General features: G+C 67.7%; 47 protein-coding genes and 1 pseudogene (2 of these 48 running past the window's edge). 20 read left to right on the forward strand and 28 right to left on the reverse strand.

Features of this window, described 5'->3' with window-relative positions:
* The 7 genes from IPK27_23035 to IPK27_23065 form a co-directional block, all read right to left on the reverse strand.
* Positions 1–1,298, reverse strand: the 5' portion of a protein-coding gene (locus IPK27_23035; protein MBK8070379.1) for an MFS transporter. 253 nt of this gene lie to the left of the window's left edge; only the first 1,298 of its 1,551 coding nucleotides appear in the window; the start codon lies at positions 1,296–1,298; the stop codon falls past the left edge of the window.
* A 76-nt stretch (positions 1,299–1,374) separates the two neighbouring features.
* Positions 1,375–2,067 carry a phosphate signaling complex protein PhoU gene (phoU, locus tag IPK27_23040; GenBank protein ID MBK8070380.1) on the reverse strand — a complete coding sequence of 231 codons (693 nt, stop codon included), beginning with the start codon at positions 2,065–2,067 and terminating at the stop codon, positions 1,375–1,377.
* Positions 2,064–2,867 (reverse strand): phosphate ABC transporter ATP-binding protein PstB, encoded by an 804-nt coding sequence (gene pstB, locus IPK27_23045; GenBank protein MBK8070381.1) that lies wholly within the window; start codon positions 2,865–2,867, stop codon positions 2,064–2,066. The genes phoU and pstB overlap by 4 nt, the downstream gene beginning before the upstream one ends.
* A complete protein-coding gene (gene pstA / locus IPK27_23050) occupies positions 2,860–3,711 on the reverse strand; it encodes a phosphate ABC transporter permease PstA (GenBank protein ID MBK8070382.1) in 852 nt (283 codons plus the stop codon). Before pstA ends, pstB begins: the two co-directional genes overlap by 8 nt.
* A complete protein-coding gene (gene pstC / locus IPK27_23055; protein MBK8070383.1) occupies positions 3,708–4,679 on the reverse strand; it encodes a phosphate ABC transporter permease subunit PstC in 972 nt (323 codons plus the stop codon). Before pstC ends, pstA begins: the two co-directional genes overlap by 4 nt.
* A 19-nt stretch (positions 4,680–4,698) precedes the next feature.
* On the reverse strand, positions 4,699–5,718 hold the full coding sequence (pstS, locus tag IPK27_23060) for a phosphate ABC transporter substrate-binding protein PstS (GenBank protein MBK8070384.1): 1,020 nt from the start codon (positions 5,716–5,718) through the stop codon (positions 4,699–4,701).
* A 93-nt stretch (positions 5,719–5,811) separates the two neighbouring features.
* On the reverse strand, positions 5,812–6,984 hold the full coding sequence (locus IPK27_23065; GenBank protein ID MBK8070385.1) for a porin: 1,173 nt from the start codon (positions 6,982–6,984) through the stop codon (positions 5,812–5,814).
* Between the two features lie 192 nt (positions 6,985–7,176).
* Between IPK27_23065 and IPK27_23070 the strand changes: the two genes are divergently transcribed.
* Positions 7,177–7,512, forward strand: a complete 336-nt coding sequence (locus IPK27_23070; GenBank protein MBK8070386.1) for a TfoX/Sxy family protein — start codon at positions 7,177–7,179, stop codon at positions 7,510–7,512.
* A 159-nt stretch (positions 7,513–7,671) separates the two neighbouring features.
* On the opposite strand, the gene IPK27_23075 is transcribed toward IPK27_23070, so the two are convergent.
* Entirely contained in the window at positions 7,672–9,498 is a 1,827-nt protein-coding gene (locus IPK27_23075) for a mechanosensitive ion channel (GenBank protein ID MBK8070387.1), read from the reverse strand.
* Between the two features lie 410 nt (positions 9,499–9,908).
* Between IPK27_23075 and IPK27_23080 the strand changes: the two genes are divergently transcribed.
* Positions 9,909–10,694, forward strand: coding sequence for a hypothetical protein (locus IPK27_23080; GenBank protein MBK8070388.1), 786 nt, complete (start codon positions 9,909–9,911; stop codon positions 10,692–10,694).
* Between the two features lie 303 nt (positions 10,695–10,997).
* Here the strand turns inward: IPK27_23080 and rsmI are convergent, their stop codons facing one another.
* Entirely contained in the window at positions 10,998–11,840 is an 843-nt protein-coding gene (gene rsmI / locus IPK27_23085; protein ID MBK8070389.1) for a 16S rRNA (cytidine(1402)-2'-O)-methyltransferase, read from the reverse strand.
* Positions 11,841–11,914: 74 nt separating this feature from the next.
* Between rsmI and IPK27_23090 the strand changes: the two genes are divergently transcribed.
* The 5 genes from IPK27_23090 (at position 11,915) to IPK27_23110 (ending at position 17,202) form a co-directional block, all read left to right on the forward strand.
* Positions 11,915–13,714, forward strand: coding sequence for a penicillin-binding protein activator (locus IPK27_23090; protein MBK8070390.1), 1,800 nt, complete (start codon positions 11,915–11,917; stop codon positions 13,712–13,714).
* A 16-nt stretch (positions 13,715–13,730) separates the two neighbouring features.
* The gene (locus IPK27_23095) at positions 13,731–14,111 is read left to right on the forward strand and encodes a YraN family protein (protein MBK8070391.1); all 381 of its coding nucleotides are present in this window, start codon (positions 13,731–13,733) and stop codon (positions 14,109–14,111) included.
* Positions 14,105–15,481 (forward strand): FAD-binding protein, encoded by a 1,377-nt coding sequence (locus tag IPK27_23100; protein MBK8070392.1) that lies wholly within the window; start codon positions 14,105–14,107, stop codon positions 15,479–15,481. Before IPK27_23095 ends, IPK27_23100 begins: the two co-directional genes overlap by 7 nt.
* Before the next feature lie 88 nt (positions 15,482–15,569).
* Positions 15,570–16,334 (forward strand): hypothetical protein, encoded by a 765-nt coding sequence (locus tag IPK27_23105; protein MBK8070393.1) that lies wholly within the window; start codon positions 15,570–15,572, stop codon positions 16,332–16,334.
* A gap of 229 nt (positions 16,335–16,563) precedes the next feature.
* Entirely contained in the window at positions 16,564–17,202 is a 639-nt protein-coding gene (locus IPK27_23110; GenBank protein MBK8070394.1) for a hypothetical protein, read from the forward strand.
* A gap of 349 nt (positions 17,203–17,551) precedes the next feature.
* Here IPK27_23110 and gdhA read toward each other — a convergent pair.
* Positions 17,552–18,911: pseudogene (gene gdhA / locus IPK27_23115) on the reverse strand (NADP-specific glutamate dehydrogenase).
* 178 nt (positions 18,912–19,089) lie between these two features.
* Between gdhA and IPK27_23120 the strand changes: the two are divergent.
* From IPK27_23120 to IPK27_23140, 5 genes are all read left to right on the forward strand, one after another.
* Positions 19,090–20,235 carry a trypsin-like peptidase domain-containing protein gene (locus IPK27_23120; protein MBK8070395.1) on the forward strand — a complete coding sequence of 382 codons (1,146 nt, stop codon included), beginning with the start codon at positions 19,090–19,092 and terminating at the stop codon, positions 20,233–20,235.
* A 44-nt stretch (positions 20,236–20,279) separates the two neighbouring features.
* The gene (locus IPK27_23125; protein MBK8070396.1) at positions 20,280–20,963 is read left to right on the forward strand and encodes an HAD family hydrolase; all 684 of its coding nucleotides are present in this window, start codon (positions 20,280–20,282) and stop codon (positions 20,961–20,963) included.
* Positions 20,964–21,408: 445 nt separating this feature from the next.
* The gene (locus IPK27_23130) at positions 21,409–21,687 is read left to right on the forward strand and encodes a PepSY domain-containing protein (protein MBK8070397.1); all 279 of its coding nucleotides are present in this window, start codon (positions 21,409–21,411) and stop codon (positions 21,685–21,687) included.
* The gene (locus tag IPK27_23135; protein ID MBK8070398.1) at positions 21,684–22,232 is read left to right on the forward strand and encodes a cytochrome b/b6 domain-containing protein; all 549 of its coding nucleotides are present in this window, start codon (positions 21,684–21,686) and stop codon (positions 22,230–22,232) included. The genes IPK27_23130 and IPK27_23135 overlap by 4 nt, the downstream gene beginning before the upstream one ends.
* On the forward strand, positions 22,216–22,761 hold the full coding sequence (locus IPK27_23140; GenBank protein ID MBK8070399.1) for a GNAT family N-acetyltransferase: 546 nt from the start codon (positions 22,216–22,218) through the stop codon (positions 22,759–22,761). Before IPK27_23135 ends, IPK27_23140 begins: the two co-directional genes overlap by 17 nt.
* 28 nt (positions 22,762–22,789) lie before the next feature.
* On the opposite strand, the gene IPK27_23145 is transcribed toward IPK27_23140, so the two are convergent.
* The 6 genes from IPK27_23145 to IPK27_23170 all read right to left on the reverse strand — a co-directional run bounded on the left by IPK27_23145 (position 22,790) and on the right by IPK27_23170 (position 30,824).
* Positions 22,790–24,352: an ABC transporter ATP-binding protein gene (locus IPK27_23145; protein MBK8070400.1), complete on the reverse strand. Its 1,563-nt coding sequence runs from the start codon at positions 24,350–24,352 to the stop codon at positions 22,790–22,792.
* On the reverse strand, positions 24,349–25,200 hold the full coding sequence (locus IPK27_23150; GenBank protein ID MBK8070401.1) for an ABC transporter permease: 852 nt from the start codon (positions 25,198–25,200) through the stop codon (positions 24,349–24,351). The genes IPK27_23145 and IPK27_23150 overlap by 4 nt, the downstream gene beginning before the upstream one ends.
* Before the next feature lie 170 nt (positions 25,201–25,370).
* On the reverse strand, positions 25,371–27,956 hold the full coding sequence (locus IPK27_23155) for an EAL domain-containing protein (GenBank protein ID MBK8070402.1): 2,586 nt from the start codon (positions 27,954–27,956) through the stop codon (positions 25,371–25,373).
* A gap of 87 nt (positions 27,957–28,043) precedes the next feature.
* Positions 28,044–29,240, reverse strand: a complete 1,197-nt coding sequence (locus IPK27_23160; protein ID MBK8070403.1) for an HlyD family efflux transporter periplasmic adaptor subunit — start codon at positions 29,238–29,240, stop codon at positions 28,044–28,046.
* Positions 29,237–29,524, reverse strand: a complete 288-nt coding sequence (locus tag IPK27_23165; protein MBK8070404.1) for a hypothetical protein — start codon at positions 29,522–29,524, stop codon at positions 29,237–29,239. Before IPK27_23165 ends, IPK27_23160 begins: the two co-directional genes overlap by 4 nt.
* A gap of 85 nt (positions 29,525–29,609) precedes the next feature.
* Entirely contained in the window at positions 29,610–30,824 is a 1,215-nt protein-coding gene (locus IPK27_23170) for a beta-lactamase family protein (GenBank protein ID MBK8070405.1), read from the reverse strand.
* A gap of 83 nt (positions 30,825–30,907) precedes the next feature.
* On the opposite strand from IPK27_23170, the gene IPK27_23175 reads away from it, so the two are divergent.
* The 3 genes from IPK27_23175 to IPK27_23185 all read left to right on the forward strand — a co-directional run bounded on the left by IPK27_23175 (position 30,908) and on the right by IPK27_23185 (position 34,270).
* Positions 30,908–31,498 carry a LemA family protein gene (locus IPK27_23175; protein ID MBK8070406.1) on the forward strand — a complete coding sequence of 197 codons (591 nt, stop codon included), beginning with the start codon at positions 30,908–30,910 and terminating at the stop codon, positions 31,496–31,498.
* A gap of 10 nt (positions 31,499–31,508) precedes the next feature.
* A complete protein-coding gene (locus tag IPK27_23180) occupies positions 31,509–33,449 on the forward strand; it encodes a M48 family metallopeptidase (GenBank protein ID MBK8070407.1) in 1,941 nt (646 codons plus the stop codon).
* A gap of 386 nt (positions 33,450–33,835) precedes the next feature.
* Positions 33,836–34,270 (forward strand): PaaI family thioesterase, encoded by a 435-nt coding sequence (locus IPK27_23185; protein ID MBK8070408.1) that lies wholly within the window; start codon positions 33,836–33,838, stop codon positions 34,268–34,270.
* 112 nt (positions 34,271–34,382) lie between these two features.
* Here IPK27_23185 and IPK27_23190 read toward each other — a convergent pair whose 3' ends face one another.
* Positions 34,383–35,993: a choline dehydrogenase gene (locus tag IPK27_23190; GenBank protein ID MBK8070409.1), complete on the reverse strand. Its 1,611-nt coding sequence runs from the start codon at positions 35,991–35,993 to the stop codon at positions 34,383–34,385.
* A 436-nt stretch (positions 35,994–36,429) separates the two neighbouring features.
* Here IPK27_23190 and IPK27_23195 point away from each other — a divergent pair, with 436 nt between their 5' ends.
* On the forward strand, positions 36,430–41,331 hold the full coding sequence (locus IPK27_23195; protein ID MBK8070410.1) for an RHS repeat protein: 4,902 nt from the start codon (positions 36,430–36,432) through the stop codon (positions 41,329–41,331).
* A gap of 491 nt (positions 41,332–41,822) precedes the next feature.
* On the opposite strand, the gene IPK27_23200 is transcribed toward IPK27_23195, so the two are convergent.
* The 4 genes from IPK27_23200 to IPK27_23215 all read right to left on the reverse strand — a co-directional run bounded on the left by IPK27_23200 (position 41,823) and on the right by IPK27_23215 (position 44,187).
* Positions 41,823–42,008, reverse strand: coding sequence for a hypothetical protein (locus tag IPK27_23200; protein MBK8070411.1), 186 nt, complete (start codon positions 42,006–42,008; stop codon positions 41,823–41,825).
* A gap of 280 nt (positions 42,009–42,288) precedes the next feature.
* Positions 42,289–42,600, reverse strand: coding sequence for a hypothetical protein (locus IPK27_23205; protein MBK8070412.1), 312 nt, complete (start codon positions 42,598–42,600; stop codon positions 42,289–42,291).
* 78 nt (positions 42,601–42,678) lie between these two features.
* Positions 42,679–42,903, reverse strand: coding sequence for a type II toxin-antitoxin system HicA family toxin (locus IPK27_23210; GenBank protein MBK8070413.1), 225 nt, complete (start codon positions 42,901–42,903; stop codon positions 42,679–42,681).
* A gap of 273 nt (positions 42,904–43,176) precedes the next feature.
* On the reverse strand, positions 43,177–44,187 hold the full coding sequence (locus IPK27_23215) for a transposase (GenBank protein ID MBK8070414.1): 1,011 nt from the start codon (positions 44,185–44,187) through the stop codon (positions 43,177–43,179).
* Positions 44,188–44,220: 33 nt separating this feature from the next.
* Here IPK27_23215 and IPK27_23220 point away from each other — a divergent pair, with 33 nt between their 5' ends.
* Entirely contained in the window at positions 44,221–44,901 is a 681-nt protein-coding gene (locus IPK27_23220) for an RHS repeat-associated core domain-containing protein (GenBank protein MBK8070415.1), read from the forward strand.
* 1,069 nt (positions 44,902–45,970) lie between these two features.
* On the opposite strand, the gene IPK27_23225 is transcribed toward IPK27_23220, so the two are convergent.
* From IPK27_23225 to IPK27_23250, 6 genes are all read right to left on the reverse strand, one after another.
* Positions 45,971–46,210, reverse strand: coding sequence for a hypothetical protein (locus tag IPK27_23225; protein ID MBK8070416.1), 240 nt, complete (start codon positions 46,208–46,210; stop codon positions 45,971–45,973).
* A 135-nt stretch (positions 46,211–46,345) separates the two neighbouring features.
* On the reverse strand, positions 46,346–47,458 hold the full coding sequence (locus IPK27_23230) for a transposase (GenBank protein ID MBK8070417.1): 1,113 nt from the start codon (positions 47,456–47,458) through the stop codon (positions 46,346–46,348).
* 850 nt (positions 47,459–48,308) lie between these two features.
* Positions 48,309–49,418 (reverse strand): transposase, encoded by a 1,110-nt coding sequence (locus IPK27_23235; GenBank protein MBK8070418.1) that lies wholly within the window; start codon positions 49,416–49,418, stop codon positions 48,309–48,311.
* The gene (locus IPK27_23240) at positions 49,415–49,654 is read right to left on the reverse strand and encodes a hypothetical protein (protein MBK8070419.1); all 240 of its coding nucleotides are present in this window, start codon (positions 49,652–49,654) and stop codon (positions 49,415–49,417) included. The genes IPK27_23235 and IPK27_23240 overlap by 4 nt, the downstream gene beginning before the upstream one ends.
* Positions 49,651–49,998, reverse strand: a complete 348-nt coding sequence (locus tag IPK27_23245; protein ID MBK8070420.1) for a helix-turn-helix transcriptional regulator — start codon at positions 49,996–49,998, stop codon at positions 49,651–49,653. The genes IPK27_23240 and IPK27_23245 overlap by 4 nt, the downstream gene beginning before the upstream one ends.
* Positions 49,999–50,606: 608 nt before the next feature.
* A complete protein-coding gene (locus tag IPK27_23250) occupies positions 50,607–50,798 on the reverse strand; it encodes a hypothetical protein (GenBank protein MBK8070421.1) in 192 nt (63 codons plus the stop codon).
* Positions 50,799–50,973: 175 nt separating this feature from the next.
* Between IPK27_23250 and IPK27_23255 the strand changes: the two genes are divergently transcribed.
* The 3 genes from IPK27_23255 to IPK27_23265 all read left to right on the forward strand — a co-directional run bounded on the left by IPK27_23255 (position 50,974) and on the right by IPK27_23265 (position 56,901).
* Positions 50,974–52,188, forward strand: coding sequence for an exonuclease SbcCD subunit D C-terminal domain-containing protein (locus IPK27_23255; GenBank protein MBK8070422.1), 1,215 nt, complete (start codon positions 50,974–50,976; stop codon positions 52,186–52,188).
* Positions 52,185–55,883 carry an AAA family ATPase gene (locus tag IPK27_23260; GenBank protein ID MBK8070423.1) on the forward strand — a complete coding sequence of 1,233 codons (3,699 nt, stop codon included), beginning with the start codon at positions 52,185–52,187 and terminating at the stop codon, positions 55,881–55,883. The genes IPK27_23255 and IPK27_23260 overlap by 4 nt, the downstream gene beginning before the upstream one ends.
* Positions 55,884–56,172: 289 nt before the next feature.
* Positions 56,173–56,901, forward strand: coding sequence for a hypothetical protein (locus IPK27_23265; GenBank protein MBK8070424.1), 729 nt, complete (start codon positions 56,173–56,175; stop codon positions 56,899–56,901).
* A gap of 1 nt (position 56,902) precedes the next feature.
* Here IPK27_23265 and IPK27_23270 read toward each other — a convergent pair whose 3' ends face one another.
* Positions 56,903–57,671, reverse strand: the 3' portion of a protein-coding gene (locus tag IPK27_23270) for an MOSC domain-containing protein (GenBank protein ID MBK8070425.1). It continues 29 nt past the right edge of the window; only the last 769 of its 798 coding nucleotides appear in the window; its start codon lies beyond the right edge, outside the window; it ends in the stop codon at positions 56,903–56,905.

Genomic DNA, 57,671 nt, shown 5'->3' on the forward strand with positions numbered 1-57,671 from the left:
TGGCTGTAGGCGAACTCAAGGCCAGTGGCGGACACCAGCACCTCGCCGAAGGTCAGCAGCGCATACGGCAGGACCTGCCAGGTAATCGACACCGCGTCGCCGCCGTCCATCCACAGCTGCAGCATGCCGGCGGCGATCCACGACACGCCGGAAAAGGCGATGCCGGTGGTCATCCGCCTGAGCGCCGTCGGCTCCCAGCCGAATTTGCGCAGCGCCGGGTACAGCACCAGGTTGTTGAACGGGATCAGGATCATCACCAGCAGCGGGTTGAGCGCCTGCATCTGCGCCGGCTCGAACCAGTCGGGCTTGGTCATGCCACCGGCCTGCAACACCCAGGTCGAGGCCTTCTGGTCGAACAGCGACCAGAAAGGCGTGGTCAGCGCGAACACGATCAGGATCCGCAGCACCGCGCGCACGCCGTCGACCGCCTCGTCCGGGTGGCGGCCGCGCGCGCGTTCGAGCTGGATCCAGGTGCCGAAGCCGCCGAAGCCAAGCGCAAACACGATCGCGATGCAGATGGCCGAGACCCAGCCCACCTGCGGCACGAACACGAAGCCCCCAACGCCCAGCAGCAGGCCGAGCACCGCCAGCGTCAGGCCCGGGCGCGATTCGCCCGGCGCCCGCGCCAGCAGCGCGCTCTTCGCCACATTCATGAAGGAATCCGGGTTCGGCGGCGGCGGCGGCACGTCCACATAGCGGCGGCGGCCCATCCAGAACACCACGGTGGCGATCAGCATCAGCACGCCCGGAATTCCGAAAGCGACCATGCCGCCCTGCTCGCGCAGGCACCACGGCTTCAGCAGCGAGGCGAACCACGAGCCGAAGTTGATGATCCAGTAGAAGGCGTCGAAGGCGACCTTGGCCAGGCGCTTGTTCGACTGGTCGAACTGGTCGCCCATGAACGAGGCCACCAGCGGCTTGATGCCGCCCGACCCCAACGCCACCAGCGCCAGCCCGAGATAGAAGCCGTAGAGGTTGTCGACGAAGGCCGCCAGGCAGAACTGGCCGACGCAGTACAGCAGCGAGAAGTACAGGATCGTCTTGTACTTGCCGAGGATGCGGTCGGCGATCCAGCCGCCCAGCAGCGGGAAGAAATAGACGCCAATGACGAAGATGTGGAACACATCCTTGGCCGCGCCGGGGCGGTCCACTTCCGGCAGGTGCAGCAGCAACGAGGTCACCAGGAAGGGCGTCAGGATGTTGCGCATCCCGTAGAAGCTGAAGCGCTCGCAGCCCTCGTTGCCGATGATGTAGCGGATCTGTGGCGGGAAGCGTTCGGCGGTCGATGGCGCGGACACGGGCGGCCTCGGGTAGCGGACTCGGGCCCGCGATCCTACCTGCTGCGGGGCGCGGTGCCGCGCCCGTGCGGACCCTTCAACCGGCGGCGGCGTCGCGCTGCCTGCGCCTGCTGACCGGCAACTCGCCGTGCACGATGAACCACACGTTCTCGGCGATATTGGTGGCGTGGTCGCCGATACGCTCGAGATTCTTGGCGATGAACAGCAGATGGATGCCGCCCTCGACCAACCCCGGATCCTGCGCCATCGCCGCGATCAACTCGCGGAAGATGGCCGTGTGGCGCTGGTCCAGTTCGGCGTCGCGCGCACGCACGGCCCGGGCGCGCTCGGCGTCGCGGCCGCGATAGGCAGCGAGCGCCTCGCGCACCAGTTCGCTGGCGAGCGCAGCGAGTTCGGCCAGCCTGGGGCGCAGTGCGGGCATCCCAAGATTGCGCAGCTTCAGCGAGCGCTTGGCCGCGTTCGCCGCGAGGTCGCCGATGCGCTCGACATCGCCGGCGATCTTCAGCGCGGCGAGGATCTCGCGCAAATCGCGCGCGATCGGCTGGCGCAGCGCCAGCAGGCGCAGCACGTCGTGGCCGATCTCGTGCTCCAGCGCGTCCACCTCGGTGTCGCCCGCGATCACCGCGCGCGCGCCATCGGCGTCCAGCGATTGCAGCACCTGCAGCGCGGCATTCAGCTGGTGCAGGGCCAGTTCGCCCATGGCGACGATCTCGCCGCTCAGGCGGTCGAGTTCCTCGTCGTACTGCCGCATCGTGTGCGTCTGGCTCATCCGAATCGCCCCGTGACGTAATCCTCGGTCTGGCGCTTGCCGGGATTGGTGAACATCCGCTCGGTGCTGCCGAACTCGACCAGCTCGCCGAGGTACATGAACGCGGTGTAGTCGGAACAGCGCGCCGCCTGGTGCATGTTGTGGGTGACGATGGCGATGGTGTAGCGGGACTTCAGGTCCGCCACCAGCTGCTCGATCTTGCCGGTGGCGATCGGGTCCAGCGCCGAGGTCGGCTCGTCCAGCAGCAGCACTTCCGGCCGCAGGGCCACCGCGCGCGCGATGCACAGCCGCTGCTGCTGGCCGCCCGACAGGCTCAGCGCGCTGCGCTTGAGCACATCCTTCACCTCGTCCCACAGTGCCGCCTGGCGCAGGGCCTCTTCGACCCGGTCGTCCAGTTCGGCGCGCGACAGGCGCTCGTGGTGGCGGATCGCGTAGGCCACGTTCTCGTGGATCGACATCGGGAACGGCACCGGCTTCTGGAACACCATGCCGACCTTGCTGCGCAGCCGCGCCAGCGGGTACTTCGGCGACAGGATGTCCTCGCCGTCGAGCAACACCTGGCCGTCGGCGCGCTGGCCCGGATACAGCGCGTAGATCCGGTTGAACACGCGCAGCAAGGTGGACTTGCCGCAGCCGGACGGGCCGATCAGCGCGGTCACGCAGCGCTCGTGGACATCGATGTCGATGCCGGTGAGGGCGCGCGTGTCGCCGTAGCGGAAGCCCAGGCCGCGGGCGGCGAGCTTGACCGCCGGCGCCGGCTTGGCGGCTGCGGCGGGAACGGGGATTGCGATCTCAGTCATGTTGGATCCGGTTGCGCAGCAGGATCAGCCGCGCGGCGATGCCGAGCAGCAGGACGAACAGGGTCAGCACGAAGGCACCGGCCCAGGCCAGCGCCTGCCAGGATTCGTAGGGGCTCGCCGCGTACTGGAAGATCACCACCGGCACATTGGCCATCGGCTGGGTGGGATCGAAGTTCCAGTACTGGCTGCTGAAGGCGGTGAACAGCAGCGGCGCGGTCTCGCCGCTGATGCGCGCCAGCGCCAGCAGCACGCCGGTGACGATGCCGCCCATCGCGCTGCGGTAGAGGATCTGCACCGTCACCTTCCACTGCGGCAGGCCCAGCGACAGCGCCGCCTCGCGCATCTGCGCCGGCACCAGGCGCAGCATGTCGTCGGTGGTGCGCACCACCACCGGCAGCGCGATCAGCGCCAGCGCCAGCGCGCCGGCGAAGGCGGAGAAACCGCCGGTGGTTGCCACCACCAGGGCATAGACGAACAGGCCGAGCACGATCGACGGCGCCGACAGCAGGATGTCGTTGACGAAGCGCACCACCTCGCCGAGGCGGCTGCCGCGCGAGTACTCCGCCAGCCAGGTGCCGGCGGCGATCCCGAGCGGCGCGCCGATGGCGATCGCCATCAGGCAGATCAGCGCGCTGCCGACGAAGGCATTGGCCAGGCCGCCGGGCATCTCCGGCGGCGGCGTCGCCTCGGTGAACAGCGCGAGGCTGAAGGCCGACAGTCCGCGGCTGAGGGTAGTCCACAGGATCCAGCCGAGCACCGCGAGGCCGAGCACCGCCGCGAGCACGGCCAGGCTCATCGCCAGCGCGTTCTTGAAGCCTCTGTAGCGTTGCAGGCCCATGTTCATGCGCTGCCCTCGCGCCGGCGCAACTGGCGCAACATCAGGCGCGAGGCCACCAGCACCACGAAGGTGATCAGGAACAGCACGAAGCCGAGCCCCAGCAGCGAGGAACGATGCAGCGGGTCGATCGCCTCGGCGAACTCGTTGGCAATCGCCGAGGCGATCGAGGTGCCGGGGTCGAGCAGCGAGACCGACACCGAGTAGGCATTGCCGATCACGAAGGTGACCGCCATGGTTTCGCCGAGCGCGCGTCCGAGGCCAAGGAAGATGCCGCCGATCACCGCACCGCGGGTGTACGGCAGCACGATGTCCCAGACCACTTCCCAGCGGGTGCAGCCCAGTGCGTAGGCCGATTCCTTCAGGCGCGATGGCACGGTCAGGAACACCTCGCGCATCACCGAGGCGGTGAACGGCACCACCATCACCGCCAGCACCAGGCCGGCGGTCAGCTTGCCGATGCCCAGCGGCGGCCCCTGGAACAGTGTGCCGATCCACGGCAACGCGCCGGCGTGATCGTTGAGCCAGGGATAGACGTGCTCGCCGAGCAGCGGCGCCAGCACGAACAATCCCCACATGCCGTAGATGATCGACGGGATGCCGGCGAGCAACTCGATGGCCATTCCGACCGGCGTGCGCAGCCACGGCGGCGCCACCTCGGTGAGGAACAGTGCGATGCCGAAGCTGATCGGCACCGCGATGACGAGCGCGATGGCCGCCGTGGTCAGGGTCCCGGCGATCGCCACCAGAGCGCCGAAGATGCGCGCGCCCGGATCCCAGGTGTCGCCGGTGAAGAACGCCCAGCCGAAAGTCTCGAAGGCCTCGCGCCCGCCCCAGAGCATCGAGGCCGCGGCGCCGGCCAGCGCCAGCATGACGATCGCGGCGGCGGCCGCCATCGCGAGCGCGAAGGCGCGGTCCATGCGCGAGCCGCGCAGGCCCGGCGCGGGCGATTCGACAGCGGCAAGGGGCGTGGACATGCGCGAGGCCAGGTCGGGGTCAGTACTTCAGTTCCGCGGCCCAGTAGGCCTCGACTTGGTCGACCAGGGTCTGCGGCAGCGGCACGAAGTGCAGCGCCTCGGCCTGCGCACGGCCGTCCTGGTAGACCCAGCGGAAGAAGTCGAGCACCGCCTTGGCGCGCGCCGGGTCCTTCGGCTGCTGGTAGACCAGGATGAAGTTGGTCGCGGCGATCGGCCAGGCACCGGCGCCCGGGGCGTCGGTCATCACCAGGTAGAAGTCCTTGGTCGTGGCCCAGTCGGCGCTGTCGGCGGCGGCCTGGAAGCTCTCCGCGCTGGGCTGCACCCACTCGCCGGCGCGGTTCTGCAGGCTGGTGTAGCCCATCTTGCCCTGCAGCGCATAGGACAGTTCGACATAGCCGATGCCACCCTTGATCTGCTTGACGTAGGCCGCGACGCCCTCATTGCCCTTGCCGCCGACACCGGTCGGCCAGCGCACCGTGGTGCCCTCGCCGACCTTCTGCTTCCACTCCGGGCTGACCTTGGACAGGTAGTTGACGAAATTGAAGGTGGTGCCGGAGCCATCGGTGCGGTGGACGACAGTGATGCGCGCTTCCGGCAGCGCCACGCCCGGATTGAGCGCGACGATGGCCGGATCGTTCCACTGGGTCAGCTTGCCCAGGAAGATGTCGGCGAGCACCGCGCCAGTCAGGCGCAACTGGCCGGGCGTCAGGCCCGGGACGTTGATCACCGGAACCACGCCGCCGATCGCCGACGGGAACTGGCGCAATCCGGCCGCCGCCAGTTCCTCCGGTGGCAGCGGCGCATCCGAAGAACCGAAATCCACCGTGCCGCCCTTGATCTGGGCGATGCCGCCGCCGGAGCCGATCGACTGGTAGTTGACGCGCACACCGGTGGCCTGGTTGTAGTCGGCCGACCAGCGCGACATCACCGGAAAAATGAAAGAAGCACCGGCGCCCGTGATGTCGCTGGCGCGCGCCGGTGTGGAGAGAGCCGCAGCCAGCGCAAGACCGGCGAGGAGATGCCTGAAAGTCGCGTACATGGGGATTCCTGGGACAGGGCTGCCGGCGGCGGACGCCGGCAGCGAGGTGTGCGTATCAGAGTTCCGCGGCGTTGCAGTGAGATGACGCTGGCGTCACCAATAGAACTGCACGCGCGCCTCGACCACGTTCGGGTCGTCGTTGATGTCGCGCGCCAGGGTGCGGTTGAACTTCTCGCTGCTGGCGGCCACGTAGTTGAACATGAACTTGAAGTTGGACCGCCAGTACCAGTTCACGCCGACAGTCAGGTTGTGTCCCTCACCACCGGCAACCGGATCGTCGTTCAGGTCGGTCGCGTCGTAGCGCAGGCCGAGCTGCCACATGCCGCTGCCCGGCTGGTCCGGGTAGCTGGTGACCGGCAGGCCGGCCTTGTAGGTCCAGGTCTCGCCGGTGATGTTCCACACGCCGTAGACATACCAGCTGGTGGCGTCGAAATCGTCGCCCGGCACCGTCGCGAAGGGCGTGTCGTAGCGGGCCACCCGTGACTGCATGTACTCGGCCTGGACCTTGAACGGACCCTGCACATAGGCGCCTTCCACGCCGACCGTGCGCTGGCGGTCGGCGTTGCGGAAATCGCCGGTGTCGACCAGGCGCGCGGTGGCCAGGTCAGCGTCCGGACGCACGCGCAGGCGCAGGGTGTCGGCGTCGGTGTCGTAATCCATCGCCGAGATGCCCAGGTGCAGGAAGCGCCCGGCCTCGTTGATCGGCGCGTAGTAGGCGCGCGCGCCCCAGCCGGCGCCATGCGCCAGGTTGCGCGTCAGCTCGCGCCCGAACCAGCCCAGCGAGTAGCCGTAGCTGGCCTCCTCGACGCCGTAGGCCACGCCCACGCGGCGGGCGACGCCGAGCAGGTTGGTGACCATCGCCTTGGAGATGAAATCGTTGTGGCGGGTGCTGGTCAGCTCTTCCAGGCTGTTGAACTGCTTGTACTGGCCGGCCTGGAGATACCGCGTGCCCATCTTGTAGCGCACGAAGGTATCGAGGAACTTGTTGGCCTTGGCGTCGTAGCCCGCCTGCCAGTCGAAGCTCACGCCCTTGCCGATCAGGATCACCTCGGCGCGGCGCAGCTCGAACTCCTGGTCCTTGCCGTCATTCGTATCGGCGCCGTTGAGGTCGACCAGGTCATTGTCGAAATAGTAGGAATCAGCCTGGAACAGGCCCTGCAACGAAACCTCGCTGCCGCCGATCACATCGATGGCGATGTCGGCGTGGGCCGGGCTGGAGAGACCCGCCACCAGGGCGAGGGCGAGCAATCGAGGCGTGTGGCGCATGGGGGAGCGTCCGGTCCGTTTGGAATGTGACAAACGCTATGACCGAAATGTTTCCGCCGTGTGACAGTCTGGTCCACGGACTGCAACGCTTGCGACGCATGCCTGCAACCTGACAGCGTTGGCGCATCGGCGCGCGGTTGCAGCCGGGTGCGCGCGATGCTCGAATCGTCGCTGGATCCGGGGAACGGCCTGATGCTCGATCATTTTCGCGAACTGCTGGCGCCGCTCGGGCACATCCGCACGCGCGCGATGTTCGGCGGGACCGGGATCTGGTGCGACGATGCGTTCATCGCGATCGTCATCGACGACCAGATCTACCTCAAGGTGGATGGGCTGACCCAGCCCGAATTCGAACGCTGGGGCCTGCAGCCCTTCGCCTACAGCGCCAAGGGCAAGACCGTCACCCTCGGTTTCTGGACGGTGCCCGAGGAGGCGCTGGAGTCGGCGCGGGCGATGAAGCCCTGGGGCCTGATGGCGCTGGCCGCCGCGACACGCAAATCGCTGGGCCAGAGCCGGAAACGGAACTGAGCAGGGGCGAATGCGGAGCCCGGCAGCCGGGCTCCGCGCGCCGCGAAGTGCTGATGCTTACTCGGTGAATTCCAGCTGCAGATCGTCTTCGCAGAAATCGAAGGCGGCCGGCTCTGACTCGCTGCCGTCCTGGTAGAGTCGCTGGTGTCCTGTGGGCGCTCATGGGTCACGAACTACCCAGGTCTTGCCGTCCTCGCTGGCGAGGATGCGCGTGATGGCGCTGCCGGTCGAATTGGTCACGGTGAAGTCCCAGGCGTGGCCGACGCTCGCGCAAGCCAGCAGCACGGCACCGGTCAGCAGCTTCGAAGTCAGATTCATGCGGATTCCCCAAGGGTCGCTGGGCGTGCCCGCAGCCAATCTAGCGCGGCCTCCGGGCCCGGAATGTGTATCGTGATCACCGGTGGGTGGGGGGGGGGGGGGGGGGGGGGGGGGGGGGGGGGGCGGGTCCTCCTGCCCGGCCCCGCGCCCCGTGCCCCGCTCCTCAATCACCCAACCCGAAGAACGCGCGGATCCGCGCGCCGATCGCGGCCGATGGATCCTCCTCCTCGGACTGGGGGGGACTGCCCCGCCAGGCGGCCCTCTCCAGGGGCCCGGCGAGGCGATGACGCGCGAGATCTCGCCGGCAATTTCCGGGCGCGCGCGCAGCACCGATTCGAAGCCGCTCTTGCCCAGGCGCAGGCATTCCAGGTCGCTGCGGGCGGTTACCGTGGCGCGCCGCGGAGCGCCGGTCATCATGCCCATCTCGCCGACCACGCTGCCCGGCATCAGCGTGGCGATATGCGTGCGCTTGCCGTTCTGCTCGACCCACACGTCGGCCTCGCCGGAGACGATCAGGTACAGCCAGTGCGCCACCCGGCCCTGGCGGGTGACCGTGCTGCCCTTGACGAAGGGCGCCACCGAAGTCTTCTCCGCAAGCGAGCGCAACTCGGCCTCGGAAAAGCGGCTGAACAGATCGACTTCCGCCAGCAGCGCCTGGCGCCGCGCCACTTCCTCCTCCTGGACCGAGGCCTTGCGGCGATCGTTTTCCTTGATCACCAGACGCTCCTCGGACATCACCGCCAGGCGGATGCCCTGGCGCGCCAGGGCCGCGAGCGCGTGCCGGCGGATGTGCGAATCGGTGGGATCGTCCGGGCGCGGATCCTCCATCCAGTAGCGCAGCGCGTAGCGCGCGAAGCCCTGGTTGATGTCCATCAGCACTGCGCTCGGCGGCGGATCCAGCAGCACATTCGGCGCATCGCTGTCGCGCACCGAGTCCTCCAGCACCTGCAACACCCGAGTCGGGTTGGCATCGATATCGACATTGAACCAGACCCAGCGGCGCCAGCGCGTGCGCGCTTCCGAACGCGAGCCGATGACCATGAAGCGGTTCTTGACCAGCCAGCCGTTGGGGATGATCACGGTCTCGCGATTGCGCGTTTCCACCGCGGTGTGGCGCCAGCGTACGTCGACCACCTGGCCGCTGACACCGTCGATCACCACCCAGTCACCCACGCGCACCGAGTCATCGAGCTGCAGCACCACGCCGCCGAGGATGTTGCCGAGGGTGTCCTGCATCGAGAAGGCGAGCACCGCAGTGATCACCGCGGAGGTCGCCAGCAGGCTCTTCAGGTCCAGCCCGACGCCCGCCAGCCAGTAAAGCAGCCAGGCAACCACCAGACCGGTGACGCACAGGTCCTCCACGATGCGCGCAAAGTCCAGGCGCAAGCGCGGCAAGATCGCGCGGAACAGCAACAGCGACGCCAGCCGGATGATCACCGCGCCGGTGCCGACGGTCGCCACCGCGCTCAAGACTGCCGCAGCACGCGCCGACCCCCAGCGGTGCAAGGCCGAACCCACCACCAGCACCAGCGCCATCAGCGCTGCCAACACCAGCATGTTGCGAATAATCGCGCGGTCCTTCGGCTTCAACGCGAGCAGCAGCAAGCCGAGCCCCACCGCGATCGCAATGCCAAGGCCAGTCTGCTGCTCCAGTTGGTTCAGGTTCATCGCCAGCCCTTGGATGCGCGTCGGGTGGGGGGAGGATAGCGGGGGAGTCGGGCGCACGAGAGCCACTTGATGAAGCGGGGCAAGGGGCAGGGGGCGGGGGACCTCCGGAACGAGAAGCGGGGCAAGGGGCAAGGGGCAAGGGGCAGGGGGCGGGGGACGTGGCCTGGGGCACGCTCCGGCTGTGTCGTAGACGGGACTCTCGCATCGCTGGGCCAAGCTGATCGAGACGGCGTCTACGACACCGTTCGTCCGTGCACCAAAACAGGTCCCCTGCCCCCTGCCCCGCTTTCCGCTTTAAAGGCCCCTGCCCCTTGCCCCGCGCAACTTAACCCCACTCCCCGCCCCCGCGCGTTTCAGTCATCGAACCCACGCCGCAGGAGACGGCCATGAACACGCGCAACCTGGTTTCGATGCTTGCCCTCGCCGCCGCGCTGGCGCCGGCGTTTGCCGCCGCACAGCGGGTCGAGGTGCGCCTGGAAGACCGCACGCTCGGGCGCAGCATTCCGCTGCACCGCGTCGACGGCCGCCAGTACGCCGCCGGCGAACCCGGCAACCGCTATGCAATCCGGCTGACCAATCGCACCGGCGAGCGCGTGCTCGCGGTGGTCTCGGTCGATGGCGTCAATGTCGTCACCGGCCAGACTGCGAATCCGCAGCAGTCCGGCTATGTGCTGGAGCCGTGGCAGAGCACCACCATCAACGGCTGGCGCAAGAACATGAACGAGATCGCCGCGTTCAACTTCGCGCCGCTGCCAGAAAGCTACGCGGCGCGCACCGGGCGCCCGGGCGATGTCGGCGTGATCGGCGTCGCGGTGTTCGAAGAGCAGCGCTACTACCCGCAGTACGACGACGAAATCGCGCTATCCAAGCGCGAGCCGGCCCCCGCGCCTTACCCCGGCGCGCAGGCGCCGGCCGCGCCCTCGGCCCGCGACCAGGCCGCCGGCAGCGCCGCCGCGGAAATGGCACGCCCACGCAGCGAGGAGAAGCTCGGCACCGGCCACGGCGAACGCGAGTGGTCCTACGCGCGGCGCACCGAGTTCGTCCGCAGCACGCCGAACCCGGTCGAGATCAACGCGATCTGGTACGACAGCCGCCGCAACCTGGTCGCCGCCGGCATCCTCCCGCCGCCGTACCGCCACTACGCCGAGCGCGGCGACGCCCGCCCCTTCCCGGGCTTCGTGCCGGATCCGTGGTGAGCACGATCCCCGGCGGCGGCCTCGGGCCGCCGTCGGGGCCGGTTGTGGGTTGTGGGTTGTGGGTTGTGGGTTGTGGGTTGTGGGTTGTGGGTTGTGGGTTGTGGGTTGTGGGTTGTGGGCGGCGAAGCTCGCACGCCGTGGGTCTGTGGGAGCCGACTCCGTCGGCGATCTTTTGCCGGCGGCCGCCGAAACGATCGCGGCTGAAGCCGCTCCCACTGACTTCCGGGTTGCGAGCCTGGCTGCCCAACCCAGAACCCACAACCCACGCGCACAGAACGCAATACCCAGAACCCTTGCCTCCCGCTACCCCTCCCCACCCCCATACAGCGCCCGCTTCGGCGCGCCTGTATGGGCCGCGGCGATCCGCGCGGCCTTCGAGGGCGGCAACTCGGCGGCGAGCAGGGCATACAGGCGACGGCCCTCGTCGATCCGCGCCGCATCGTCCAGTGGCGGCGAGCCGGCGACCACCAGCACGATTTCGCCGCGCTGCTGGTCGGCATCGGATTGCACCCGCGCCAGCAATTCGGCCAGACTGCCGTCGAGCACGGTCTCGAAGCGCTTGGTCAGTTCGCGGCCAATGACGGCGCGGCGCTCGCCACCGAGCACCTCGACGGTCGCCGCCAGGGTCTCGACGATGCGGTGCGGCGCCTCGTACCAGACCAGGGTGCGCGGGTCGCTGGCGATGGCCTGCAGCCGCGCGCGGCGTTCGCCGGCCTTGGCGGGCAGGAAACCCTCGAAGCTGAATCGGTCGGTAGGCAAGCCGGCCACCGACAGCGCCGCGATCAGCGCGCAAGGGCCGGGAATCGGGCTGACCGCGAATCCGGCGGCGCGCACCGCGGCGACCAGGCGGTAGCCGGGATCGCTGATCAGCGGGGTGCCGGCGTCCGAGATCAGCGCCAGCCGCTGGCCCTCGCGCAAGCGCTGCACCAGCGCGGCGGCGCGCTCGCCCTCGTTGTGCTCGTGCACCGCCAGCAATGGTCGTGCGAGGCCGGCGTGGCGCAGCAGCACGCCGCTCTGGCGGGTGTCCTCGCACAGGATGGCATCGACCTCGCCGAGCACCAGGCGCGCACGCGGCGTCAGATCGTCCAGGTTGCCGATCGGTGTCGCCACCACATACAGTGTCGATGGCGCAGTCGCGGTACTCATGTTCACCCCAAGCTATGATCCGGCGTTGGCCACGATAGCGCCCCGTCCTGCTCATGATGCCTAAACTGCTCCGCTTGCTCGTTCCGCTGACGCTGGCGCTGCTGCTCGCCGCCTGCCAGGGCATGCCGTCGCGGCGCGCCGACCTGCCGAGCGAGATGGATGCGCAAACGCTCTACCTGCAGGGCGAGTTCGGCGCCGCCGCGGATGCCTTCCTGCAGCTCGCGCAGGCCAACCGCAGCGAGCGTGCGCGCTACCGGCTGCGCGCCGCCGAGGCCTATCGCGAGGAAGGCGACAGCGCCTCGATGCAGGCATTGGTCGACGAAATCGACCGGCGCAAGCTGCCGGCCGAGGACCAGTTCCGCCTCGACCTGATGGAGGCCGAACTGGCGCTCGGGCGCAACGATGCGGATGCCGCACTGGCATTGCTGCTGACGCCCGAAGGCAGCATTCCCTCCGACCGCGCGCCGCGCTACCACGAGCTGCGCGCGCGGGCGCACGCCGCGAAGGGTGCGACCCTCGACGCGGTGGCTGATCGCGTCGCGCTGGACGCGTTGTTGCCGGAGGGCGCCGACAAGGCGGCGAATGCGGCCGAGATCCGCAAGCTGGTCGGCCTGCTGCCGGAAGAGGACTTGCGCCTGCGCCTGCGCGAGGCCGACCGCAACGACCCACTCTATCCCTGGCTCCTGGCCGGCGCGCGCGCGCAGGCGGAGGCGCGCGGCGCCGGCGGCAGCTATGCCGCCGAGATCGCCGCAACGCGGCCACTCGAAGCCTCCGAACCGGCGGTGGTGCTCACCGATATCGAACGCGCCACTTACGGCCGCGTGGCCGTGCTGCTGCCAAGCAAGGGCCCGTTGGCGGCCGCCGCCGCGGCGGTGCGCGAGGGCATCTTCGCCGCCTACTTCGCCGATCCGAATCCGCGCCCCGCGCTCAAGGTCTACGACGCCGGCGCCAGCGCCGAGGAAGCCATGGCTGCCTACCAGCAGGCGCTCGCGGACGGCGCCGAGCGCGTGCTCGGCCCGATCTCGCGCGAGGCGGTGACCCTGCTGTACCAGAGCGAGGTACAGCGCGTGCCGACGCTCGCGCTGAACTACGCCGACGCGCCCGCGCTGCCGCCGCCGGGCAGCTTGCAGTTCGCCCTGCTGCCCGAGGAGGAGGCCGCTTCGGCCGCCGACCGCATGATCCATCGCGGGCTCAAGCGCGCGCTGGTGCTGGTGCCGAAGGACGAGGTCGGCCAGCGCGCTGCCGCGGCCTTCGGCGAGCGCCTGCGCGCGCAGGGCGGCGTGGTCGCGGGCCAGGCCGAATACGACCCGGCCGCGGCCGACCAGAGCGCCGAGATCCGCCGCCTGATCGGCCTGGAACAGAGCCAGGCGCGGCTGCAGTTCCTGCGCGGCCTGCTCGGCACCGATGTGCGCATGGACCCGACGCCGCGCGCGGACGTCGATGCGATTTTCCTGTTTGCCCGCAATGCCCAGGCGCGCGTGCTGCTGCCGCAGCTGAAGGCCTCGGAGGCCACGCGCTTCCCGATCCTCGCCACCAGCGCGATCTACGGCGGCAGCAACAGCGCCGCGGATGTGGACCTGGATGGCGTCGAGTTCTCCGAAGTCCCGTGGCTGCTCGGCAGCAACAACGAGCCCTCGATCCCGACCCGCGAACAGCTGGTCGCACTGAAGACTGCCTCGGGCCCGGCCGCGCGCCTGTTCGCCTTCGGCATCGATGCCTACCGCCTGCTGCCGCACCTCGAATGGCTGGAGCGCAACCCCGGCCGCCCGGTGATCGGCGCCACCGGCGCGCTGAGCGCCGACCCGAACGGCCGCATCCGCCGCGAACCAGGCTGGGCACGCTACACCGGCGCCAGCCCGCGCCAGGTGGAGTGAAGCCCGGGCCGGCGCAATGAGCGGGGGCACGCGCACCGAGCGACAACTGAGCGGCGATGCCGCCGAGTCCGCGGCGCTGGCGCACCTTCTCGCCGCCGGGCTGCGCCTGGTCCAGCGCAACTACCGCGGGCGCCGCGGCGAAATCGACCTCGTCATGCAGCACGGCGAGGTGCTGGTGTTCGTCGAGGTGCGCTATCGCAGCGCGGATGGCCACGGCGACGGCCTCGACAGCGTCACCGCAGCCAAGCGCAGCCGGCTGGTCAATGCGGCGCGGCAATATGCGCAGGAGCACCCGCCGGTGGCACGCATGGCACAGCGCTTCGATGTCGTCGCGCTCGGCGCGGGCGGCCTGCGCTGGGTGCCCAACGCCTTCCAGGTCAATCGAGGCGCGTGGTGAACGCGCTGCCTACCGCGGTGCGCGACGCACTCTGCAGCGATGCGCTGCTGACCGACGCCGCCAGCTGCGCCGTCTACGGATACGACAACAGCAAGCGCCACGGGCCGGTGCTCGGCGTGGCGCTGCCGCGCAGCGAGGCGCAGGTGCAGGCACTGGTGCGCGCCTGCGCGGCGAGCGGCACGCCGATCGTCGCCCGCGGGCGCGGAACCGCGACCACCGGCGCCACCGTGCCGCTCGCGCCCAGTCTGGTGGTCTGCTTCGAGCGCATGCAGCGGATCGTCGAGATCGTACCCGGCAACCGCTTTGCCGTGGTCGAACCCGGGGTGATCAATGGCGAACTGCAGGCGGCGCTGGCTGCCCACGGCTTCTTCTGGCCACCCGACCCGACCAGCGCGCCTTATGCCAGCGTCGGCGGGAACCTGGCGTGCAACGCCGGCGGCCCGCGCACCGTGAAGTACGGCGCCTGCCGCGAGAATGTGCTCGGGCTGCGCTTCGTCAGCGGCACTGGCGCGGCGATCGCCTGCGGCGGCTTCACCACCAAGGCCTCGGTGGGCTACGACCTGTCGCGCCTGCTGATCGGTTCCGAAGGCACCCTCGGGCTGATCACCTCCGCGACCCTGAAACTGACGCCGCTGCCGCAGGCGCGCGTGCCGCTGCGGGCGCTCTACGCCAGCGTGGACGCCGCCGCCGAGGCCGTCGCGCGCCTGATGGCACAACCGGCCACACCGTCCGCACTCGAGTTCATGGACGCGCGCGCGATCGAGCTGGTGCGCACTCCCGCTGGACTCGACCTGCCAGCCGAAGCGCAGGCTCTGTTATTGATCGAAGCCGATGGCAGCGCGGCGGCCTTGAGCGAGTCGGTGGCCGCAATCGTTGCCGCCGCGAGTGGCGAGGGCTGCCTTGAGGTGCGCCAGCCGCAGCCGCCAGACGACGGGGCCGGACTGTGGGCAGCACGCAAGGCCTTGAGCCCGATCCTGCGCTCGCTGGCGCCGCGCAAGATCAACGAGGACGTGGTCGTGCCGGTGACCCGGCTGCCGGCGCTGGTGCGCGGTGTGCAGGCGCTCGGCGAACGCCACGACACCCTGATCGTCTGCTTCGGCCACGCCGGCAACGGCAATCTGCACGTCAACCTGCTCTACGACCCGGCGCAGGGCAACGCCGAGGCCCGCGCCCGCGACTGCCTGGACGCGGTCTTCGACCTGGTCATCCGGCTCGACGGGACCCTGTCAGGTGAGCACGGCGTCGGCATCGACAAACGCGACTTCCTGCCCCGCGCCCTGCCCCCCGCCACCCTCGCCCTGATGCGCACCATCAAGGCCCAGTTCGACCCCCACGGCATCCTCAACCCGGGCAAGGTGCTGCCGGGCTGAGCCCATGGGCAGAACAGGGGTCGATCATGTTTGTTGACACTTTGCACTCGGGCACATAGCGTCACCCAGCCACAACTCACGTACAACCATGCCCCTGCCAGTCATCAACGGAAAGCTGAAAGCAATGGCCAAGCGCCTGGCCATAGTCGCATGCACCCTGACAGCAACGAATTGCACCTCAACCCAGGTCCTGATGCCTCCTGTGACTGCGCATGGCGTCACGTGCACAGGCAAGATCTGCGGCGACGTTCTCAATGTCTTTTCGAACAAACTCCCCCAATCGCAACTCGGTGTCGCTGCGTTCGAAGATTTCGACATGGAGCCATTCTGCGCGGAGCTCCGAGCGACCCGCCCACCCGGCCCCGGGGATAGCGAGTGCCGCGCCAGCAACCCGCCACTGGTGCCCGGATCTCCCGGTTTCGTATCGAACGGCTGTGGCGATGGATCAATCTATTCGACCATTGCACAAGAAGTCGCTGGATTGGGCCTGGACGGCTATCTCGGTGACCTGAATCACCCCTTCCCCGGCATCAGCTTCGGTCCGGCGTGCACAGCGCATGATTATTGCTACGGCACCGCAAACTCTACCCAAGGAGCCTGCGATTACGGCTTTGGTCAGGCCCTCGATGATGTCTGCAACCGTGCACTTGCCTACACATCCGAGTGTCAAGCAATTTCAGCCAGACTTGTGTCGGCGGTGGCCCGCTTGGGGGGCGATGCATACGAGGAGTCGCTGCGGGCAAAGACCTGCTCCCTGTGGGCGCAGGACATGACCGAAAATGGTTGCGCCGACCAACGAAACTCTCAGGCTTCTATCCGAAGCTCATTCCGGCGCTCGCACTGGTCGCCGTGATGTTTGTTTTCCTGGTCCGCCCGGATCCGGGCCCATCGCCTGCCAGTCCCCCCGCGGACACGAACGATGTCGCAGAGGCGCCGGCTCTTGCGGCGGAGGAGGCAAGGAACTCCCCCCATCCGGCGCAACCACGCCCACCCCGCCTGCGCCGGCGCCTGCAATCGCGATCCCGCCCGGATTCCGGTTCGCTGGCATTCGCGAGGTAAGAGCTGCATCTTCGATTGATGAGTTGCTGGCGGATCACCCGGAAACCGAGCAGGCCATCATCCGCGACTTCATCAACCAACTGGACCCGGCGGCGTATCTGTTCCGCTCACCCATAGAACTCGAGTGGATGGTGCAACGTGGATTCCCGATGCCCGCCGAGATCCTCGCCGCGTCGCGCATGAGCGATGACGATCTCATGCAAATGGCACTCGCGGGCAATACCAAGGCGGCCTTCCTGGCCATCCAGCGGAATAACCAACGCCCGAAGGCCGAAGCGTATCTGCCTGGACAAGGATTCTTGCGCCAACGGCAGATCAACGCGCTGGCAGCCGCCGTCGGATCGCCTTTCATCGGGTATCTGTATGCCCAGGAGTTGCAGCGCAACTACCCGAGCGAACCTGGGGCAGGAGCCGGCGGACTCTTGCTCGTCATCGCGCGCGGCGATTCCCGCCCCACCGACACATTCGATCTCAGGGGAGTCAATGCCGCCGGGATGATGTCGAGCTACGCCAACATTCTCGGCCAAGAGGAAGGCATGCAAACCGTCGTCCGCTCAATTTCTCCCTGTGGCGCCGCACCGGTATTCCCAATGTCGCCGGCCACGCACGAGGAACTCCTTCGGCTGCGAGCGTCGAGGAATCAGCCCCCCGGCAACGGCTAAGACAGCCCTGATGAACGCCGAACCTCAGCCGCGTGTCTCAGGGTCCAAGACACGCGGGCTGCGACACCTGATTCGTACCAATCCTCATCGCCGATGGACCGGCGATGCGAAAAGCGTTCGGACAAGGTCCGGACCCACAGATGCCGCGAGCTTGCTGTGCGTGGGTTTGGACCTGGTCCAAACGCTGTTGCTCTGGGCGCTCCCGCGATGAGGATTGGTACGAATCAGGACGCGACATGTACCGTGAAGTACATACGCAAACAAGCGTACCGGCAGGGGCGGCCTGGGATCCAATGTACTCGCAACCACCCGCAGGCGCCGATGGACTGGCGCCTGCAGGCTTGCGGGATCAGACGACGCCCTGGGCGATCATCGCGTCGGCGACCTTGACGAAGCCGGCGATGTTGGCGCCGCGGACGTAATCCACGTAAGTCTTGTCGTTGGGATCCGTGCCGTAGCGTTCGCAGCGCTCGTGGATGCCGCGCATGATGTCGCGCAGCAGGCGCTGGAGTTCCTCTTCCTTCCAGGTGATGCGCGCGGAGTTCTGGGTCATCTCCAGGCCGGAGACCGCCACGCCGCCGGCGTTGGCCGCCTTGCCCGGCGCGAACAGGATGCGCGCAGCCTGGAAGGCGTGCACGCCTTCGAGGTCGGTCGGCATGTTGGCGCCTTCGGCGACCCCGTAGACGCCATTGGCGAGCAGGGTACGCGCGTCGTCGCCGTTGATCTCGTTCTGCGTGGCACACGGGAAGGCGAGGTGCGCCGGCACGATCCACGGCCGCTGGCCGGCGTGATAGCTGCCGCCGAACTTCGCGGTGTATTCCTCGATGCGTCCGCGGCGCTTGTTCTTGAGGTCCTTGATGAAGGCCAGCTTCTCATGGGTGAAGCCGTCCGGATCGTGGATGAAGCCATCCGAATCCGACAGCGTCACCGGCTTGCCGCCAAGGTGCAGGATCTTCTCCACCGCGTGCTGCGCGACATTTGCCGGAGCCGGAGACCAGCACGGTCTGGCCTTCCATCGTGCGGCCGCTGCGCTTGAGCATGTCTTCCATGAAGTACACCGCGCCATAGCCGGTGGCCTCGGTGCGGATCGGGCTACCGCCGTATTCCAGGCCCTTGCCGGTGAGCACGCCCACGTAGCGATTGGTGATGCGTTTGAACTGGCCGAACATGTAGCCGATCTCGCGCCCGCCGACACCGATATCGCCGGCCGGGACGTCGGTGTCCTCGCCGACATGGCGGTAAAGCTCGGTCATGAAAGACTGGCAGAAGCGCATGATCTCGGCTTCCGACTTGCCCTTCGGATTGAAGTTGGAACCGCCCTTGCCGCCACCCATCGGTAGACCGGTCAGTGCGTTCTTGAAGGTCTGTTCGAAGGCGAGGAACTTGAGCACGCCCTGGTTGACCGACGGGTGGAAGCGGATGCCGCCCTTGTAGGGGCCGATCGCGCTGTTGTTCTGGATGCGGTAGCCGCGGTTGACGCGGATGTTGCCGGCATCGTCCTGCCAGCAGACGCGGAAGGAGATCACGCGGTCCGGCTCGGCCATGCGCTCCAGGATCTGGTACTCGTGGTACTTCGGGTTCTCGCGGATGTAGTCGAGCACGCTCTCGGCCACCTCGCGCAGCGCCTGGATGAACTCCGGCTGTCCTGGATTGCGCTTCTCCACCCCTTCGACGAATACATCGAGACTCGGTACCGATTCACGCCCCATGTCGCTCTCCGTAATAGGCCTGGATGGCCTGTCAAGTCCGCCGATGGAGGCCGAAGATACTCCTTGCAATCGATTGAACAAGATTCGTTCGCGAAATTGCTCGCAGTCAGACCGCCGCAACGACGTCCCCCGACCAAGGTTCAGCGCAAGGCCCGGGGAACGCCCATAGAATCGGGCGATGCAAGCAACCCCACCCGCATCCTCCTGGCGCGAACACGCGCTGTATTTCGCCGCCTGGGCCGCGATTGGCCTGGCGCTGGCGATCGTGCTGCTGTGGTGGCGCCACGGCTGGCCCGGCCTGCATGGCAACTCGCCCAACGGTGGTCCGCGCAGCTATGCGGCCGCAGTCGGTGCGGCGGGGCCCTCGGTGGTCAACATCTACGCCAACCGCATCGTCACCGAGCCCGCCTATTCGCAACTGCAAGGGAATCCCGCGGCGCAGCGCTTCCTCGGCCCGAGCTTTTCGCCGATCGGCCCGCCGCGCCAGCGGCTGGAAGAGAGCCTGGGGTCTGCGGTGATCGTACGCACCGACGGCTACCTGCTGACGAGCAACCACGTGATCGAGAACAAGGACAACATCCGCGCGGTGCTGTGGGACGGGCGCACCACCGACGCGCGCATCGTCGCCACCGATCCGGACACCGACCTGGCGGTCCTCAAGATCGATGCGGACGACCTGCCGGCGGTGTCCTTTGCGCCGGAGGGCGCGCTCAACATCGGCGATGTGGTGCTTGCCATCGGCAACCCCTTCGGCCTGGGGCAGAGCGTGACCATGGGCATCGTCAGCGCGCTCGGCAACGAGCGGCTGAACCTCGGCCTGGCGGGATACGAGGACTTCATCCAGACCGACGCCGCGGTCAACACCGGCAACTCGGGCGGCGCGCTGGGGAACGCCGAAGGGCAACTGGTGGGGATCAACACCGCAATGTTCGGCCGCGGCCGCGGTGCCGAGGGCATCAGCTTCGCGATCCCGGCCGAGACCGCCCACGCGGTGCTCGATGACATCGTGCGCCAGGGCTTCGTGACCCGCGCCTGGCTCGGCGTTGACCTCGCCGCAGTCGAGATGCGCCACGCCTTGACGGGCGAGCAGCGCATCGGCCTGCAGATCCAGGCGATCGCGGCCGCCTCGCCCGCGGCGCTGGCCGAACTCCGGCCAGGCGACATCCTGATCGGGTTCAAGGGCGCGCCGATCACCTCGCTGCCGCAGTTCCGCGGCGACGAGGCAAACTCCGCGCCCGGCTCCGAAGTGGATGTCGAAGTGCTGCGCGCCGGCCTGACCTTCACCAAGCGGGTGACCCTGGCGCAGAAGCCACCCGTGGGCTGAGCGTGTTCGCGCCGCCGTCAGGCTGTGCGCCTTAGAATTGCGCGATGAAACTTGCCGCGATCACGCTGGACCTGGACGACACCCTGTGGCCGATCGCCCCGGTGATGGAGCGCGCCGACCAGGCCTTGCAGGACTGGCTGGCGGCAAATTGTCCCGACGTGGCCCGGGCATTGCCGATCGCAGCCATGCGTGCGCTGCGCGACGAGGTGTTCGCCACCCATCCGCACCTCGGTCACGACTTCACCGAGATGCGCCTGATCTGCCTGCGCCGCGCGCTCAACCCGCACGGCTACGGTGAGCGCGAGGTCGCGCAGGCCTTCGAGGCCTTCTACGCCGCGCGCAACCAGGTGGAGCTGTACCCGGAGGTCGGCGACGCCCTCGAGCGCCTCGCGCGGCGGGCCCCGCTGGTGTCGCTGAGCAATGGCAACGCCTGCCTCGATCGCGTCGGCCTGTCGCATTTGTTCCGCGCCCAGATCACCGCGCGCAGCTTCGGCACCGCCAAGCCGGACGCCGCGATCTTCCACGCCGCCTGCGCGCTGGCCGGCAGCGCGCCGGACCAGACCCTGCACGTGGGCGACCACCCCGAGCAGGACGTGCTTGGCGCCCTCGGCGCCGGCCTGCACGCCGCCTGGCTGGACCGCGAAGGCAGCGGCTGGCGCCACGGCGGCCAACCGCCGCGCACCTTCAGCTGCCTGCGCGAGCTGGCGGAGTTCGTCGAGACGCTCTGAGGCTGGCACCCCCGTCGCTTCCGGTGACGCTGATACAAGAAGCGGGGACGCAGAGAACGCAGAGGAGAAGCAGAGAGAACACAGAGAAAATCTCCCAGCCCTTCTGCGCTTGCTTTCTCGCGTCCTGCGTCCGGTCTTCCAGGAACACCAAGCGGACGCCGCATCAGGAGCCAGCGGCACCTAGGGCACAGGAGACGCAGAGAGCACACAGAGAAAAGCTCCCAGCCCTTCTCTGCGCTCTCTCTGCTTCTTCTCTGCGTTCTCTGCGTCCTGCTCTTTGCCCAGGTTCGACTCAGGGCCCCGAGTCCAGATGCTTGTCTCTGCGCTCCTCTGCGTCCTACGCGTCTCCGCGTTGAACGGGTCCATCCTTCACGCGACGCAAATAAAAACGATTCGCATTTGATGTAGAATCGACGCTGCTCTTCCCCTACCTCTGGAGTGCAGCATGTCCTATCGCAACACCTTCATCTTCGCGCTGGCGCTGGCAGGCGCCGCGCCGGTCTTCGCCACGGGCCTCGCCACCTGCGATTCCGGCGACAAGGCCGGCTGGCAGTCCACCGAGGTGCTGCAGAAGCAGCTCACGGACAAGGGCTGGACGGTGCGCCGGATCAAGGAAGACGGCGGTTGTTATGAGGTCTATGCGCTGGACGAGAAAGGCGCAAGGGTGGAGGCCTATTTCCACCCGGTGACGCTCGCGCCGGTGCCGACCGCAGAGCACCATTGAGCGCAGTTGGCACGGTCCGGGTGTGGGATGCGCTGGTGCGCATCCTGCACCTTTGTTTCATCGGCGGCGTGTCCGCGGCCTGGTTCACGCGCCACGCCGCTGGCCCGTGGCACGAGTGGATCGGATACGCGGTGATGGCGGCGCTCGCCCTGCGCCTGCTGTGGGGCTTCGTCGGCGCGGGATCTGCGCGTTTCGCGCGATTCGTGCGCGGCCCGGCGGCGACACTCGGGTATGCGCGAGGCCTCGCGGCGGGCCATGCACCACGCTACGTCGGCCACAATCCGCTCGGCGCATGGATGATCGTGACGCTGCTGCTGCTGCTGGCGACGATCTCGTTCACCGGCTGGCTCTCGACCACCGACCGCTATTGGGGCATCGAATGGGTGATGAACCTGCACCTGTGGGCCACTTGGGCGTTGCTGGCGCTGGTGCCGCTGCACGTGGCCGGGGCGATCCATGCGTCGCTGAAGCACCGCGAGAACCTGATCACTGCGATGATCCACGGCCGCAAACGAGCCCCCGCCGCCGATGACATCGCTCCCTGAACCCGCTTCCGTGATTGCGCGCGGCGAGCGCCTGTTGCTGCGCCAGCTGACCGAAGCCGACGCCGCATTCATGCTGCAGCTGGTCAACGAACCCGGCTGGCTGGCCAACATCGGCGACCGCGGCGTGCGCACGCTGGAAGATGCAGTCAGATACCTGCGGGACGGCCCGCTGTCGCTGTACCCGCGGCTCGGCTTCGGCTTCTGGGCGATCGAAAGGCTGGACGTGCCCGGACCGATCGGCATCTGTGGCCTGATCCGGCGCGACACCCTGCCGGATGTGGACATCGGCTACGCGCTCCTCGGCGATTTCGAGGGCCTGGGCTACGCGACCGAGGCCGCGCGGCTGACGCTGGACCTCGCGCGCGTGCGCTACGGCCTCGCGCGCCTGGTCGCGATCGTCTCGCCGGGCAACCATGCCTCCGAACGCCTGCTGGCGAAACTCGGGATGCAGCGCGAGGGCATGATTGCGCAGGGCGACCCGCCGGAGGAACTGAACCTGTGGGCGATGTCGCTGGCACCAGCGCGCTGACACGGGGTGCCGCGCCAGCCCTGCTCTCTCAAGCAGAGTTCGAAAGCCCTGGATTCCGCGGCAAGGCGTCCAGCAAGGCGCGCAGGGCCATCGACCCGGGCAGCGCCAGCAGTTCTTTGGCGGCCCCATGTTCGACCACCTGGCCGCGTTCCAGCACCAGCAGTTCGTCGCACAGCCAGCGCACCGCCGCGAGATCGTGCGAGATGAACAGCAGCGCCAGTCCGCGCGCTGCCGCGAGCCGGTCGAGCAATTGCAGGATCTGCCATTGGGTCTCGCTGTCCAGCGCACTGGTCGCCTCGTCGCAGACCAGCACCTCGGGCGCGGTTGCCAGCGCACGTGCGATCGCCAGGCGCTGGCGCTGGCCGCCGGAAAACTGCGCCGGATAGCGCGCCAGCGCCGACGAATCCAGCCCCACCGCCGCCAGCGCAGCAACCGCGGCTGCGGCGCGCGCGCCGGGCACAGCCGGCGTACCCGCCAGCGCCAGCGCCTCGTCCAGCATCGCATCGACGCGCTGCATCGGGTCGAGGCTGCGATACGGATCCTGGAACACCATCTGCACCCGTGGGCGCCAGCGCCGCAGCGTGGCGCGATCGAGCGCATGCAACTCGCGGCCGAACCACTGCACGCCGCCGGCGCGCGGGCGCAGCAGGCCGAGCAAGCCGCGCGCGAGGGTCGACTTGCCGGATCCGGAGCCGCCGACCACGCCCAGGCGCTGCCCCGCCGCCAGCGCCAGCGTCGCATCCCGCAGCGCGGGCAGGACCGGCGCCTGCCAGGGCCAACGCGGCCCTTCGGCATGCGCCAGCGTCAGGTCGCTGGCAGCGATCAGCGCACCGCCCTCCGCCGACGCCGGTGCCTGGCGCGCCGCGCGCGACATCGCCGCAGGCAGGCCACCGGGCGCTGTGAGCGAGGCCCGGCCACGCTCCAAATGATGGATCCGCCCGCAGTATTCGGCCACCCGCGGCAAGTCGTGGCTGATCAGCAGCAGGCCCATGCCGCGCTGCGCAGCGAGCCCCGCGAGCAGGTCGCAGACGCGTCGCGCGAGCACCGGATCGAGCGCGCTGGTGGGTTCATCGGCGATCAGCAATTCGGGCTGCGGCAACAGGGTCAGCGCCAGCATCGCGCGCTGGCGCTGGCCGCCGGAGAGCTGGTGCGGAAACGCGCGCAGCCAGCGCGGATCGGCGTCCAGGCCGACCTCCGCCAGCGCCGCGTCAATCCGCAGGCGCAGGGCTGCGCCGGTCAACCCGGGCGCATGCACCCGCAGGCACTCGCGCAACTGGTCGCCGATGCGGCGCAGCGGGTGCAGGCTGCTGGCGGCGTCCTGGAACACATAGGCGACGCGACGGCCGCGCAATGCATCGGGCGAAGCCAGCCGCTCGCCGCGCCAGCGCAGTTCGCCGCCGCGCCATTGCGCACCCTGCGGCAGCAATCCGACCAGCGCGCGCGCAACCAGGCTCTTGCCCGCTCCGGAACCACCGACCAGCGCCACCGCCTCACCGGCAGCGATCGTCAGGTCGAGGCCGTCGATCACATGCGCAGAGTCGCCGGCGAAGCCGACCTGGAGCCCGCGAACCTCCAGCAGGGGCGTGCTCAAGCGCTGGCCCCGGTCAGGCGCGACAACCCGCTGCGCAGCGCATCGCCGGCAAGGCCGAATCCCAGCAGCACCAGCGCCAGCGCGACGGCCGGGATCCACAGCGTCCACGGCGCCCACTGCAAGTCCTGCACGCCCTCCGCCAACAGGGTGCCCAGGCTGCCCACGCGTTCGCTGGGACCAAGGCCGAGGAATGCGAGGAAGGACTCGACCAGGATCGCCTGCGGGACCACCGTGCCGAGCGCGGTCAGCGCCACCGGCAGCAGGTTGGGCAGCAGGTGGCGTCGCCACTGCTGCCAGCGCGAGGCGCCCTGCAACTGGCTCGCGAGCATGAATTCGGCGCCGCGCAGGCGGCGCGCCTCGATGCGCAGCACGCGTGCGGCGTCGAGGCTGCCGAAGCCACCCACCACCAGCACCAGCAGCCACATCGAAGGCTCGAACAGGGCGATCAGCAGGATCGCGATCAGCATCAGCGGCAGGCTCAGCAGCAGATCGTTGGCGCGCATCAGCACTTCGTCGATCCAGCCGCCAAAGTAGCCGGCGACACCCCCGACCAGCGCGCCGGCCGCCAGCGCCAGCAGCCCCGCGCCGACACCGATCCCGAGCGACACTCCAATCCCCGCGAAGGTCCGCGCCAGCATGTCGCGCCCGATTGCATCGGTGCCGAACCAGTGCCCGTGCGCCAGCCCGGGCGCCAGCAGGTCCTGGCCCCAGGCCGGCTGCCAGGTCGAATACGGCCACCACCACGGCGCCGAGACCGCCATCAGCGCGAGCAGCGCCAGCAGGCCGAGCGGCGCGAGCACGGCGGGCGCGGCGAGAACTTGCTGGGTGGGGGAACGCCGATCGGTCATGCGCAAAGGCGGGGCTGGGGGGCTGGGGACTGGGGGCTGGGGCGCGACATCGCGAGCGCGTCGCGACGGGAGGCTCAGGGAAGCACAATCCGGGCAACTGCCAGGTGGCGCGAGGCGCGGCAGCGCGCCCCAGCCCCCAGCCCCCAGTCCCGCCTTTGCCCCACTAGCGCTCAGGCACTCGCCGTCGGCGCATTCAGCACCTGGAACTCGATCTCGTCCAGGCGCACCGGTTCGCCGAGGAAATGGCCCTGGGCGAAGTCGGCGCCGCAGTCAGCCAGCCAGCTCAGGGTATGCGGGCTGTCGACGTGCTCGGCTATCACCTTGAGCTCGAGCGCGTGGGCCAGCGCGATCATCGAGCTGACCATCGTGCGATCGCGCGAGGACTCGGTGACATCGCTGACCAGGCTGCCTTCGATCTTCACGAAGTCCACCGGCAGGTGCTTGAGGTGGCTGATCGAGCTGAAGCCGGTACCGAAATCATCCAGCGCGAAGCGTACGCCCTGCTTGCGCAGGCTCTGCATGAACTTGCGCACCGAGTGCAGGCTGTCGATCTCGCTGGTCTCGGTGACCTCGAAGATCAGGCGCGAGGCGATCCCTGGCGAACCCGCGATCATCCCGTCGATCAGCTTCAGCGAGTCCGGATCCTGCAGCGTCGCGGTCGACAGGTTGACCGTCAGTGCCACTCGCGAAGCCGGCGGCAGCGTTGCAAGGAAGCGCACTGCGCGCGCCACTACCCACAAATCGATCTTGGGCATCATGCCGACGCGCTCGGCCAGCGGCACGAACACCGACGGGCTGATCACCTGGCCGTCGCGGTTGACCATCCGGATCAGCAGCTCGAACAAGGCCTCGCCAGTGCCCTGCTGATGCAGCCGCCAGCCCTGCGCGCGCAGCGCCTCCTCGCTGGCATTGCGGATCTCGCGCACTGGCAGGATCGGCTGGGTCAGCAGGCGGAAGCGATCCTCGTGCAAGGCCTCCTTGAGGCGCACGATCCAGCCGGCGTCCAGTTCGCGCGCGATCCGCGCGTCGTTGCCGGCGACATAGATCTGGGTCTGGTCGCGGCCGCGGCGCTTGGCATCCTGGCAGGCCAGGCGGGCGTGCTCGATCACGTACTCGGCGCTGGGCGCCTCTCCGGACAGGATCCCGACACCGACCGAGGCGGTCACCGGAACCTGGCGTCCGGACAGCGGGAAGTGCACCTGCTTGAGCAACTCGCGCAGGCTGTCGGCGATGGTGAACAGGTTCTCCAGCTGCACCCCGGACAGCAACAGCGCGTAGTGATCGCTCTCCAGCCGCGCGAGCAGATCGTCGTGCCGCAGCCGCTGCGACAGCAGTTGGCCGACATCGACCAGCACGCGATCCGCGGCCTGCTGGCCGGCGCTGTCGGCGATGGTATTGAAGCGATCGATGTCGATGTACAGCAGCGCCGAATAGCCGCCGCGCTCGCGCCGTCGCTCGAGTTCGGTCGACAGGGTCTGGATCAGGTAACGCCGGTTGGCCAGCCCGGTGAGCTGGTCGTGCTGCAGCTCCCAACGCAGCTTGTCGGTGCTCTTGCGCTCGGAGATGTTGCGGAACACCACCACGCTGCCCTCGCGGCGGCCCTGGATCGCCAGCGGCAGCACCGTGCATTCCACCGGCAACGGACTGCTGCCGCGGGTCCAGAACACCGCCTCGTGCGCCTTCAGCTCGGAGCCCTCGGCATAGGCCTGCGCCAGCGCCGACTCCTGCGCACCGATCGACTCGCCGGCCTCCGAGGCATGGTGGATCAACTGGTGCGCCGAGCGCCCGATCAGCGAACGCTCCTCGGTGTACTCCAGCATGCCGAGCGCCGCCGGGTTGGCGAAGGTGATGACGCCCTGGCCATCGACGCCGTAGACGCCATCGCCGACGCTGCGCAGGATGCCGTCGAGCCGGATGCGCTCGGCCTCCACCGACTTCTGCGTCTGGATCGTGCGCGCCAGTGCCTTGATCCGCGCCAGCGTCAGTTCCAGCACCTCGTTCTTGAACATGCATTCCATCGCCCCGGCTTCGAGGCACTTCTTGATCACCGCGTCCTTGTAGCTGCCGGTGATGATCGCGATCGGCATGTTGCGCGAGCTCGGGGTGTGCGCCAGCCGGCGGGTCAGTTCGTCGCCGCTGCCATCCGGCAGGTAGTAGTCGACGATCGCCAGGTCATAGGCGCCGCTCTGGCCTTTGGCGAAGCCCTCCTGGACCGAGGCCGCAGTGTCGACCACGAAGCCGTTGTTCTCCAGCAGCTGACGGTAGGCAAAGCGCACGCTCTGGGAATCGTCGACGAACAGCACCTTGAGCGGCGATTGCGCCGGTGCGCGCGACGCCGTCTCGGGCGCCTCGGGATGCGCCTCGGGCGCCCCGGTGTCGGGCGGCATCAGCTCCTTGAGCGCCGCCGGGATGCGCCCGAAGTTGGACCACAGCAGCAGGAAGGCATTGCGCCGCCGCGCCAGCCATTCGGACAGGAAGGGCGTCTTCTCGTGGCTCAGGATCAGGATCGCCAGCGAGGGCGCGTGGCCCTCGCCAAGCTGGTGCAGCAGGGCTTCGAAATCCGCACCGTGGCGTGCCGGGGCACCGATCACCATGACCTTGAAGCGCACCGTGCCGGCTTCGACCTCGGCCAGCAGCGCGCTCGCCTCGGCGTAGGTGGTCAGGGTGCGCTCCACATCCTGCTTGATCGCCGACAGCGTGCGCTGCAGCAAGTGGCTGAGCGTGGCCGAGCTCTCGACGATGACGATGCCGGACATGGTTGCCTCAGGAAACGCGGACGATGAGCTCGCCATATCAGCAGGTGGCGGCGGCTAAAGCAAGCCGTTGCTGGGGGCGTTTCTGCCTCAGAGCGTCTCTACCCGCGTCGATTCCGTCACCCGATCGTCCGGGTGGACCACCACCGTGTCGCCGGCATCCAGGCCCGACAGGACCTCCGCGTCCAACCCGCTGCGGCGGCCGACCTCGACCGCCTGCTCGAAGGCGCGCCCGTCCGCGATGCGGAACACCGCCCAGCCTTCGCCGCGGCGGAACAGCGCGCCGGCGGGTACGGTCAGCGCTTCGCCGGCGGACAGCAGGAATTCTGCGTCGACGCGGTAGCCGTCGCCGAGGCGCTGCCAGTCGGCCAGCGGCGACACGAAGTCGCACAGCACCCAGACGCGCTGTTCCTCGACGCCGAGCGCAGAGATCTTGGTGAAGCCGACCGGCTCCACCCGGCGCACCCGCGCCGCCAGCGGCTGCGCGCCGCCCCAGCGGTGCAGACGCACGTCCATCCCGGGCGCCACGCGCACCGCATCGGCCGACAACAGGTCGACCTCCACCTCCAGACTGGCCGGATCGCCGATCTCCAGCAGCGGCTCACCGATCGCCACCGGACCTGCGCTCTCGCGCAGGCGCGCCAGCACCAGGCCGGCCACTGGCGCGCGCACCTCGACCACCTGGTCCGCGCCATCCGACTTGCCCTGCTGCGCCAGCAGCGCCTGCGCGGCATCGCGCTGCGCCTGCGCCAGTTCCAGCGCGAAACGCGCCGCCGACCACTCGGCGCGCGCTTGCTGCGCCTGGCTTTCGGCGCGGTCGCCGTCGCGCCGCGCCAGCGTCCCGTTCGCCACCATCGGGCGAACGCGTTCGAGCTCCTGCTGCGCCAGCCGGTCGGCCGCACGCGCCGCCGTCACCCGTGCCTGCGCCTGCGCAATCGCCGATTCAGCCGCGCGCGCCTCGCCGCTCAGGCGGTCGCGCGTGGCCGGATCCAGCAGCGCGCCAGCGGACGGCGCGATCCGCGCGAGCACCTGCCCGACGCCTACCGCATCGCCTGGGCGCAATTCGATGCGCTCCACCTGCCCCTGCACCGGGGCCGCGATACGGTAGCGATGAACCACCCGCGTGCGGCCCTCTTCGCGCAGGCTCTCGACCAGTTCCTGGCGCTGCACCGGCGCGGAATCCACGCGCACACGATCGCCGCGAAAGCCGAAGTACATCACCGCAACGGTCAATCCGGCCGCAATCAACAGGCCGGCCCGGGCGGCCGGCGACCGCAGCGCGCTCAATTCGACGGCTCCGGCGGGTCGGCGGACGTTGCCGGCGTCGGCGCGCCGGTAGCCTGCGCGGCGGCGCGTTTGCGCAGCAGCAACTGGGTTTCCGGATCAATCACCACGGAGATTGGCGAGCGCGCCACGTTGGCGACCCGCTCGCGGGCGAACAGCAGCACCGTGATCAGTCCGAACACGATCACACCCACCGGAGCGACCATCCCGCGAAACACGTTGTGGCTGAGGAAGCTGCAGGAGCCGAAGCACAGCAGCGTGATCGCAAGCGAAATCCAGCGAAGCATCCGACGACTCCACGATGCGCAGATGCCAGTCTGCCGAATCCTCGCCAGCCGCGCCATGCGACCGGCGCGCACCGGCGCACCGACGTCATCCGCGCGGCTTGCGCCGGTTGGCGGCGACCTGCAACTTGTTCAGATCCAGCCAGTCCGGACCGTCCAGCTGCAGCTGGCGGTCGACGATGCGCGGCAGCAAACCACCCGGAACGCCGCTGTTGGAATTCCACAGCAAGGCGACGCCGAAGGACTGGTCCGGCAGCAGCGCGACCATCGCGCGGTAGCCCTGCACCGCGCCGGCATGGAACACCATGGTGTGCCCGGCGTAGTCGAACACGCGCCAGCCCAGCGCATAGCCGGCGGCGCGCACGCGCTCACGGCGCCAGCGCGGGCCGGCGAGTTCGCCCGGGGTGTCCACCCGCGATGCATGCACCACGTCGAGCACCTGCGGCGGCAGCACATCCGGCCGCTCGCCCAGTTGCGCGCGCATCCACAGCGCGAGATCGCTGATGCTGGCGTTGACGCCAGCCGCGGCGGGCAGTTGGTAATAGGTCGGCTTGGGCTCCACCGGGGTCCAGCCACCGCGCGCGTAAACGTGCGGCCGCGCCCAGTTGCTGCTGCCGATCAGCGCTTCGCGGCCGACTGAGGTGTCACGCATGCCGAGCGGCACCAGCAGGCGACGGCTGAGTTCGACCGGGAAGAAGCTGCCGACCGCACCAAAGGCGACATCGGAGGCCACGTTGAACAGCACGTTCTGGTAGGCGTAGCAGCCGCCGACGGCACAGGCCGGACGCACCTTCGGTAGCGCCTGGATCAGGTCCGACAGCGCCGCATTCGCTTCCAGATTCATGTCGAAGGTGTGGTGCGGCAGCCCGGTCTGGTGGCTCAGCAAGCGCTCCAGCGTCAGCGCCGTCGGCGCGTTCGGATCTGCCAGTTGCAGGCCGGGAACCAGGTCCACCACGCTCTGGTTCAGCGACAGGAAGCCGGCATCCGCGAGCAACCCGCACAGGGTGCCGGCAAAGCCCTTGGACACCGACGCCAGGCGAAATACCGTGTGCGCATCCACCGGCACGCCGGCGCCGGTGTAGGGCTCGCCCGCGGCGTACAGCCAGTCCGGCTGCTGCGGGCGCACGATCGCCACCGCCAGCGCCGGCGCGGCGCCACTGGCCGCGACCACATCGGCCCAGGCCTGCGCCTCGGTCGCCAGGGTGTCTGCCGCCACGACGGCCGCGACAGGATCCACGCTGTCGCCACGGGCCGGCGCATACGCCGCCAGCGCGAGCATCAGCGCGCACACCCTGCCTGCCATCCGGAGCATCCAGACCCCCGTGGTATCCTCACCGCAACGCGTTGAATCGTAGCGCGTTTCCCGTCCTCTGGGTGGAGCCTGCCATGCTTTCGAGCGTGATCCTGCTGGTGATTCTGGTCGTCGTCGCACTGTTTTTCATCGGCATCTACAACGGCCTCGTCACCGCGCGCAACGGTTACAAGAACGCTTTCAGCCAGATCGACGTGCAGCTGACGCGCCGGCACGATCTGATCCCCAACCTGGTCGAGATCGCCAAGGGCTACATCCAGCACGAGCGCGAGACCCTGGAAGCGGTGATCGCCGCGCGCAACTCGGCGGTGTCGGGCCTCAGGGCCGCCAGCGCCAATCCGGGCGACGCCGCCGCGGTGCAGCAGCTCGCCGCCAGCGAAAACCAGCTCACCGGCGCGCTCGGGCGGCTGTTCGCGCTGTCGGAGGCCTATCCGGACCTCAAGGCGAACACCACCATGATGCAGCTCTCGGAGGAGCTGACCAGCACCGAGAACAAGGTCGCCTTCGCCCGCCAGGCCTACAACGACGGCGTGCTCGGCTACAACAACAAGCGCGAGGTGTTCCCGAACAACCTGGTCGCCGGCATGTTCGCCTTCGGCCCGGCGAGCTTCCTCGAACTCGACGACCCCGCCAAGCGCGAAGTCCCGAAGGTGAAGTTCACCTGAGGCAGCCTGGGTGAACTTCTTCGCCCACCAGGCGGAGGCGCGCGCCAAGAGCCGGCGCATGATCGGGCTGTTCGTGCTCGCGGTCATCGCCATCGTTGCCGCCATCGATGTCGTGGTCCTGCTGGTCTTCGGCGTGGTATCCGCGGATGGCCGCGAGCCGGTCGATCCGCAGATGGTGACAGGCAGCCTGGTGCTGAGCACGCTGATCACGCTGGCGGTGGTCGGCATCGGCAGTCTGTACAAGACCATGAGTCTGCGCGGCGGCGGCGGTGCGGTGGCGCGCGCGATGGGTGGCACGCTGGTGCCGGAGGACCCGCGCGATTTCCACTTGAAGCGGCTGCGCAACGTGGTCGAGGAGATGTCGATCGCCTCGGGCGTGCCGGTGCCCGAGATCTACGTGCTCGACAAGGAATCGGGCATCAACGCCTTCGCCGCGGGCTACACCCCCAACGACGCCGCGGTCGCGGTCACCCGCGGGGCGCTGGACCGGCTCAGTCGCGATGAACTCCAGGGCGTGATCGCGCACGAGTTCAGCCACATCCTCAATGGCGACATGCGCCTGAACATCCGCCTGATGGGTCTGATCTTCGGCCTGCTGGTGCTCGGGCTGTCCGGGCGCAAGGTGCTCGAACACATGCGTCACGGCGGCAGCAAACGCGATGGCGCGCCGATCCTGCTGATTGCGCTGGCGGTGATGATCCTGGGCTATCTCGGGGTCTTCCTCGGGCGCCTGATCAAGGCCTATGTCTCGCGCCAGCGCGAGTTCCTCGCGGACGCCTCGGCGGTCCAGTTCACCCGCCTGTCGCACGGACTTTCGGGCGCGCTGATGAAGATCGGCGCCTTCCGTGCCGGCTCGAAGCTGACCGAGGGCGACGGCGAGGAAGTGGCGCACATGCTGTTCGGTGATGGCGTCGGCTACGGCGCGCTGACTGCCACCCACCCGCCGCTGGTCGAGCGCATCCGTCGCATCGACCCGCGCTTCGACCCGCAGCAACTGCTCAAACTGTCGGCCTGCGAGCAGGGCTTCGAAGGCATCGACGAAGACAGCGATCCGCCGGCGGCGAGCGCGCTGCTGGCGGGGTTCACAGCGAAGGCGGCGGCGCCGGCCAGCCCGCGGCCTCTCGCCAGCGAGCGCGTGCCGGCCCGCGCGCCCGACCGGGTGGTCGCTGAGATCGCCAATCCCGGCATCGAGCATGTCGATTACGCCGTGGCCATCCGCCGCTCGCTGCCGCCGATCCTGAGCACCGCCGCGCACATGCGCGAACGTGCCATCGACGCGGTGCTGGCCCTGCTGGTGGCCCCCGATGCCGATCCGCTGCCGGCGCTCGCGGTGGTCGAGGCGCACCTGGGCGCCGTGCGTGCGAAGGGTTGCGCCGAACTGCTCGACGCTGCGCGCCAGTTGCACCCGGCGCAGCGGCTGCCGGTGGCGCAGCTCGCGCTGCCGGCGCTCAAGCGCCGGCCGGCGGGCGAAATCGAACAACTGCTCGCCGGCGTCGACGGCCTGATCCATCGCGATGGCCACATCGAGGTGTTCGAATACGTGCTCGCGCGCCTGCTGCGGCAGCAGCTCGGCGAGGCGATGGAGCCCGGCCGCGCGCAGCCGGGGCATGCCAAGCTCGTGGCCGTGCGCAAGGAAGCGCTGGCGCTACTGGCCACCCTCGCGCGCCACGGCCACACCCGGGAGGACGCCGCGCGGCGCGCCTTCGCCTCCGGCGCCGCCGTGCTGTTTCCCGGCGAGGCCTCGGCCTACGCGCCACCGGATGGCTGGATCGAGGCCCTGGACCAGGCCCTGCCCGCCCTCGACGCACTGCTGCCCGCCGGCAAGGAAACCCTGGTGCTGGCGCTCGCCACCACCGTCGGCCACGACGGCCAGGTCGCCATCAGCGAAGCTGAGTTGCTACGCCTCACCTGCACCCTGTTGCACTGCCCGATGCCGCCGGTGCTGGGGTAGGAGCTGGTGTTGGTTGCGGGTGTTTGTGTTGGAAGGAGCAGGCCTGCCGTGCCACCGAAGAGCCGGGCATGCTCGGCTCAGCAGCCCGGTTCAACGCGGAGACGCAGAGGACGCGGAGAAGAGCATCAAGATGTCCCGATTGCCCTCAGGGCCGCACCGCCTAGCCCGGTGTGCGGCGCAAGCCGTTCCCCGGGTGCTTGCTGCAAGTACCCGGGGAACGCGCTGCGCGCGTACCGCCGGGCTACGCATTCCGGGCACCCGTTCAACGCGGAGACGCAGAGGACGCGGAGAAGAGGCATCGGGCGCGACGGTCTCCACGCCGTCTGCATGAACTGCGCACGCGGCCAGCCGTTACAATCGCCGCCATCCCGCGATCCGGAGTCGGCATGTCGTCTACACCCGCACGTGAATCCGGTGCCCCGCTGCCGCGACTCAAGCTGGCGCCGCAGCAGGAAGGATTCGCCAGCCTGGTCGGACCCTTCTACGAGATCGCCTTGCCGCACGGCATGCGCCGCGCCGTCCTGCTCGATGGTCGGCATCTCAGCCCTGCCGGAGTAGTGCATGCCGGCGCCATCGCCAGCTTCGCCGAGTTCGTGCTCGCCCGCGGCATCGAGGACGAAGTGGGCAGGGAGGTGCGCTACCTCACCATCGACCTGCAGTGCCAGTACCTCGCCGCCGCCTTTCCCAACCGCTGGGTCTACGGCGAGGCCCACATCCTGCGCCGCACCCGCGAACTGGTTTTCGCCGCCGGCGAGATCTTCGACCAGCAGCGTCGGATCGCCTTCGCCAGCGGCATCTGGAAACGGGTGGGCGCGGAGTAGCGCTCGCAGCCGGGCAGTTCAACGCGGAGCAAGACTGCTCTCTCGATGCTTCTCTCCGCGTCCTCTGCGTCTCCGCGTTTAACGGGGCTGGGCGAGCGCGACGCCCGGAAGATCAGCTCGCCAGGATCAGGTCGCTGGCCTTCTCGGCGATCATTACCGTCGGTGCGTTGGTATTGCCGCTGACCAGCGAGGGCATGATCGAGGCATCGACCACGCGCAGGCCGTGCACGCCGCGCACGCGCAGTTCCGGGTCGACCACCGCATCCCGGTCCACGCCCATGCGGCAGGTGCTGACCGGGTGGTAGATGGTTTCCGCCTTGCGCCGGATGAAGGCGGCGATATCGCCATCGCTCTGGGCGCCCTTGCCCGGCAGGATCTCGTCGGCGGCATAGGGTGCGAGCGGCGACTGCGCGAAGATCTCGCGGGTGGTGCGCACGCCCTCGATCATCAGCGGCAGGTCTTCCGGCGCGCTGAGGTAGTTCGCATGGATCCGCGGCGGGGCGAAGGGATCGGCCGAGGCGAGCTCCAGGTGGCCGCGGCTCATCGGCCGCAACTGGCAGGCGTGCATCGTGAAGCCATGGCCGGGAAGGCGGTTGCGCCCGTGGTCGTCGAGCATCGCCGGCACGAAGTGGAACTGCAGGTCCGGGCGGCCGTCGCTGGCGTACTTCGAGGTGACGAAGCCGCCGCCTTCGGCCACATTCGAGGTACCCAGGCCCGTGCCGGTCAGGTAGTACTGCAGGCCGACAAAGAGATCGTTGGTCTTGTCGTAGGTGATCGGCTGGCGGCAGTGGCGCAGCACGCAGATGTCGAGGTGATCGGTCAGGTGGCGACCAACCCCCGACGCATCCACTCGCACGCCGATGCCATGGCGGCGCAACTGGTCGGCCGGGCCGATGCCCGACAGCAGCAGCAACTGCGGTGAATTGACCGCACCACCGGACAGCAGCACCTCGCGCGTCGCCTCGAAGCGCTGGATCCGGCGCCCCACGCGCGCCTCGACGCCGACCGCGCGATCGCGGTCGAACAGCACGCGGGTGGCTTGGGCGTGGGTCACCACCGTCAGGTTCGGGCGCTTCATCGCGTCGGCGAGATAAGCCACCGCGGTGCTGCAGCGGCGCGCATTGCGGGTGGTCACCTGGTAGGTGCCGAAGCCGCGCTGATCGCTGCCGTTGAAATCGGCATTCAGTGGGTGCCCGGCCGCCTGCGCCGCGGCCAGCGCCGCGCGCGTCAGCGGGCTCACATGCCGCAGGTCCTCCACCGACAGCGGGCCACCCGTGCCATGCAGGTTGTCCGCACCGCGCTGGTTGTCTTCCGAGCGGCGGAAGTACGGTAGTACCTCGGACCAGCTCCAACCGCGGTTGCCCGCCGCCGCCCAGCCGTCGTAGTCCTGCTTCTGCCCGCGGATGTAGCACATCGCGTTGATCGAGCTGGATCCGCCCAGCACCTTGCCGCGCGGCCAGTACATGCGGCGGTTGTCGAGGCCCGGCTCCGGCTCGGTCTGGTAGCTCCAGTTGAGGAACTTGACGTTGATCAGCTTGGCCAGGCCCGCCGGCATGTGGATGAAGGGATGCCAGTCGCGCCCACCCGCCTCCAGCAACAGCACCCGGTGGCGCCCGTCGGCGGTCAGGCGGTTGGCCAGCACGCAACCGGCGGAACCCGCCCCGACGATGATGTAGTCGTACACGCAAACTCCCGCCGCAAGGCATGGCCACAAGGCGCGCATCAGGCTTTCCGGATCAAGGAGTTGCATGCTGCATCGCAGCATTCCCGACCACCGCACCCAACCCGCGGCCCGGATTGTTGGGACCGGCGATAGAGCAGTTGCTCTGAGGATGCCGGGCGGACAGGTCGCACGAAGTGACGAAGTCGCAGGCGATGCGACGGCGCTGAATGAGGGCTCGAGCAACCAATCGCATCGGAGGGATCGCGACAATTGGTTGCACTATCCATGCATAACTGCGACACTTGTACCGTTATGTAACGCACTATGCTGGATTCTCGAACAACTCTGCGATGCGGGACCGACTCCCATCGGCCCCGTTGGCGGAACCGCGAGTCCAATGCACTTGATCCCTTGGCTGCGGGTTTCATCCCAGTGGCCATGGCTTTGCTATCGCTGAATTGACCGCACGGCGGTCGAGAATCTTCTTGGGGGAATGATGGCCTTCGACTACCGACGCGCTACGGCATTGGCTGCACTTGGATTCTCGCTGTACTTGAATTGCGCAATACCAGCCTTCGCTTTGGCACTGCCCGCCGACGACACGTCGTATTGCTACGGAAATCTGTGTTACACGACGCTATATCAAGCCGAAGCAGCCATGCGCGCTGCCAATCCAAACTACGGTGCCTACCTACGGCCCAAGCAACCGTTTGCCAATCCGAAGCCAAACGCGCTACACGACGTCACACTCACGTACTACGTACCCGACCAGAAGCCGCTATTTCTGAACCCCGCTGTTTACGCTCCGGATTTCTCTCCGCAATTCTGCTCGGGCACCGATCCGGTATATCCAAACAGGTGCAGCAGTGAGCCGCAGTTGGTTCAAGGTATTGTCGCAAGCTACCAGTCCGCGTATAGCCCCGCCTATACGGTTGTGGCAGAGCCTTTGACGGGAGGGTATTTTGATCCGTTCTCAACAACCGGCCCACAGGGAGGAACCAAGGGCGGGCTTTCACTCAACTTTGACAACAACCCGTCGCTACAAAGAATGCTGACAGTCAAACTGTACAGCTCGGGCATTGCGCGCTGGGGGTTTCAGCATCGCCTGTTCCAGAATGTCAGTTTCGAATGCCCCGCGGGCTTTGTTGCCAAACATGGTCGGAACCCCGCCTACAACTACCCGACACTGAGTCCGGTGTATTGGCCGGAGTTGTGTTATGCGTCCTTCCAGACGGCGATCATCGCCAAGCTGCGCGCACAATGCTCCGTAAATGACGGCAACAACCCATGCTACCCGGCAACTGGCGACAAGGCTCGCTTCGAGACGGACTTCCAGTTCTCAGGCCGGCCCTTCCTGCGCACTTACCACTCCCTCAGACAGGCGGGACAACAACCCGAACTGGCGCCGGGCTGGGTACATTCATATTCGGATCGGATCATTGGCGACCTGTCGAGCTCCCGTCTGGTTCAGGTATCCGACGATGGATACATCGGGGTATTTAACCGAGTACGGCAAACCACGCGCTACGTGTCCCCGGAAGATGCAAAGCGCGTCATCGACGTAATCGTTGAAAACGGAAAAAATCTGTTCAAGCTGAGCAATGAAAGCGATCTCGTCCGCTACTACAATGATGCCGGCCGGCTGCTGCGAATGGAGAGCCTAGCGAACGCGTGGAAAATGAGCTTTGCGTATCAGGGCGATCGCCTGATTTCCGCGACCGACCACACCGGGCTGAAGCTGACATTCGAATACACTGATGGGCAATTGGCCTCGATCCTGCAGCCGGATGGCAACCGCGTCTATTACAGTTATGACACGAGCCGCAACCTGGTTTCGGTAATATATGCCGATGGCTCAGAGCGAATCTATCACTACAATGAAGCGGGTTTGTCCGACGCGGGAGATCCGCATGCACTGACCGGCATCAGCGACAACGGGCAACGCTACCTGTCATTTGCCTACGACGTGAAAAATCGAGTGCGTCTGAGCCAGGCCCACACCGCCAATGGGTTCGTTGAAAAAACCACCCTTAGCTATGCCGGAGACAACCAGGTCACCGTCACTGGCCCGAATGGGGACACGCGACAATACACACTTTCGAATGTCAGCGGTTTTCGTCGGGTAACCGCAATCGCCGCACAGGACGGGACCCGGACGAGCACTTACAACGGAGCGTTGCCTTTCGAGAGCAAGGATAAACTACTCAACGTTACCCGCTATGAGTATGCGCCAGACAACGTGTATGCCAGTGCACGTTACGACGCCTTTGGCAGCAACGTTGAGCGCAAGACGGTCACTGTGCGGGACTCGGCCTATCGCGTCACCTCGGTGCAGATTCAAGCGAAGATTGGCACCAGCTACATTCCGCAGCAGCAAAAGACCTTTACTTACAACGGTCGCAACCAGGTGGTGACCCGCACGACGTCAGACCTCGGAACTGGGCAATCGCGCACTACAACAACAACCTACTGCGAGCAGGCGGATGTCGGCGCCGGCGCCTGCCCCTTCGTCGGCCTTATCAAGTCAGTAGATGGTCCGCGAACTGATGTTTCGGATATTGTCTACTACTCCTACCGCGCGGATGATCATCCGGACTGCGCCGGCTCGCCGGCCACCTGCCTGTATCGAAAGGGCAGTCTGTGGAAGGTATCCAACGCCCTGAATCAGATCACCGAGTTTGTCAGCTACGACGGGGCCGGCCGTGTGCTCCGCCAGAAAGATGCCAATGGCGTGATCACCGACCTTCAGTACAGCCCGCGCGGTTGGCTCATCAGCCGAACCGTCCGCGCCAATGCTGATGGCTCGCCAAGTCCGGCGCTGGACGCTCGGACCCTGCTCGAATATGAGCCCTACGGCGACGTCAGGCGGGTGATCCAACCGGACGACTCGGGCCTTGAATACTGTCGCGATCAGGCGCACCGGATCACTGCGGTGGTGTCCACTACGCTCGCGCAAGCCAGCCGTTGCAATGGCCCCGCCCCAGTTGCTGGCAGCGAGGCGATTACATATGTGCTTGACGGGGCCGGAAACCGCCTCAAGGAAGAAGTGCGCGATTCCACCGGCAACGTGCGGCGCCTGCTTGCGCGCCAGTACAACAGCCTCAATCAACTGCGGGCGCTCATCAACGCACCCTTCGCCGCACAATCGGATCTGGATGCGCCCGGCGTCAAGAAAACCAGCTACACCTATGACGCCAACGGCAATCCGGATCTCACCACTGACCCCATGGCGCGTGTGGCAGACAACGACTACGACCCACTGAATCGCCTGATCCAGTCCATCCAGGACAAGGACACCGCTGCCGCCACCGGGGAAATCGCAGCCACCGTCCGCTATGAGTACGACGCCAGGGACAATCTGCGGAAAGTCACTGATCCCAAGGGGTTGGTGACGGAGTACGTCTACGATGGCCTGAACAACCAGACTCAGCTGATCAGTCCGGATACGGGCAGCACCACCTACACCCATGACGCAGCGGGAAATCGACTGAGCCAGACAGATGCCCGGGGTGTCGTCACGCAGTACGCCTACGACGCGCTTGGCCGGCTGTTGTCGATCCAGTATCCGTCTGACCCAGCCAAGAACGTACAGTTTGCCTACGATCAGGTGCAGCCTGGTTGCGCGGCCGACGAGGGCGCTGCCGTCGGGCGGTTGGTGCGAATCGATGACGCCTCGGGCACTACCCGCCTGTGCCATGACACCCGTGGCAATCTCCGGCGCAAGATCCAGGACACCGCCGGGCAGGAACTGGTGGTCGCATATCGCTACAATCCGGCCAATCGGCTGGTCGGCATGACCTATCCGTCGGGGTTGCAGCTGAGCTACGGGCGGGACGCGCAAGGCCGCATCCAGGCGGTGAATCTGTCGCGCGATGGCTACAGCCTCCCGTTGGTGACGGGAATGGATTACCTCCCGTTTGGTCCGGCCGCTCAGATCAGTTTTGGCAACGGCCAGAGCCTGACCAAAGCCTGGGACCAGAACTACTGGCCGGATGCGGTGAGCGGCAGCGTGCTCGATTACGATTTCACCACCAATGAGGTGGGCAACATCACCGGGGTGGCGAGCGTATCCGAAGGCACGCAGACCCTGGCCTACGACCGTCTGGACCGCCTGCAGGAAGTGCGCGACCAGAACCTGGCGCTGATCGAGGCGTACACTTATGACGCCACCGGCAATCGCCTGAGTCATCAGTTGGGCAACCAGCCTGCCACCAGCTACTCCTATCCCGCGACCAGTCACCGGCTGGACGCGGTCGGCAGCGCCGCGCGCAGCTATGACGCGGTGGGCAACACGCTGAGCGGCATCCCAGGCTACGAGACCGACAGCGCCAGCTACGATGCACGCAATCGCCTGGTGCAGGTGGGTGCCCCGAGCGCGCAACTGCTGGCCAATTACAACGGCCGCGGCGAGCGGGTGATCGCCAGCCAGGGTAGCCCGGCCGCCGCGCTGCCGACCACCTCCGCCGGGTGGACCAGCGCCGCCGGCGTCCGCGGCTATGTCTACGACGAGTCCGGGCAGGTCATCAGCATGCTGATCGGCGGCAACCCGCTGCGCTACGAGGAAATCGTCTGGATCGACAACATCCCGGTCGGCCGCGTCGAGAGCAGCACCAGCGCGGTCACCGCCGTCCACGCCATCCACAGCGACCACCTCAACACCCCGCGCGCCCTGGCCAACGCCCAGACCCAGGGCGGACAGGCAGCCGGCACCGTGGTCTGGCGCTGGAAGCTGAATGCGACGTCGGCCAGCGGGTCGAATGCCTTCGGCACGCAGGCGGCGGAGGAGAACCCGGACGGGAACTCGGCCACCGTCAAGTTCGACCTCAGATTCCCGGGGCAGCAGTACGATGCGGCGACGGGGGTGAATTACAACTACTTCCGGGATTATGAGGCGGGGACCGGACGCTACGTTGAGAGTGATCCGATTGGGTTGCGGTCGGGACCAAACACGTTCTCTTATGTACTGGCGAACCCATCCAAGTACTTCGACCCCAGCGGTCTCTTCACTGTCGACCGAAGCTGTAGTTACTGCCAGTTCGGCGAGAACATGACGAATTTTGTCACTCGCCACGCGGAGAACGACTGTTTATTGGTTGCGATGACGGTCACGAACTGGGCTATCGCCGCATGCATTTATGAGCGCTGCAAGAATTCTGGCGTGATTAAGTGTGACGGGGTAAACTGCCAGCCTGGTTGGGCTGGCTACCACACCGTAAACGTCCGGAATGGAGCAGTCGTCGACAACCCTGAGATTGTCGTATGCATTAAGGATAGAAATCCTATGTTTTACTCATATGAGGGCGTCGTCATGCACGAGTTCGGACATAGCTGCGGTTGGAGGCACGGAATGGATCAAGGAATTCCGAAAGATCCCGGTAACTTAGGCCCAACGAAATGATTGGCCCATTGCTTTGCATGATTGGCGGTATTGGATTGCAAGGAGACGTGTCAAGACAGATCCAGGTCGACGGCAGTGTGCACGTTGCCGTAGCCATTGACTCCAATGAGACTGAGAATCGGGAGTTGAAGCTACGCTTGTCAAGCGCCGGTGCCTCGGACGTAGTGTTGCGTGATATTTCCGATAGTAAAGGAAGGCGAATCCTTGGAGGCAAGAATACATATCGTTTCGAATTGATTTGGGGCGCTTCTTGCGTGCCAGATCGGTGCAGCTTCCGGCCCGTCGTGGAGATAAGTATCCTGGACCGGGATACCATTTGCTTTTCTCGGGACTTTTCCCCTAGCGATTCTTAATTGCTGAATGGCTCACACGTCGACCTCGGCACTGCTCAATCCATCTGCCCGAAACCAGAATAAACAAGGCCAGCCAAAAATCCGGGACATCCACTTTCCTCACTGCCCGGCCTGGGAAGATTTGGACATCCACTTTCCTCACCGCCCGGCCTCGCGCCGGGCGCGTCGTTTGTGGGCCGACCCCTTCGCCTCGATCTCCGCCACCGCGCCAGCCGCGCTGACGATTCGGATATCGCCATGCCGCTTAAGGTCGAGCAGATCGCGGTCGCCGGAGACGATGATGTCGGCGCGCGCGGCGATGGCGCGAAGCAAAAGCGAGGACACCCGCAGATTCTGAACCCCATGAACCTTGCTAGATTCTAGATTTATTTTGGACACCCACTACTTTGTCACTGCACCGCCCGGCCTCGCGCCGGGCGCGTCGTTTGTGGGCCTACCGCTTCGCCTCGATCTCCACCACCGCGCTGGCCGCGCTGCGAAAAGCGAGGACACCCGCAGATTCTGAACCCCATGAACCTTGCCGCCCGAGTTCGACACTTATCCGACTTAAGTAATTGATTCGTAGCGCATCCGGCATCCCCGGTTGCCACTACGATGGCCTCGGTCAGCTCGTTTGGAGGGCTTTGGTGTCGGGCAACGGCAGGTCCAGTTGCTGGAAGATCGAACGGGTTTCCTCGCCGGTCGCGGTCAGTCCGCTCACGGTCTTGCCGTCTGCGGTGAACCGGTGCAGTTGGATGGCCTTGAGCTTGCGCAGCGCAGCTGCCGGGCTGAACTCGGTCAGTTTCGGACGCATGACCCGGTGCAACAGCAACGCGAGGAAGCAGATCAACGCGTGCGCGCGGATGCGCTCGGGGAGCCGGTGATAGACCGGCGCCAGCGCGATGTCCTGCTTGGAAGCCGCGGAAGAATTGGACACCCAGTTTTTGCACCAACGCCCGGCCTTGCGCCGGGCGCTGGTGTTCCAGTGCGCGACAATCTTGCGCTGCCTTCGGCGTTACTGCCGCAGGAACTCGTCGGTGTCGACGCCAGCCTGCCGGAGGATGGCACGCAGAGTGCCCTCGGGCATGTCGCCGGGGTGGTTGGGGATGGTGGTGTAGCGGTTGGTGGCGGCGTTGAACCAGATCTCGTGCGATCCGGCGGCCTGACGATCGAAGGCGAAGCCCAGCGCCCGCAGGCGTGGCAAAAGACAAAAGAAAGAAAAGAAAGGACACCCGCAGATTCTGAACCCCGTGAACCTTGCCGCAGGCGCCCCTCGCGATCAATTCTCTCGGGGCTTCGACGACTTCGGCGGTCCAGAGCGAACGCACCCAGGCGCCCGCGGCGCCGAAAGGGTGGCACGTGGGAAAAGCCAGGACACCCGCAGATTCTGAACCCCATGAACCTTGCCGCAGGCGCCCCTCGCGATCACTTCTCTCGGGGCTTCGACGACTTCGGCGGGCCAGAGCCAACGCACCCAGGCGCCCGCGGCGCCGAAAGGGCGGCGTGTCGTCGCTCAGTTCGCGAGCGAGCGTGCTACGCCTACGCCGCGGAGCCAGCGTTGTCCAATCTCAGCAGCCGTGGCGAGCAGCGCACTCTCGCTGCCAATCACGCGGCAGAACCCTTGATCGGGTTTGACGGCACGCACGCGGTCGGTCCATTGACGGGCATCCAGACCGAGCCGTTCGAGGACGGCCGGTGGCTTGCCGGTGATTCGGCCACGTTTGGTCGGGTGCCACTGGCGGCCGGTGGTGTCGACCAATTGAATGTAATCGGTGGTGGAGAGCGCGGTCACGGACAGGCCGCGAATGCCCAACACCGGCGGCAACGCCGGTGTGTGCGCGAGATCGCCCGCCGCCCGGCCGACATCGCTCGCTATTGTCGGCGACGATGACTGCGCAGCCGACTCGACGGCCCTGATGCGCTTGAGGATGCTGGTGTGGACGGAGCCCTCAAGGTCTGCGGTCATTCCGGCGCGAATCGGGTTCAGGTCCACGTAGGTCATCGCCGACAGGACCGCGGTCTCGTCGAGCAGCACCTGGGAACGGAAGCGACCCTCCCAGAACCGGCCCTTGCAGTGATCCTCGACATTCGCCCGCCGGGCGATGGGCTCGCTCAGCGACTTCATGAACCACGACAGGCTGCAGAGCCGCGAGCGCAGCACGGCTAGCCGGACGTCGTTGGCGACGATCTGCGCCTTCGCTGCGTCGTACTGGCCGTCCTCCGGTGGATAGAGCCCCAGCCAGCGAGTTGCGACTTCGTTCGGGCTCCAGGACGGGGCGATATCGGCATGCATTTCGATCACGACATGCAGGTGATTGCTCATCACCGCGTAGGCCCAGATGGAAACGGCATACAGATCCGCCAGTTGCGCCAGACGGTCTTCAACCCACTGCCGGCGATGCTCGTGATCGGCGCCGGTGAGAGGATCCCGCCCGCACAGCCAGGCGCGGCGTACACAGCGCGAGACGCAGTGATAGACACCGTGGGCGTTGGCGGGGACCAGCAGGGTGCGGGCTTGCGTCATGGGGAGTAGCATTGCCCAGCCGGCCGGCGCCCGCTGTCGGAAAGTTCTGACGGCGGTGTCGGAAAGCGGCCAATCTGTGCGTGTCCTCGTTTTTCCTTCGGCACGCAGGCGGCGGAGGAGAACCCGGACGGGAACTCGGCAACCGTCAAGTTCGACCTCAGATTCCCGGGGCAGCAGTACGATGCGGCGACGGGGGTGAATTACAACTACTTCCGGGATTATGAGGCGGGGACCGGGCGGTATGTGGAGAGTGATCCCTCGGGACTTCACGGGGGAATGAATACGTACGTCTATGCCGGTTCGAATTCAATTAAATTCACGGATTCATATGGGCTTGACTACTGGATTGAAGGTCCCGACCCGAGTTACGACGAACTAATTGGCCATGAGAGCGTGTGTGTAGGTAAATATGATGGCGAAAGAACATGTGTGAGTTTCGGGGCTATCGAGAAATCACCGACATGCGCTGTAGTGTGTGCGGGCGAGGTATATGTCGATCCTAGTGGGCCCGGCCCAATTTCGATGGGTCACTATCGATATAGCTCGAGTTTAGTTGATGCAAAAATACTGAAATTGTTCGACGAACTAGATGGGCATCCTGGGCACTACAACATCTTCTTCAACAATTGTTCGACATTTTCAGATAGCGTTTTTCACGCAATTGACGCGCAGTATGGCGGCTCGGCGCCGCCGCCAGGGTCGTGGATCCAATGACTAGACATCGGATTGCATATGGGGTGCTTGCTGTGACACATGCGCTATCAGCGAGCTATCTACTCACAGATGTTATTCCAACAAGCGCCGACACTTACAATCACGCGCGCGCCCTCGAAGGATTAATCTCTTTTCCGCTTGGATGGCTGGGACTGGAGCCCGTGTTTTCAATCCCTGGAAATGCAATGCTCTTTGCATCCTTGGTATCGTTTTTCGTTCGCTTATTTGGTAAACCGAAACCTGATTATTAACCGGAAAAAGCGAGGACACGCCAAAAAGCGAGGACACGCAGATTCCGAAGCCCAGAAAAGCGAGACACCCGAAAAGCGAAGCAAAGCATAGGACACGTATGGACGCCTCCGTCAACTGCAAACCGCACAATCTTTTGATGCTGCTTTTCCGGGCTTAGGTGCCGTTTTCGGCTCAGACAGTCCTCTCCTGGGAACCCAGGCTCGGTGGTTGTCGGCGCTGTGGATAGTGGTTGCTTTGCTCGGCCGCCTTCTTCGATGAACCTGCTCTTCAGTGCTGAAGCGGATCGGTACTCGGACACGTATACGGCGTCGTGATGGTGCGCTTTTAAGTGCACCGCGCCGGGATGACATGCGGCTCTGGCGGCCCTAACACCCACACGCGCTGATTGCGCTGGTCCCTTAGCAAAAGCGAGGACACCCGCAGATTCTGAACCCCATGAACCTTGCCGCAAGTGCCCCTCGCAATCAATTCTCTCGGGGCTTCGACGACTTCGGCGGGCCAGAGCCAACGCACCCAGGCGCCCGCGGCGCCGAAAGGGCGGCGTGTCGTCGCTCAGTTGGCGAGCGTGCGCGCCACGCCTACGCCGCGGAGCCAGCGTTGTCCGATCTCGGCAGCCCTGGCGAGCAGCGCACTCTCGCTGCCAATCACGCGGCAGAACCCTTGATCGCAAAAGCGAGGACACCCGCAAACTCTGAACCCCAAGAACCTTGCCGCAGGCGCCCATCGCAATCGATTCTCTCGGGGCTTCGACGACTTCGGCGGGCCAGAGCCAACGCACCCAGGCGCCCGCGGCGCCGAAAGGGCGGCGTGTCGTCGCTCAGTTGGCGAGCGAGCGCGCTGCGCCTACGCCGCGGAGCCAGCGTTGTCCAATCTCGGCAGCCTTGGCGAGCAGCGCACTCTCGCTGCCAATCACGCGGCAGAACCCTTGATCGGGTTTGACGGCACGCACGCGGTCGGTCCATTGACGGGCATCCAGACCGAGGCGTTCGAGGACGGCCGGTGGCTTGCCGCTGATTCGGCCACGTTTGGTCGGGTGCCACTGGAAAAGCCAGGACACCCGCAGATTCTGAACCCCATGAACCTTGCCGCAGGCGCCCCTCGCGATCAATTCTCTCGGGGCTTCGACGACTTCGGCGGGCCAGAGCCAACGCACCCAGGCGCCCGCGGCGCCGAAAGGGCGGCACGTCGTCGCTCAGTTGGCGAGCGTGCGCGCTACGCCTAAGCCGCGGAGCCAGCGTTGTCCAATCTCGGCAGCCTTGTCGAGCAGCGCAGTCTCGCTGCCAATCACGCGGCAGAACCCTTGATCGGGCTTGACCGCACGCACGCGTTCGGTCCATTGAAGGGCATCCAGACCGAGGCGTTCGAGGACGGCCGGCGGCTTGCCGCTGATTCGCCCACGTTTGGTCGGGTGCCACTGGCGGCCGGTGGTGTCGACCAATTGAATGTAATCGGCGGTGGAGAGCGCGGTCACGGACAGGCCGCGAATGCCCAACACCGGCGCCAACACCGGTGTGTGCGCGAGATCGCCCGCCGCCCGGCCGACATCGCTCGCTATTGTCGGCGACGATGACTGCGCAGCCGACTCGACGGCCCTGATGCGCTTGAGGATGCTGGTGTGGAAGGATCCCTCCAGATGCGCGGTCATTCCGGCGCGAATCGGATTCAGGTCCACGTAGGTCATCGCCGACAGGACCGCGGTCTCGTCGAGCAGCACCTGGGAACGGAAGCGACCCTCCCAGAACCGGCCCTTGCAATGATCCTCGACATTCGCCCGCCGGGCGATGGGCTCGCTGAGCGACTTCATGAACCACGACAGGCTGCACAGCCGCGAACGCAGCACGCCCAAGCGGTCACTGTTGCCGACGATCTGCGCCTTTGCCACTTCGTACTGCCCGTCCTCTGGTGGATAGAGCCCCAGCCAGCGGACGGCGATCTCGTCGGGGCTCCAGGTTCTGGCGATGTCGGCATGCATCTCGATCACCACATGCAGGTGATTGCTCATCACCGCGTAGGCCCAGATGGAAACGGCATAGAGGTCCGCGAGTTGCGCCAAGCGGTCTTCGACCCACTGCCGGCGATGCTCGTGATCCGCGCCCGTGAGCGGATCCCGCCCGCACAGCCACGCCCGACGCACGCAACGCGACACGCAGTGATAGATGCCGTGGGCGTTGGCGGGGACCAGCCGGGAGCGGGCTTGCGTCATGGGGAGTAGCATTGCCCAGCGGGCCGGCGCGCGCCGTCGGAAAGTTCTGATGGCGGTGTCGGAAAGCTGCCAATCTGTGCGTGTCCTCGTTTCGGCTCGCAATCTCGGTCGCCTGCGCGGCGTTGGGGCAATCACTAGCTGCCCTTGGGATGTTCTTCGGTGCCGTGTACTTCTGGCGCAACAAGCCTGGAGAATAGGGGTCAACCCGCGCAAGGCGGCTAGAAAACGAGCGAAGAGAAGATTTGGACACCCACTTTCCTGAGATTTTGGGAGATCTTGGACACCCACTCTGCCACGCCGGACGAAGATTTGGACACCCGAAGATTTGGACACCCGTACGAAAGCGAGGACACCCGCAGATTCTGAACCCCGTGAACCTTGCCGCAGGCGCCCCTCGCGATCAATTCTCTCGGGGCTTCGACGACTTCGGCGGGCCAGAGCCAACGCACCCAGGCGCCCGCGGCGCCGAAAGGGCGGCGCGTCGTCGCTCAGTTCGCGAGCGAGCGTGCTACGCCTACGCCGCGGAGCCAGCGTTGTCAAAAGCAAGGACACCCGCAGATTCTGAACCCCAGAAAAGCGAGGACACCCGCAGATTCTGAACCCCGTGAACCTTGCCGCAGGCACCCATCGCGATCAATTCTCTCGGGGCTTCGACGACTTCGGCGGGCCAGAGCCAACGCACCCAGGCGCCCGCGGCGCCGAAAGGGCGGCGTGTCGTCGCTCAGTTGGCGAGCGAGCGCGCTGCGCCTACGCCGCGGAGCCGAAGCGAGGACACCCAACGATTTCAGAGCCAACGAACGCAAAAAAGCGAGGACACCCGCAGATTCTGAACCCCGTGAACCTTGCCGCAGGCACCCATCGCGATCAATTCTCTCGGGGCTTCGACGACTTCGGCGGGCCAGAGCCAACGCACCCAGGCGCCCGCGGCGCCGAAAGGGTGGCACGTCGTCGCTCAGTTGGCGAGCGAGCGCGCTACACCTACGCCGCGGAGCCAGCGTTGTCCGATCTCGGCAGCCTTGTCGAGCAGCGCACTCTCGCTGCCAATCACGCGGCAGAACCCTTGATCGGGTTTGACGGCACGCACGCGGTCGGTCCATTGACGGGCATCCAGACCGAGCCGTTCGAGGACGGCCGGTGGCTTGCCGGTGATTCGGCCACGTTTGGTCGGGTGCCACTGGCGGCCGGTGGTGTCGACCAATTGAATGTAATCGGTGGTGGAGAGCGCGGTCACGGACAGGCCGCGAATGCCCAACACCGGCGCCAACACCAGTGTGTGCGCGAGATCGCGCGCCGCCCGGCCGACATCGCTCGCTGTTGCCGGCGACGATGACTGCGAAACCGACTCGACGGCCCAGATGCGCTTGAGAATGCTGGTGTGGACGGATCCCTCCAGATGCGCGGTCATCCCGGCGCGAATCGGGTTCAGGTCCACGTAGGTCATCGCGGACAGGATCGCGGTCTCGTCGAGCAGCACCTGGGAACGGAAGCGACCCTCCCAGAACCTGCCCTTGCAGTGATCCTCGACATTCGCCCGCCGGGCGATGGGCTCGCTCAGCGACTTCATGAACCACGACAGGCTGCAGAGCCGCGAGCGCAGCACGGCTAGCCGGACGTCGTTGGCGACGATCTGCGCCTTCGCTGCGTCGTACTGGCCGTCCTCCGGTGGATAGAGCCCCAGCCAGCGAGTTGCGACTTCGTCCGGGCTCCAGATCCTGGCGATGTCGGCGTGCATCTCGATCACCACATGCAAGTGATTGCTCATCACCGCATAGGCCCAGATGGACACGGCATAGAGGTCCGCGAGTTGCGCCAAGCGGTCTTCGACCCACCGCCGGCGATGCTCGTGATCCGCGCCCGTGAGCGGATCACGCCCGCACAGCCACGCCCGGCGGACGCAGCGCGACACGCAGTGATAGATGCCGTGGGCGTTCGCGGGGACCAGCAGGGAGCGGGCTTGCGTCATGGGGAGTAGCATTGCCCAGCCGGCCGGCGCCTGCTGTCGGAAAGTTCTGACGGCGGCAGAAAAGCGAGGACACCCGCAGATTCTGAACCCCGGGTTCATCCCTGGCGGCTGCGACGCTCGGCGCGGTAGGCCTTCACCTCGGCCACGATTTCCTGCTCGATCTCGGGCGTCAGTTCGTCGAACGGCATGCGCGCCGAACGCTCGCGCAGGTGTTCCAGCGCCCGGCGGCGCAGTTGCTCGCGCAGCAGATCGGCGATGGCGTCAGGCGCCAGCAGGCCGGCGGCGCTGGCTTTCTGCGCCAGATCGTCGGGCAGTTCGATGGCGACGGTGGTCATGCCGAAATCTCCTGTGGTGCAAATCGCTGGGCGTGGTGCTTGAGGATCAAGCCCTCGATCACGGCCTTGGCGATCTTCTTCTCTTCGGTGCTGAACTGGCTCAAGGCCTCGAACTGCAGGCGCAGATCGTCGCTGGGGCCGCGCTCGGCCGGATCGAACAGTAGCGCGTCGGTACTGACCCCGAGTGTCTTGGCGAGCTTGATCAGGGCCTCGACGGAGGGTTGAGCGGTACGCGTCTCGTAGCGCTTGATCTGCTGCACATGGATGCCGGATGCGTCGGCGAGGCTCTGCTGGGTGTAACCCTTCGCCTTGCGCAAGGTGAGCAGACGTTCCGAGAACTTCACGGTGAGCGCCAGTGGCAGTTGAGTCGCATAAGGTGCCTCCCGAGTCTGGACGTGGTGCTTTCAAAGATACTACCAAGAGCGAGGACACCTACCCACCCCACCACCCCAAAAGCGAGGACACCCGCAAACTCTGAACCCCGTGAACCTTGCCGCAGGCGCCCCTCGCGATCAATTCTCTCGGGGCTTCAACGACTTCGGCGGACCAGAGCCAACGCACCCAGGCGCCCGCGGCGCCGAAAGGGCGGCGTGTCGTCCCTCAGTTGGGAATGCTCACACGCTATCCGCGCATATCAACGATTGCCCCGCGGAACACCGAGATTGGTTCGAGCCGGCAACGCGTGCATTGCGCGCAAGCTTCCGAGGCTATCGCACGTGTCAGCACGCGCATTGCGACCAATGCACCGTGGCTATCGCGCCAATCAACGCGTGCATTGCGCCGATAGCGTCGACCCATTCGCAGCGGCAACGCCTCCTGTCCGCGGATTCTACTGGAGCATTCACGGCAGTCACGCTTGACATCATGGAGAGAGCGGGCGATGCCGGCGCTCCCACGAGCCTGTTCCCAGGACCGAACAGACCCGAAGTTCCAGGCCATCACCCCGCCGCGATCAATGAAAAGCGAGGACGCCCACGTCGATACGCCCGGCAGCCTCCCAGGCCGGGCGCGCGATGGCCGCCGGCTCGTCGAGGCCGATCGCAGTGACGCCCCGATACACCGAATAGCCGTCAGCGAGCAGAGCCTCGACCGCAGGCGGGCCGACGAAATCGAGCACGTTGGTGACCAGGGCTACAGGCGGCATCCAGGGCTCCTCGCGGTCATGGTTCCGTCGGATCGTGATGCCCGCCATCGTGCGCCTCGCTGGCGGCCATGTCCGGACCATCGACCAGCGCGGTACCCGCACGCCTGCGCCGGACTGGAAAGGCCCGCGACCGCCACGACCGCACGCGCGCCGCGCCGCAGGCTATCGTCCGGCCATGCGCCTGATCCACACCTCCGACTGGCACCTCGGCCAGACCCTGCACGAGCAGGACCGCAGCTACGAGCACGCGGCCTTCCTCGACTGGCTGCTGGCCACGCTGGAGCGCGAGCAGCCCGAATTGCTGGTGATCGCCGGCGATGTGTTCGACAGCGTCAATCCGCCGATCTCGGCGCAGCGGCAACTGTACCGATTCGTGGTCGAGGCGACCCGCCGGCTGCCGCGGATGACCCTTGCGATGATCGCCGGCAACCATGATTCGGGCGCGCGGATCGAGATGCCGGCGCCGCTGCTGGCCGGCTTCAACGCGCACGCGATCGGCCGCGTGCCCTGGCGTGTCGATGGCTCGCTGGACGCCGGGCGCCTGCTGTTGCCGGTGCCGGGCGCGGACGGGGCGATCGCCGGCTGGGTGCTGGCGCTGCCCTTCCTGCGCCCGGCGGAACTCGGCGCCGCGGGCGGCGACTATCCGGCCGCGATCGCGCGGGTGCACGCCGAGTTGATCGACCACGCGCGTTCGCTGCGCCAGCCGGGCCAGGCGCTGGTCGCGGTCAGCCATGCGCACCTGGCCGGCGGCGCCACCTCGGACAGCGAGCGCAACCTGGTGGCTGGCGGCGCCGAGGCGCTTTCGCCGGCGCTGTTCACCGCTGACATCGACTATGTGGCGCTGGGCCATCTGCACCTGGCGCAGGCGGTTGCCGGGCCGACCACCATCCGCTATTGCGGCTCGCCGTTGCCGCTGTCTTTCGCCGAGGCGGGCTATCCGCACCAGGTGCTCCGGGTGGACATCGAGCCGGGCGCGCCGGCCCGAGTGGAGAGCCTGCCGGTGCCGCGCGCGCTGCCGCTGCTGCGGGTGCCGCAGGCGGGCCCGGCGCCGCTGCCCGAGGTGCTGGCCGAGCTTGCCGCGCTGGGGCTGCCGGAGCTGCCGCTGGAGCAGCGCCCGTGGCTGCAGGTGCGGGTGCTGCTCGACGCACCGATGGTCGACCTGCGCCAGCGCATCGAGGCCGCTGTCGCCGGACAGCCGCTGCGCCTGGTGCACATCAAGCCCGAGTACGCGCAGCGCGAGGGCAGCGACGAGGCGCCGCCCTCGTTCGCGCCGGCCTCGCCAGCCGAGCTGTTCGCGCGCGCCTGGGAGCGCCGCTATGGCTGCGCGCCGGACGCGCGTGCGCTGGCCGACTTCGCCCTGATCGAGTCCGAGGCGGAGGCCGGCGAGTGAGGATCCTGGCGATCCGCCTGTGCAACCTGGCGTCTCTCGGCGGCGAGCATGTGCTGGATTTCGAGGCACCGCCGCTGGCGCACGCCGGCCTGTACGCGATCACCGGACCCACCGGCGCCGGCAAGAGCGTGCTGCTGGATGCGCTGTGCCTGGCGCTCTACAACGATACCCCGCGGCTGCGCGCAGCCCCGGCGCGCGACTCGCAGACGCCGGACATCGAGCACGAGACCGTGCCCACGGCAGATCCGCGCACCCTGCTCCGGCGCGGCTGCGGCGAAGGCTGGGCAGAGGTCGACTTCCGCGGCCAGGATGGCCGCCGCTACCGTTCGCGCTGGAGCGTGCGCCGGGCCCGCGGGCGCGCGGGCGGACGCCTGCAGGCGGTCGAGATGGCACTCACCTGCCTCGACGACAGCCACGTGCTGGCAAGCCAGTTGAAGGAACATCGGGCCCAGCTCGAGCGCGTGCTCGGCCTCAGTTTCGACCAGTTCACGCGCGCCGTGCTGCTGGCGCAGGCCGAGTTCGGCGCTTTCCTGCGCGCCTCGGACAAGGAGCGCGCCGAGCTCCTGGAAAAACTCACCGACAGTGCCCGCTATGCGCGCATCGGCGCACGCGCCTGGCAAAGGAGGAGCGAAGCCAAGGCCGCCTACGATGCGCTGCAGGCGCGCGCCGACGGACTCGCGCCGCTCGACGCCGCGGCACGCGCGGGGCTCGAAGCGCGGGTCGAGGCAGCGCAACAGGCCCTCGTCACGCATGAGCGGCAACTGCGCGTGATCGATGACGGACTGCGCGCGCGCGACGAGGAAGCCGCCCTGCTCGCCGCGCTGGCGCAACAGCGCGCGCAGCACGCCGCCTGCCAGGCGCAGGTCGACGCCGCCGCGCCGGAGCGCGAGCGCCTGGCCCAGCTTGCCGCCTTTGCACCTGTGCGCGAACGCTGGCTGAGGCGCGCGGAACTGCGCGCCGAACTGGCGCAGGACACACGGGCAGCCCAAGCCGACGACGCGGCGCTGGCGGCCGCTGCGGCGGCACTCGACAGCGCCCGCAGCGCCGAGGCCGACGCGCATGCGGTGCTGCAGTCCGCGCAGGCGGCGCGCAGCGAGGCCGAGCCCGCGCTGCAGGCAGCGCAGGCTGCTGAGCGACGAGTGGAGGATTGGCGCCAGCGGCGCGAGGCCGCCGAGGCGCGACTGGCCGAGGTGCGCGCCGCGCAGCAGCAAAACGCGCTGCGCCAGGAATCGCTGCAGGCCGCATTGCAGGCGCATGCGCAGGCGCTCGCCGCGCTCGATGCCGGCGTGCACGAGCGTGCCTGGCTGCAACCGCTGCGGGTGGCCTGGAGCGCGCTGCAAGCGCTGCTGGACGAGGCGCATGCGGCCCACGCGGCCAACGCCGGGCTGCGCGCCGAAGCCGCGCAGGCGCAGGCGGGACTGGCAGACGCCAGCGCCAGGCTCGCACGCGCCGCCGAGGATGCCGGGCAGGCGCAGCAGCAGCTGGAGGCCTGCGTGGCAACCTTGGCCACGCTGCCCGATCCCTACGACGCGCTGCGCGCCTCGCAGGCGGCGCTGGCCGCGCTGGATGCCGAGGAACAGCAATGGCGCGCGCGCGCCGAGGCCCTGCAGCGCTGGCGCGAGGCCGCATCCGCGCTGGCCGGCGCGCGCGCTGCGCACGCGGCGCTGGCGGCGCAGCAGCAGGCCTGCGCGGACGGCCTGCCGGCGCTGGAACAGGCCCCGCGCACCGAAGCGATCCGGCTGGACGAGCTGCGTCGCCTGCTGCAGGCACAGCAACTCGCGCGCAGCGCCAGCGTCGCCGAATTGCGCGCCGGCCTGACCGCCGGCGAGCCCTGCCCCGTGTGCGGCAGCGAGGCCCATCCCTGGACCCGCCACGACACCCTGCTGGCGGCAATCGCTGCGCACGACGAGGCCGAGCTGTCTGCGGTCCAGGCGCGCGCCGATGCGGCTGACGCGCAGTGGCGCGTGGCGCGCGAGCGCCAGGCGCTGCTGCAAGGCGAACTCGCCGCCGCGGTCCGCGCCACTGAGGAGCGTGAGCGCGCCGCCGAGCGCGCCGAGGCATCGTGGCGTGCGCTGGCCGGCGGGCACGGCGACGCGGATGCCGAGGCCAGGCTGGCACAGGTGCAGGCCGACCTGCAGGCGCGGATCGCAGCGCAGCGCCGGCACGATGCCGATCTCGGCGCTGCCGCGAACCGCCGACGCGCAGCCGAGGGCGCCGTCGCGCTGGCACGCGAGCGGGCTGAGCAGGCACGCGGAACGCTCGCCCAGGCGCAGGCGGCGCGCGCCGACGCTCAGGCACGCGCCGAGCGCAGCGAGCACGCCCTCGCCCACGCCGCTACCCAGGCGCAGTCGCTGCGCACCCGGCTGGCCGCGCTGCTGCCGGCCGCGCAGCTGGATGTCGCGCTGGCGCACCCCGCGCGCACCGGCGCCACCCTGCGCGCCGAACTGGACGCGCTCGCGCAGATCGAGGCACAGCGCACGGAGCGGGCGCGGCGCGAAACAACGAACCTGCAGCAGGCGCGCGAGCTGGACGTCGAGGAGGAGCGCCTCGACCAGGCAGAGGTCGCTGCCTGCGGCGCCGCGGAAACCTGTGCGGGCGAGTGGCAGCGCGAGCGCGATGCCCTGCGCACGCTGCTCGCCGGCCAACCAGACAGCGAGGCCTGGCGCCGTGTACTGGAAACCGCGCTGACGCAGGCGCGCGTCGCGCTCGATGCCGCGCGGACATCGGCTGCGGCCGCGCTGCAAGCGCTGGCGGACGCGCGCGAGTCCGGCCTGCGCCGGCGCGCGCGGATCGAGTCGCAGCAGCAGGAACTGGCCACCCTCGAACATGCGCTGGCCGCGTGGACGCAGGCGCACCCCGGGCTGGAGGGCGATGCCCTCGCGCAGGCGCCGGCGGACATGGTCGAGGCCCTGCGCGCGCACCTGGCGGCGCTCGACGGCGCGCTGCGCGATGCCGCGGTGCGCCTGCAGGAACGCGCCGCGCGGCTGCAGGCGCAGCAGCAAGCGCTGGCCGGGCTGCCGGCGCGCGCGGAGTTGCAGGCACAGCGCGACGAGTTCCAGGCGCTACGCGAGGCCTGCGCCGGCGAACTCGAGCGCGCCCGGGTCGAGCGCGAGGTCGACGACCAGGAGCGCGCGCGGCTCGCCGGCGTGCGCACGCAGCTCGCCGCGGCGCAGGCCGAGTACGCGCGCTGGGGTGCGATCGCCGAGCTGATCGGCTCGGCCGACGGCGCGCTGTTCCGCATGCAGGCGCAGGCCAGCCACCTGGAACAACTGGTCGCGCACGCCAACCACCACCTGCAGTTGTTCGCGCGCCGCTACCGCTTGCGCCGCGGCGGCAGCGAACTCGGCCTGCTGGTGATCGACACCGAAATGGGCGACGAGCAGCGCAGCGTGCACTCGCTGTCCGGCGGCGAGAGTTTCCTGGTCGCACTGGCGCTGGCGCTCGGCCTGGCCTCGCTGTCCAGCCGCCAGTTGCGCATCGAGTCGCTGTTCATCGACGAAGGCTTCGGCGCGCTCGACGCGCACGCGCTGGACCTCGCCCTCGATGCCCTCGACGGCCTGCAGGCGCTCGGCCGCCGCGTCGGCGTGATCAGCCACGTGCCCGAGATGCATGAGCGCATCTCCACCCAGGTTCGCGTGCGTCGGCTGGGCCAGGGGCTCAGCACCGTCGAGGTGGTGGGTCCGGGCGGCGCCTGAGCGGCACGGGACACGGGACACCGGGCACGGGGGTGAGGCACGGTCGCGCGCAGCGCGAGCCGATGCACCGCATCGACAGGGACGAACGCCCGACGGCTATGCCGGCGGGCCGGATCGGGGCACCGGGCACCCGGCAGGCAGGATCTGGCTGGGCGCGCATCGTCGGGTCCTGCGACTGTCACTTTCTGCACCGATGGCGGCGCCCTGACGCGGGCTTCATCCAGGTTGCACCGGCCATTGACTTCACGAATGTGAAGATCTCCGCCAGCCCATCCTTCGGAGTCTTCACATGGTCAATCTTGCGATCTTTCATGCCACGCTGCCCAGCTACCTGAGCGCCACCGCGCAGGAGGCGGACCAGCGCAACCTGCAGGTGGCGGTGGCGACGGCCGACCGCGCGGAACTGCTGGCCGCCGCCGGCAAGGTCAAGGTCGATGCGCTGGTCGCGGACCTCGACCTGCTCGGCGACCACCCGGAGCAGGCGATCGCCGAGTTCGAACGCCTGCTGCGCCCGGAGCTGACGGTGATCGTCTATGCCTTCGCCAAGTGGGATGTGATCGAGCGCCTGCGCGGGCCGCAGCGGCAGCTGATGCGCGCGCCGGTGAGTGCGCGGGCGCTGCGCTCGAACATGCTCGGGTTGATCGTCAAGCACCTGACGCAAAACCCGGCCAAGGCGGTGGTGACCCCGCTCGAGACCGGGCTGATGCGCCTGGAGCAGCAGGCGCCCATGCGCCGCTACAACGACCTGCAACTGGCGGCGCTGCAGGATGTGAAGAGCGCGGTGAACTGCGAGTGCCCGAACCAGGTGGCTGACCTGGTGCTGCAACTGGTCGCCTTCGAGACCTACTCGGCGCAGTGCCAGAACAAGAACGAGAAGGACGCGCAGATGCACCGCCTGCTGGCCCGCGTCACCGGCCATGCGCGCGCAGTGATGGAGTACGGCCTGAAGGAACTGTGCGCCTTCGAGGGCATCGACCCGGCGGAACTGGTCCAGCGCACGCGCCGCGCAGTCGGCTGAGTCAGAGCACGACGACCGGATCGCCCAGCCTGATCGTGCCGCGACCGCGGGCGATCAGGTTCTGGCCGAAGGTGATGCCCTTGGCGCCGCGGCGATAGTCCTTCAGCGTGCGCAGCGGCTCGCCGTCCGCCTCGCGCTCGCCGCGGTCGGGGTCGACCGTGGTGAACACGCAGCGCACGCAGGGCTTGACCACATCGAATTCGATGTCGCCGATGCGTACGCGACCCCAGCCGTCCTCCGCATGGGCAGGCACACCGTCGATCAGGAGGTTCGGTCGGAAACGCTGCCAGCCGAGGTCGCGCCCGGCGCGCGCGGACAGCTCGGCGCAGGCGGAGCGCGACAGCAGCAACAGCGGATAGCCGTCGGCGAAGGCGGTTTCATCGCCCGGCTGCGCGTAAGCGGGATCCAGCGGTCGCAGCATCGCGGCATCCGCGTGGACCAGTCGCAGCGGCTGGCCGAAGGCGGCGCTGAACCAGGCGGCAGCCGCGTCGCCGCCATCTGCGGCGCTCATCCGGCTGCCCCAGACTTCCACCTCGCGACGCGTCGCCTCGCCAGCAACCTCAACCTCCAGGCGCCCGAAGCCATCCAGCGCAAAGCGCGCCCGCGGGCCGTCCGCCTCGACCTGCACTCGCACCAGCGCGGGCCATTCGCGGCCGCTGACGAAGCGGCCATCGCGATCGACCAGCATCCAGCTGCGGTCCCCGGCGAGTCCGCGACCAGCCACTGAGGCGACCGACAGCGACTGCCCGGCGCCGGATTTCAGCGGATAG

The organism is Rhodanobacteraceae bacterium (genome assembly GCA_016713135.1).
Lineage (GTDB): Bacteria > Pseudomonadota > Gammaproteobacteria > Xanthomonadales > SZUA-5 > JADKFD01.

Coding starts and splice junctions, on each gene's coding strand:
- IPK27_23155 (MBK8070402.1), bottom strand. CDS start 27,956: ATGTCCGGCATCGTCATCGTCGAGAGCTCGGCCACGCTCAGCCACTTG.
- IPK27_23095 (MBK8070391.1), top strand. CDS start 13,731: ATGAGCGGGGGCACGCGCACCGAGCGACAACTGAGCGGCGATGCCGCC.
- IPK27_23125 (MBK8070396.1), top strand. CDS start 20,280: ATGAAACTTGCCGCGATCACGCTGGACCTGGACGACACCCTGTGGCCG.
- IPK27_23175 (MBK8070406.1), top strand. CDS start 30,908: ATGCTTTCGAGCGTGATCCTGCTGGTGATTCTGGTCGTCGTCGCACTG.
- pstC (MBK8070383.1), bottom strand. CDS start 4,679: ATGTCCACGCCCCTTGCCGCTGTCGAATCGCCCGCGCCGGGCCTGCGC.
- pstS (MBK8070384.1), bottom strand. CDS start 5,718: ATGTACGCGACTTTCAGGCATCTCCTCGCCGGTCTTGCGCTGGCTGCG.
- IPK27_23265 (MBK8070424.1), top strand. CDS start 56,173: ATGGTCAATCTTGCGATCTTTCATGCCACGCTGCCCAGCTACCTGAGC.
- rsmI (MBK8070389.1), bottom strand. CDS start 11,840: ATGAGTACCGCGACTGCGCCATCGACACTGTATGTGGTGGCGACACCG.
- IPK27_23080 (MBK8070388.1), top strand. CDS start 9,909: ATGCTTGCCCTCGCCGCCGCGCTGGCGCCGGCGTTTGCCGCCGCACAG.
- IPK27_23120 (MBK8070395.1), top strand. CDS start 19,090: ATGCAAGCAACCCCACCCGCATCCTCCTGGCGCGAACACGCGCTGTAT.
- IPK27_23150 (MBK8070401.1), bottom strand. CDS start 25,200: ATGACCGATCGGCGTTCCCCCACCCAGCAAGTTCTCGCCGCGCCCGCC.
- IPK27_23190 (MBK8070409.1), bottom strand. CDS start 35,993: ATGCGCGCCTTGTGGCCATGCCTTGCGGCGGGAGTTTGCGTGTACGAC.
- IPK27_23170 (MBK8070405.1), bottom strand. CDS start 30,824: ATGGCAGGCAGGGTGTGCGCGCTGATGCTCGCGCTGGCGGCGTATGCG.
- pstB (MBK8070381.1), bottom strand. CDS start 2,867: ATGACTGAGATCGCAATCCCCGTTCCCGCCGCAGCCGCCAAGCCGGCG.
- IPK27_23070 (MBK8070386.1), top strand. CDS start 7,177: ATGCTCGATCATTTTCGCGAACTGCTGGCGCCGCTCGGGCACATCCGC.
- IPK27_23105 (MBK8070393.1), top strand. CDS start 15,570: ATGCCCCTGCCAGTCATCAACGGAAAGCTGAAAGCAATGGCCAAGCGC.
- IPK27_23075 (MBK8070387.1), bottom strand. CDS start 9,498: ATGAACCTGAACCAACTGGAGCAGCAGACTGGCCTTGGCATTGCGATC.
- IPK27_23065 (MBK8070385.1), bottom strand. CDS start 6,984: ATGCGCCACACGCCTCGATTGCTCGCCCTCGCCCTGGTGGCGGGTCTC.
- IPK27_23185 (MBK8070408.1), top strand. CDS start 33,836: ATGTCGTCTACACCCGCACGTGAATCCGGTGCCCCGCTGCCGCGACTC.
- pstA (MBK8070382.1), bottom strand. CDS start 3,711: ATGAACATGGGCCTGCAACGCTACAGAGGCTTCAAGAACGCGCTGGCG.
- IPK27_23240 (MBK8070419.1), bottom strand. CDS start 49,654: ATGACCACCGTCGCCATCGAACTGCCCGACGATCTGGCGCAGAAAGCC.
- IPK27_23195 (MBK8070410.1), top strand. CDS start 36,430: ATGGCCTTCGACTACCGACGCGCTACGGCATTGGCTGCACTTGGATTC.
- IPK27_23165 (MBK8070404.1), bottom strand. CDS start 29,524: ATGCTTCGCTGGATTTCGCTTGCGATCACGCTGCTGTGCTTCGGCTCC.
- IPK27_23250 (MBK8070421.1), bottom strand. CDS start 50,798: ATGCCGCCTGTAGCCCTGGTCACCAACGTGCTCGATTTCGTCGGCCCG.
- IPK27_23140 (MBK8070399.1), top strand. CDS start 22,216: ATGACATCGCTCCCTGAACCCGCTTCCGTGATTGCGCGCGGCGAGCGC.
- IPK27_23235 (MBK8070418.1), bottom strand. CDS start 49,418: ATGAACCCGGGGTTCAGAATCTGCGGGTGTCCTCGCTTTTCTGCCGCC.
- phoU (MBK8070380.1), bottom strand. CDS start 2,067: ATGAGCCAGACGCACACGATGCGGCAGTACGACGAGGAACTCGACCGC.
- IPK27_23255 (MBK8070422.1), top strand. CDS start 50,974: ATGCGCCTGATCCACACCTCCGACTGGCACCTCGGCCAGACCCTGCAC.
- IPK27_23215 (MBK8070414.1), bottom strand. CDS start 44,187: ATGACGCAAGCCCGCACCCTGCTGGTCCCCGCCAACGCCCACGGTGTC.
- IPK27_23130 (MBK8070397.1), top strand. CDS start 21,409: ATGTCCTATCGCAACACCTTCATCTTCGCGCTGGCGCTGGCAGGCGCC.